This window comes from Prochlorococcus marinus XMU1411 (assembly GCF_017696075.1).
Classification (GTDB): Bacteria; Cyanobacteriota; Cyanobacteriia; order PCC-6307; family Cyanobiaceae; genus Prochlorococcus_A; species Prochlorococcus_A marinus_V.
In genome coordinates, this window is the sequence record NZ_JAAORI010000005.1 from 1 (window position 1) to 57671 (window position 57671).

The 57671-nt window shown below is 32.5% G+C and carries 56 protein-coding genes, 1 tRNA gene and 2 pseudogenes (1 of these 59 running past the window's edge); 24 read left to right on the plus strand and 35 right to left on the minus strand.

What is annotated here, in order from left to right; translation table 11 throughout:
* The 4 genes and pseudogenes from HA145_RS08095 to HA145_RS08110 form a co-directional block, all read right to left on the minus strand.
* Window positions 1-90: pseudogene (locus tag HA145_RS08095) on the minus strand (Holliday junction resolvase RuvX); the annotation flags it as partial.
* Window positions 81-290 (minus strand): annotated as a pseudogene (locus HA145_RS08100) (30S ribosomal protein PSRP-3); the annotation flags it as partial. The pseudogenes HA145_RS08100 and HA145_RS08095, both read right to left, overlap by 10 nt.
* Before the next feature lie 106 nt (window positions 291-396).
* Window positions 397-555 carry a hypothetical protein gene (locus HA145_RS08105; RefSeq protein WP_187151134.1) on the minus strand — a complete coding sequence of 53 codons (159 nt, stop codon included), beginning with the start codon at window positions 553-555 and terminating at the stop codon, window positions 397-399.
* A gap of 54 nt (window positions 556-609) precedes the next feature.
* Window positions 610-1935, minus strand: a complete 1326-nt coding sequence (locus HA145_RS08110; protein WP_209128666.1) for an aminopeptidase P N-terminal domain-containing protein — start codon at window positions 1933-1935, stop codon at window positions 610-612.
* 73 nt (window positions 1936-2008) lie between these two features.
* Here HA145_RS08110 and HA145_RS08115 point away from each other — a divergent pair, with 73 nt between their 5' ends.
* From HA145_RS08115 to HA145_RS08130, 4 genes are read left to right on the plus strand one after another with little or no spacing between them, the layout of a single operon-like run.
* Window positions 2009-2986: a CNNM domain-containing protein gene (locus HA145_RS08115; protein ID WP_209128667.1), complete on the plus strand. Its 978-nt coding sequence runs from the start codon at window positions 2009-2011 to the stop codon at window positions 2984-2986.
* A 3-nt stretch (window positions 2987-2989) separates the two neighbouring features.
* Window positions 2990-4231 (plus strand): GTP-binding protein, encoded by a 1242-nt coding sequence (locus HA145_RS08120; RefSeq protein WP_209128668.1) that lies wholly within the window; start codon window positions 2990-2992, stop codon window positions 4229-4231.
* A gap of 8 nt (window positions 4232-4239) precedes the next feature.
* Window positions 4240-4818: a nicotinate-nucleotide adenylyltransferase gene (locus HA145_RS08125; RefSeq protein ID WP_209128669.1), complete on the plus strand. Its 579-nt coding sequence runs from the start codon at window positions 4240-4242 to the stop codon at window positions 4816-4818.
* Entirely contained in the window at window positions 4815-6512 is a 1698-nt protein-coding gene (locus HA145_RS08130; RefSeq protein ID WP_209128670.1) for an NAD+ synthase, read from the plus strand. The genes HA145_RS08125 and HA145_RS08130 overlap by 4 nt, the downstream gene beginning before the upstream one ends.
* Here the strand turns inward: HA145_RS08130 and HA145_RS08135 are convergent.
* From HA145_RS08135 to HA145_RS08185, 11 genes are all read right to left on the minus strand, one after another.
* Window positions 6509-7567, minus strand: a complete 1059-nt coding sequence (locus tag HA145_RS08135; protein ID WP_209128671.1) for a DUF3326 domain-containing protein — start codon at window positions 7565-7567, stop codon at window positions 6509-6511. The genes HA145_RS08130 and HA145_RS08135 overlap by 4 nt on opposite strands.
* 27 nt (window positions 7568-7594) lie before the next feature.
* Window positions 7595-7786, minus strand: a complete 192-nt coding sequence (locus HA145_RS08140) for a hypothetical protein (protein WP_075536929.1) — start codon at window positions 7784-7786, stop codon at window positions 7595-7597.
* Entirely contained in the window at window positions 7783-8109 is a 327-nt protein-coding gene (locus tag HA145_RS08145) for a 2Fe-2S iron-sulfur cluster-binding protein (RefSeq protein WP_209128672.1), read from the minus strand. The genes HA145_RS08140 and HA145_RS08145 overlap by 4 nt, the downstream gene beginning before the upstream one ends.
* A gap of 16 nt (window positions 8110-8125) precedes the next feature.
* Entirely contained in the window at window positions 8126-9076 is a 951-nt protein-coding gene (locus HA145_RS08150) for a F0F1 ATP synthase subunit gamma (RefSeq protein ID WP_209128673.1), read from the minus strand.
* Window positions 9077-9095: 19 nt separating this feature from the next.
* Entirely contained in the window at window positions 9096-10613 is a 1518-nt protein-coding gene (gene atpA, locus HA145_RS08155; RefSeq protein ID WP_011819066.1) for a F0F1 ATP synthase subunit alpha, read from the minus strand.
* 30 nt (window positions 10614-10643) lie between these two features.
* A complete protein-coding gene (gene atpH, locus HA145_RS08160; RefSeq protein ID WP_209128674.1) occupies window positions 10644-11186 on the minus strand; it encodes an ATP synthase F1 subunit delta in 543 nt (180 codons plus the stop codon).
* Complete coding sequence (locus HA145_RS08165; RefSeq protein WP_209128675.1) at window positions 11186-11698, minus strand: F0F1 ATP synthase subunit B; 513 nt, start codon at window positions 11696-11698, stop codon at window positions 11186-11188. The genes atpH and HA145_RS08165 overlap by 1 nt, the downstream gene beginning before the upstream one ends.
* A complete protein-coding gene (locus HA145_RS08170) occupies window positions 11695-12156 on the minus strand; it encodes a F0F1 ATP synthase subunit B' (protein ID WP_011819069.1) in 462 nt (153 codons plus the stop codon). The genes HA145_RS08165 and HA145_RS08170 overlap by 4 nt, the downstream gene beginning before the upstream one ends.
* A 65-nt stretch (window positions 12157-12221) precedes the next feature.
* Window positions 12222-12467 carry an ATP synthase F0 subunit C gene (gene atpE, locus HA145_RS08175; protein ID WP_002805169.1) on the minus strand — a complete coding sequence of 82 codons (246 nt, stop codon included), beginning with the start codon at window positions 12465-12467 and terminating at the stop codon, window positions 12222-12224.
* Between the two features lie 164 nt (window positions 12468-12631).
* Window positions 12632-13357, minus strand: a complete 726-nt coding sequence (gene atpB / locus HA145_RS08180; protein ID WP_011863567.1) for a F0F1 ATP synthase subunit A — start codon at window positions 13355-13357, stop codon at window positions 12632-12634.
* A 23-nt stretch (window positions 13358-13380) separates the two neighbouring features.
* Window positions 13381-13857: a hypothetical protein gene (locus HA145_RS08185; protein WP_209128676.1), complete on the minus strand. Its 477-nt coding sequence runs from the start codon at window positions 13855-13857 to the stop codon at window positions 13381-13383.
* A gap of 268 nt (window positions 13858-14125) precedes the next feature.
* On the opposite strand from HA145_RS08185, the gene HA145_RS08190 reads away from it, so the two are divergent.
* From HA145_RS08190 to HA145_RS08200, 3 genes are all read left to right on the plus strand, one after another.
* The gene (locus HA145_RS08190; RefSeq protein ID WP_209128733.1) at window positions 14126-15361 is read left to right on the plus strand and encodes an FtsW/RodA/SpoVE family cell cycle protein; all 1236 of its coding nucleotides are present in this window, start codon (window positions 14126-14128) and stop codon (window positions 15359-15361) included.
* A gap of 82 nt (window positions 15362-15443) precedes the next feature.
* Entirely contained in the window at window positions 15444-16100 is a 657-nt protein-coding gene (locus tag HA145_RS08195) for a cytochrome c biogenesis protein CcdA (protein ID WP_209128677.1), read from the plus strand.
* Window positions 16101-17387, plus strand: coding sequence for a cytochrome c biogenesis protein ResB (locus HA145_RS08200; RefSeq protein ID WP_209128678.1), 1287 nt, complete (start codon window positions 16101-16103; stop codon window positions 17385-17387).
* Here the strand turns inward: HA145_RS08200 and queF are convergent.
* Complete coding sequence (gene queF, locus HA145_RS08205) at window positions 17384-17794, minus strand: preQ(1) synthase (RefSeq protein WP_209128679.1); 411 nt, start codon at window positions 17792-17794, stop codon at window positions 17384-17386. The two genes, HA145_RS08200 and queF, sit on opposite strands and share 4 nt — an antisense overlap.
* 178 nt (window positions 17795-17972) lie before the next feature.
* Here queF and HA145_RS08210 point away from each other — a divergent pair, with 178 nt between their 5' ends.
* Together HA145_RS08210 and HA145_RS08215 are read left to right on the plus strand one after the other, a co-directional pair.
* Window positions 17973-18218, plus strand: a complete 246-nt coding sequence (locus HA145_RS08210; protein ID WP_209128680.1) for a hypothetical protein — start codon at window positions 17973-17975, stop codon at window positions 18216-18218.
* A 24-nt stretch (window positions 18219-18242) separates the two neighbouring features.
* Window positions 18243-18581, plus strand: a complete 339-nt coding sequence (locus tag HA145_RS08215) for a P-II family nitrogen regulator (protein ID WP_011377098.1) — start codon at window positions 18243-18245, stop codon at window positions 18579-18581.
* 1 nt (window position 18582) lies between these two features.
* Here the strand turns inward: HA145_RS08215 and HA145_RS08220 are convergent, their stop codons facing one another.
* Window positions 18583-19395, minus strand: coding sequence for a TlyA family RNA methyltransferase (locus HA145_RS08220; protein ID WP_209128681.1), 813 nt, complete (start codon window positions 19393-19395; stop codon window positions 18583-18585).
* 281 nt (window positions 19396-19676) lie between these two features.
* Here HA145_RS08220 and purB point away from each other — a divergent pair, with 281 nt between their 5' ends.
* Both purB and HA145_RS08230 read left to right on the plus strand, forming a co-directional pair.
* Window positions 19677-20972 carry an adenylosuccinate lyase gene (gene purB, locus HA145_RS08225; RefSeq protein ID WP_209128682.1) on the plus strand — a complete coding sequence of 432 codons (1296 nt, stop codon included), beginning with the start codon at window positions 19677-19679 and terminating at the stop codon, window positions 20970-20972.
* 48 nt (window positions 20973-21020) lie between these two features.
* The gene (locus HA145_RS08230; protein ID WP_209128683.1) at window positions 21021-22406 is read left to right on the plus strand and encodes a class II fumarate hydratase; all 1386 of its coding nucleotides are present in this window, start codon (window positions 21021-21023) and stop codon (window positions 22404-22406) included.
* A 10-nt stretch (window positions 22407-22416) separates the two neighbouring features.
* On the opposite strand, the gene HA145_RS08235 is transcribed toward HA145_RS08230, so the two are convergent.
* A complete protein-coding gene (locus tag HA145_RS08235) occupies window positions 22417-25143 on the minus strand; it encodes a DEAD/DEAH box helicase (protein WP_209128684.1) in 2727 nt (908 codons plus the stop codon).
* Window positions 25144-25282: 139 nt separating this feature from the next.
* Between HA145_RS08235 and HA145_RS08240 the strand changes: the two genes are divergently transcribed.
* From HA145_RS08240 to bioA, 5 genes are read left to right on the plus strand one after another with little or no spacing between them, the layout of a single operon-like run.
* On the plus strand, window positions 25283-26422 hold the full coding sequence (locus tag HA145_RS08240) for an aminotransferase class I/II-fold pyridoxal phosphate-dependent enzyme (RefSeq protein ID WP_209128685.1): 1140 nt from the start codon (window positions 25283-25285) through the stop codon (window positions 26420-26422).
* Window positions 26419-27132, plus strand: coding sequence for a hypothetical protein (locus HA145_RS08245; RefSeq protein ID WP_209128686.1), 714 nt, complete (start codon window positions 26419-26421; stop codon window positions 27130-27132). Before HA145_RS08240 ends, HA145_RS08245 begins: the two co-directional genes overlap by 4 nt.
* Window positions 27116-27886, plus strand: a complete 771-nt coding sequence (locus HA145_RS08250; RefSeq protein ID WP_209128687.1) for a methyltransferase domain-containing protein — start codon at window positions 27116-27118, stop codon at window positions 27884-27886. The genes HA145_RS08245 and HA145_RS08250 overlap by 17 nt, the downstream gene beginning before the upstream one ends.
* Window positions 27883-28548: a dethiobiotin synthase gene (bioD, locus tag HA145_RS08255; RefSeq protein ID WP_209128688.1), complete on the plus strand. Its 666-nt coding sequence runs from the start codon at window positions 27883-27885 to the stop codon at window positions 28546-28548. The genes HA145_RS08250 and bioD overlap by 4 nt, the downstream gene beginning before the upstream one ends.
* The gene (bioA, locus tag HA145_RS08260) at window positions 28549-29850 is read left to right on the plus strand and encodes an adenosylmethionine--8-amino-7-oxononanoate transaminase (RefSeq protein ID WP_209128689.1); all 1302 of its coding nucleotides are present in this window, start codon (window positions 28549-28551) and stop codon (window positions 29848-29850) included.
* A gap of 8 nt (window positions 29851-29858) precedes the next feature.
* On the opposite strand, the gene HA145_RS08265 is transcribed toward bioA, so the two are convergent.
* Both HA145_RS08265 and HA145_RS08270 read right to left on the minus strand, forming a co-directional pair.
* Window positions 29859-30116 carry a DUF3143 domain-containing protein gene (locus tag HA145_RS08265; protein ID WP_209128690.1) on the minus strand — a complete coding sequence of 86 codons (258 nt, stop codon included), beginning with the start codon at window positions 30114-30116 and terminating at the stop codon, window positions 29859-29861.
* A gap of 16 nt (window positions 30117-30132) precedes the next feature.
* Window positions 30133-30573, minus strand: a complete 441-nt coding sequence (locus tag HA145_RS08270) for a J domain-containing protein (protein WP_209128691.1) — start codon at window positions 30571-30573, stop codon at window positions 30133-30135.
* An 89-nt stretch (window positions 30574-30662) separates the two neighbouring features.
* Between HA145_RS08270 and rsmG the strand changes: the two genes are divergently transcribed.
* A complete protein-coding gene (gene rsmG, locus HA145_RS08275; protein WP_209128692.1) occupies window positions 30663-31376 on the plus strand; it encodes a 16S rRNA (guanine(527)-N(7))-methyltransferase RsmG in 714 nt (237 codons plus the stop codon).
* Between the two features lies 1 nt (window position 31377).
* Here rsmG and HA145_RS08280 read toward each other — a convergent pair whose 3' ends face one another.
* The 12 genes from HA145_RS08280 to rpsT all read right to left on the minus strand — a co-directional run bounded on the left by HA145_RS08280 (window position 31378) and on the right by rpsT (window position 46665).
* Window positions 31378-32571 (minus strand): aldo/keto reductase, encoded by a 1194-nt coding sequence (locus HA145_RS08280; RefSeq protein WP_209128693.1) that lies wholly within the window; start codon window positions 32569-32571, stop codon window positions 31378-31380.
* A gap of 10 nt (window positions 32572-32581) precedes the next feature.
* Window positions 32582-32941 (minus strand): ferredoxin, encoded by a 360-nt coding sequence (locus HA145_RS08285; RefSeq protein WP_209128694.1) that lies wholly within the window; start codon window positions 32939-32941, stop codon window positions 32582-32584.
* Window positions 32942-32950: 9 nt separating this feature from the next.
* Complete coding sequence (locus tag HA145_RS08290; RefSeq protein WP_209128695.1) at window positions 32951-33343, minus strand: DUF1257 domain-containing protein; 393 nt, start codon at window positions 33341-33343, stop codon at window positions 32951-32953.
* Complete coding sequence (locus HA145_RS08295) at window positions 33330-33545, minus strand: DUF2997 domain-containing protein (RefSeq protein WP_209128696.1); 216 nt, start codon at window positions 33543-33545, stop codon at window positions 33330-33332. Before HA145_RS08295 ends, HA145_RS08290 begins: the two co-directional genes overlap by 14 nt.
* 147 nt (window positions 33546-33692) lie before the next feature.
* On the minus strand, window positions 33693-34460 hold the full coding sequence (locus HA145_RS08300; RefSeq protein WP_209128697.1) for a HEAT repeat domain-containing protein: 768 nt from the start codon (window positions 34458-34460) through the stop codon (window positions 33693-33695).
* Between the two features lie 214 nt (window positions 34461-34674).
* Window positions 34675-35721 (minus strand): 23S rRNA (adenine(2503)-C(2))-methyltransferase RlmN, encoded by a 1047-nt coding sequence (gene rlmN / locus HA145_RS08305; protein ID WP_209128698.1) that lies wholly within the window; start codon window positions 35719-35721, stop codon window positions 34675-34677.
* Window positions 35722-35750: 29 nt separating this feature from the next.
* Window positions 35751-35903 (minus strand): high light inducible protein, encoded by a 153-nt coding sequence (locus HA145_RS08310; protein ID WP_209128699.1) that lies wholly within the window; start codon window positions 35901-35903, stop codon window positions 35751-35753.
* 54 nt (window positions 35904-35957) lie between these two features.
* Window positions 35958-40058, minus strand: a complete 4101-nt coding sequence (locus HA145_RS08315; RefSeq protein WP_209128700.1) for a DNA-directed RNA polymerase subunit beta' — start codon at window positions 40056-40058, stop codon at window positions 35958-35960.
* 34 nt (window positions 40059-40092) lie between these two features.
* Window positions 40093-41997 carry a DNA-directed RNA polymerase subunit gamma gene (locus HA145_RS08320; RefSeq protein ID WP_209128701.1) on the minus strand — a complete coding sequence of 635 codons (1905 nt, stop codon included), beginning with the start codon at window positions 41995-41997 and terminating at the stop codon, window positions 40093-40095.
* Window positions 41998-42033: 36 nt separating this feature from the next.
* The gene (gene rpoB / locus HA145_RS08325; protein WP_209128702.1) at window positions 42034-45327 is read right to left on the minus strand and encodes a DNA-directed RNA polymerase subunit beta; all 3294 of its coding nucleotides are present in this window, start codon (window positions 45325-45327) and stop codon (window positions 42034-42036) included.
* A 232-nt stretch (window positions 45328-45559) separates the two neighbouring features.
* Window positions 45560-46354: a TatD family hydrolase gene (locus tag HA145_RS08330; protein WP_209128703.1), complete on the minus strand. Its 795-nt coding sequence runs from the start codon at window positions 46352-46354 to the stop codon at window positions 45560-45562.
* Window positions 46355-46371: 17 nt separating this feature from the next.
* Window positions 46372-46665 carry a 30S ribosomal protein S20 gene (rpsT, locus tag HA145_RS08335; RefSeq protein ID WP_209128704.1) on the minus strand — a complete coding sequence of 98 codons (294 nt, stop codon included), beginning with the start codon at window positions 46663-46665 and terminating at the stop codon, window positions 46372-46374.
* Window positions 46666-46785: 120 nt separating this feature from the next.
* Here rpsT and hisD point away from each other — a divergent pair, with 120 nt between their 5' ends.
* A complete protein-coding gene (hisD, locus tag HA145_RS08340; RefSeq protein ID WP_209128705.1) occupies window positions 46786-48072 on the plus strand; it encodes a histidinol dehydrogenase in 1287 nt (428 codons plus the stop codon).
* Here hisD and rpiA read toward each other — a convergent pair.
* Together rpiA and HA145_RS08350 are read right to left on the minus strand one after the other, a co-directional pair.
* Window positions 48069-48782, minus strand: a complete 714-nt coding sequence (gene rpiA, locus HA145_RS08345) for a ribose-5-phosphate isomerase RpiA (RefSeq protein ID WP_348535474.1) — start codon at window positions 48780-48782, stop codon at window positions 48069-48071. The genes hisD and rpiA overlap by 4 nt on opposite strands.
* A gap of 45 nt (window positions 48783-48827) precedes the next feature.
* Window positions 48828-49958: a trypsin-like peptidase domain-containing protein gene (locus HA145_RS08350; RefSeq protein WP_209128707.1), complete on the minus strand. Its 1131-nt coding sequence runs from the start codon at window positions 49956-49958 to the stop codon at window positions 48828-48830.
* A 155-nt stretch (window positions 49959-50113) separates the two neighbouring features.
* Here HA145_RS08350 and rimP point away from each other — a divergent pair, with 155 nt between their 5' ends.
* Genes rimP through infB form a run of 4 tightly spaced genes read left to right on the plus strand, consistent with a single transcriptional unit; the run spans window position 50114 to window position 55733 of the window.
* Entirely contained in the window at window positions 50114-50581 is a 468-nt protein-coding gene (gene rimP / locus HA145_RS08355; protein WP_209128708.1) for a ribosome maturation factor RimP, read from the plus strand.
* A 37-nt stretch (window positions 50582-50618) separates the two neighbouring features.
* Window positions 50619-52022, plus strand: coding sequence for a transcription termination factor NusA (gene nusA / locus HA145_RS08360; protein WP_209128709.1), 1404 nt, complete (start codon window positions 50619-50621; stop codon window positions 52020-52022).
* Window positions 52019-52300, plus strand: coding sequence for a YlxR family protein (locus tag HA145_RS08365; protein WP_209128710.1), 282 nt, complete (start codon window positions 52019-52021; stop codon window positions 52298-52300). Before nusA ends, HA145_RS08365 begins: the two co-directional genes overlap by 4 nt.
* Before the next feature lie 46 nt (window positions 52301-52346).
* A complete protein-coding gene (gene infB, locus HA145_RS08370) occupies window positions 52347-55733 on the plus strand; it encodes a translation initiation factor IF-2 (RefSeq protein WP_209128711.1) in 3387 nt (1128 codons plus the stop codon).
* Window positions 55734-55749: 16 nt separating this feature from the next.
* Here the strand turns inward: infB and HA145_RS08375 are convergent, their stop codons facing one another.
* Window positions 55750-55986 carry a DUF3493 domain-containing protein gene (locus HA145_RS08375; protein ID WP_209128712.1) on the minus strand — a complete coding sequence of 79 codons (237 nt, stop codon included), beginning with the start codon at window positions 55984-55986 and terminating at the stop codon, window positions 55750-55752.
* A gap of 55 nt (window positions 55987-56041) precedes the next feature.
* Between HA145_RS08375 and HA145_RS08380 the strand changes: the two genes are divergently transcribed.
* Together HA145_RS08380 and HA145_RS08385 are read left to right on the plus strand one after the other, a co-directional pair.
* A tRNA-Thr gene (locus HA145_RS08380) sits at window positions 56042-56113 on the plus strand.
* Between the two features lie 25 nt (window positions 56114-56138).
* Window positions 56139-57671, plus strand: partial view of an ArnT family glycosyltransferase gene (locus tag HA145_RS08385; RefSeq protein WP_209128713.1) — the 5' portion only. The gene runs 21 nt beyond the window's last position; 1533 of the gene's 1554 nt are visible here — the first part of the coding sequence; the start codon lies at window positions 56139-56141; the stop codon falls past the right edge of the window.

Here is a 57671-nt window from a genome sequence, read left to right on the forward strand (position 1 = left end):
TAATTCATTTGAAAGTAATTGACCGTAATTTTTACAGTCAATAGCTTGAGTGGTCATTTGACCTTCCTCATCTAGTGGAATACCCACAATACCTTAATTATGAACCTTCCTTCATCAGGTTTAGGAGTATAACCAGTAGGTACTCCATCTTCATCAATTGTGGCAGACGCCAATACAGCTGTGGCACCCATCATTCCTGCATTAGGAGAAGAATTTTTAGAGTTTGATGCATCACTGTTTTTTTCTTTTTTTTCTTTTGAATTTTGATTTAACTTATCTGATGAGGTCATTCACTTATTTAGGTTCAATAAATAATTTATCAGTTTATGGACACATTTTGATTTATTTATTCAAAATTTCTTGATTTTAGTTATCGCTAACTTCTAAACAGAATTTTTATCTATCATGAGATACTTCATAAAAATCATAAATAGTGGCTTCCAATGAATCCCAAAGATCTTTGGGAATATCGTTTTCTTCCGCGAACATGCCAAGCTGACTAGCTAAGCCTCTTGCTTGAGAGAGTTTCGAATCATATGAATCGGACTTATTCATTTTTTTGCTTTAAACTTAATAAAAAATAAATCTATTAACTTGATAAGTCAAATTTCAAAATTCTAAATCAGAAATTTCTTTTAATGCAGCAATACTTAAAACTTCTGGTTTTGTATCTGTGACCAGTACATCGTCTTCTATTCTTATACCTATGCCTTTCCATTTCTCATCTATAGGGGGTTGTCCCTCAGGTACTGGGATCCTATCACTTATGTAGATCCCAGGTTCTACCGTAAGAATCATTCCATTCTGTAATGGCACTTCATAGTCCCCCATTCTGTATGCTCCAACATCATGAACATCTAAGCCAAGCCAATGTCCAGTTCTATGCATGTAAAGATGTTTATAAGATTGATTCTCAATTATCTCCTCAGTACTGCCTGACAATAAACCAATTTCTTTTAATCCTTCTATAAGAATTGTTAAAGCAACATTATGAACATGACTAGAATTCGATCCTTTTACAGCACTTTTAATTGCATTTTTCTGCGCACTCAATACGATTTCATAGATAATTTTTTGCTCATTCGAAAATTTACCACCAATTGGAATGGTTCTTGTTATGTCTCCATTGTAATAATCAATTAGTGAGCAACCAGCATCCACTAACAATAAATCTTCCTTCTTCAAGGGTGAATCATTTGAAGTGTAATGCAAAATACAGGCGTTATCTCCTGATGCAACAATTGAGTTATAAGCTGGTCCTCTCGCCCCTTTTTCCAGAAAAAATCCCTCTAGAAGACCCTGAATTTGTCTTTCATTTTTCTTTGATGAAATTGATTCTCTAACTAATTCATGAGCTTCTGCTGAGATTTGAATAGCCTCTCTCATTCTCTTAATTTCAAATTCACTTTTAATTAATCTCATCTCATTTAAATAAATTTCTGGAGATTTTATAGAATTTCCACCAATGCCTAATCTTGAGCGATTTTCAAGTTGTTGTGAAAAAATTTCCAGTATTATTTTCTCAACTGATGGATGCTTACCAATAGAAAAAACAAGTTCGTCAGAACCATTTATATAGGCTGGGAGTAAATCTTTTAATTCGTTTATTGAGTGAGCCTTATCAGCATTAAACTCTTTTTCAGCGCCTTCTAAACCCCATCTAAAGCCATGCCAGACTTCGCTTATAACATCTTTAGGAGCAACAAACATAATAAATCTCTCTCCCTTTGGCTTATGCGATAAGAAAAGAGCGATTGCATCTGGCTCATCAAAACCGGTTAAATACCAAAAATTACTATCTTGTCTAAAAGGATATTCACAATCAGCATGATGCTTTACGAGACTAGCACCAGGGATAATAGCAGCTTTTCCGTTTAATTTATTGAGGAAGATTTCTCTTCTTTCTTCAAAAACTTTATTTTCAGGTTTAAACATAGATTGTCTATTGGCGTGTTTAAAAAAAAATGGAAGAATGAATTAATACAGATTTAGTAACTAACCTATTTTAATGGAACCAAGTGTTTACGGTTTAATTGTTCTTATAATAATTATCTTAATTGGGTCAGCATGTTGTTCGGGAGTAGAAGCTGCTTTTTTAGCTGTAAATTCGATTCGCATTCTAGAGATAGCCTCTAAACAAAAACCAAAGAGTTCTGCAAATCAACTCCTTAAACTTAGAAAACATCTTGGAAGAACATTAACTGTAATTACTATTACTAATAATGGATTTAACATAATTGGAAGTCTTATTTTAGGAGTATATGGAGCATTGGTTATTAATAGTAGTTATGGCCTAACCCTGTTTTCAATTTCTTTTTACATACTAGTCGTACTAGTAGGAGAAGTACTACCTAAGGCTCTTGGTACAAGATTCTCAGTTCAAATAGCATTATTATCAGTTCCTATCTTGAGAATATTGCATACTTTAATGAGACCATTTTTAGTATTAATAGAACAAATATTTCCAGTTATTACGGCAGAAAATGAAATTTCAACAGATGAAGAAGAAATTAGACAAATGGCAAAAATTGGAAGCCAAAAAGGTTTGATAGAAGCTGATGAAGCAGCAATGATATTTAAGGTTTTTCAATTAAATGATTTAAAAGCTAAAGATTTAATGATTCCTAGAGTATCAGCACCTTGTCTTGATGGGTCTTCGAATCTTGAAGAAATTTCAAAACTTATAATGGGCGATAACTCTCCATGGTGGGTTATTTTGGGAGATAAAGTTGACAAAATACAGGGGGTGGTTCCCCGTGAGAGAATGCTAGCAGAATTAATTAATGGAGAAAATAAAAAATTATTGTCAGAAATTTGCCAACCTGTGGACTACATTCCCGAAATGATTAAGGCAGACCAATTATTAACAAGATTTGACAAGAATCATAAAGGAGTGAAAGTAGTAGTAGATGAATTTGGAGGATTCGTGGGCATTATTGGTGCAGAAGCTGTGTTATCTGTTTTAGCTGGCTGGTGGAAAAAATAAATCATGAAACAATTTAAAATTAAAAAAAATTATTTACTTTTAAAAAATTGGTGGGGGACTATTGATCTTACCAACTATGAAAAAAGTTATTTTAATAGGGACATAATTTCTTTTAATCAACAACTTTTTAGGCTCAAAGAAAAAAAAATAAGAATTGGCGCATATGGTAAATCAGGCGTAGGGAAATCTTCTGTTTTAAATTCTTTATTAGAAAAAGATATATTTAAAACAGATATTATCAACGGGACCACAAGAGGAATTCAGTCTGAAGAATGGAAATTCAAAGATCAATCACTCAACAGTATAGAGTTACTAGATTCTCCAGGATTTGATTTCTGCGATATTAAATTCCCAGATAAAGTTTACTCCTCTATAAATCACTCAGATCTTATTTTATTTATAATTTCGGGAGATTTAAATAGAAATGAGTTAAACGAAATCAGCTCTTTTATAAAAGATGGAAAAAAAATTATTTTAATTTTAAACAAAATCGATCTATTTAATAAAAATGAATTAAAAGAAATCATTGAAAATATAAAGGTTAAGCTTCCAAAAGATTTAAATATTCCAATAATCATTAATAATGAAAACAATCTTAAAAATTACATAGCAAAATTAATCAATCAATATGGTGAGATACTATTAACACTAAATTCTATTCAATTAGCTGACAAATTGTTTCTGAAAATAAAAGAGCAAAGATTGAAAAGAAGGCAGAAATTAGCTCAATCAGCTATTGGTAAATTTTCGACTATAAAGGCATCCGCAGTAGCTCTTAATCCTTTTATTTTTGTTGATGTTGCTGGTAGTTTTGCGCTAGATACTGCATTGATTAACGAATTAAGTAAGATTTACGGCTTAAAGTTGAAAGGTGAATCTACAAGAAAAATATTTAAAAATATATCCATTAATAATTTATATTTGGGAATCACTCAAGTCGGCGTTAATACATCTTTCAACCTTATTAAGAAACTAATTCTTTTAACAGCACCTTTTACTAACGGGCTTTCATTATTACCCTATGGACCCATAGCAATTATTCAAGCTGCAATAGCGATTTATTCTACAAAAATTCTAGGGAAATTAGCAGCAAAAGAGATATTTGTAAGAAGCAAAGCTTCTTTTATAGAACCTGCTATTTTGATCCAAAATATGAATTTTAATGACCCAGAGATTTTTAACTACATAAATATTTATTTTTCAAGTAGAAATTTAAATAATAATTTTGTTAGTTTTCTACCTTAAAACTTAAAATGAAAAAAAACATTGCTTTATTTGGTACAAGTGCTGATCCACCTACAATTGGACACAAAAAAATTCTTGAAGAATTATCCAAAATTTATGCTTTTACCATTAGCTATGTGAGCAACAACCCCCAAAAAAAACACATAGAGGATATCTCAATTCGTAGCCATTTATTAAAAACTCTTATTGATGATTTAGATAATCCGAAAATTTTATTTAATCAAAACATAAGTAGCCAATGGGCAGTAGAGTCAATCAAAAAATGTAAAGAAATTTATAAATTTAATAATTTAGATTTTGTAATTGGGAGTGATTTAATTAAAGATATTTTCTACTGGAAAAATTTCGACAAAATTATTTTGGAAGTAAGTTTTTTTATAATTTTAAGAGAGGGATATCCTGTTGAATCAAATACTCTTAAAATGTTAGAAACTTATAGAGTGAAATTTAAGATTTCAACCATCAAAACCCCAAACATTTCAAGTTCTAAGTTTAGATTAAATTTTAATTGTTCTAATTTACCGTCGTCGTTAATAGATATAGTTAAGAGGAATAACTTATATGAATCCATCAAATTAGTTGAATGAAATTTTTACTTGCCCAAATAAATCCAGTTGTTGGAGATTTAGAGGGCAATGCAAAAAAAATACTTAATATTGCTTCGAAAGCTAGCTTAATTTCTGCTGATTTTGTTCTTACTCCAGAATTATCATTATGGGGATATCCAGCAAATGACTTACTTTTTAAAAAAAATTTAATCAAAAATCAATACCAAATTCTTGATCAATTAGCTTTAGATATTAATAAAAAATATGGCAACTTAAGCATCTCAATCGGAATAGCTGAGAAGGTAAATGATTCTTTTTTTCCTAATCTTTATAATTCTATTGCGTTGGTTGAGGGCGGTGAATGGAAAATAATTGCTCGGAAAATTATTCTTCCAACTTATGAAGTATTTGATGAGAAAAGATACTTTAGATCAGAAGAAAAAGTTTCAGTATTGATTAAACAAATTAAAAATAAAACTTGGCGACTTGGCTTTACTATATGTGAGGATTTATGGGTCAACAAAGATATAGAAGGTAGAGGAATCCATAGAAAAAATCCCATTATTGATTTAAAGAAAAAAAAAGTTGATATTTTAGTAAATTTATCAGCCTCCCCATATACTCTGAAAAAGTTAGAGCTAAGATCCAAGGTTTCCAGTTTTGCTGCACAATATCTTCAAGTACCGCTGATTTATGTCAACCAGATTGGAGCAAATGATAATTTAATTTTTGATGGAAATAGTTTTATTCTTGATAAGAATGGATCTAAAATTAAGCAATTAAAATCTTTTTCGGAAGATCTCTCCAGCTGGGAAATTGAGCAAACAAAACCTGAAAAAAATGAATTTAAAAACTCCGAAATGTCATCAATTTTTGATGCATTAGTCCTTGGTGTTAAAGATTATGCAAAAAAATGTGGATTTAAAACAGCTTTAGTTGGATTAAGTGGTGGTATTGATTCAGCACTTGTCTCAGCAATTGCTACAGCGGCTCTAGGAAGTGATAATGTTTATTGCGTTTCAATGCCCTCTAAGTGGAGCTCATCTCATTCAAAGAGTGATGCAAAAGATTTAGCAAGAAGATTAAAGATAAGTTTCAAGAGCATTCCAATTGAAAACTTGATGACCTCTTTTGAAGAATCATTTTTAAAAAACATATCTTTCGCGATGGCTGAAATAACAAATCAAAATATTCAGTCAAGGATAAGAGGCACTCTTCTTATGGCTTTAGCAAATCAAGAAAAGCATTTGTTACTCTCAACAGGCAATAAATCAGAACTAGCCGTAGGATATTGCACACTTTATGGTGATATGAATGGGGGATTATCTGTAATTGGGGATTTATATAAAACTAATGTTTTTAAATTATGCAATTGGCTTGATAGTGAAGACTCAATAAATAGTAGAAAGTTATATATGTTAGATACTAGTGTAGATATAATTGGAGAAAATATACGTAAAAAAGCTCCAAGTGCTGAATTAGGGCCTAATCAATTAGATACGGATTCTCTCCCACCTTACTCTATTTTAGATAAAATTCTTAAAGGAATTATTGAAGAGAAAAAAGATTTACAGCAACTAGAAGAAGATGGTTATAAAAAAGATTTAATTTTAAAAATTATCTCACTCATAAAAAAAGCGGAATTTAAACGAAAGCAGGCTCCTCCAATCCTAAAACTAAGCAGTCAATCATTAGGAAGTGACTGGAGAGTTCCCATAGCAATATCTTATTAATCACTATAAGAACACTCTTGGATTTTTTTTAAAGGCCGTTTAACTGAATCAAGGTTGATTCCTTTTTTGATAGCAAGAATTATGCCTGCAGCTTCTAAATAATTATCAACTTCAAAAAGATTGGGATAATTATAAAACTCATTCGTCACTTTTAATGTATTTTGATTTTTTACAGAGATAATATTTAAACCTTTTTCAATCCCTGCTAGTACTGCTTCTCCTCCTAATGCACCATTAGGAACAACAATCGATTCAATCTGATCAGGATGTAGTGAGATTAATTCATTTTTAGCAGGCAATTCAACAATATCAGGTGCATTGCTTAACCCAATCAGTACAGATGGTAAAAAAGTGTATCCTATTTCTTCTGCAGCTGCACGAGGATCTAAATTTTCATTCAATTCAATTGGATTTAAAGCAGGTGCGTGAGCACAGGGAACTTTTAAAAATTTGCTTATTAAATGACTTATAACTGCTTCGACTCCAGCAATAGGATCAACCCCTTTCCCATCTCGATAGATATTTGTTTCTAAAGAATCTGGATCATCTGGAAATTTTGCCACAATTGCTATTGCCGTAACTCCTTTTTCTATTAAACATTTTCCAGCATCAATTAGAGTATCAGGATTTTCAATTTTGCCACCACTGATTTTTGAAGAATCAGAATCAATAACTATGTTTAATGGCTTTCTTGTAATCACATAAGAATGAACACTAATTCCTAAAGTAGAAACACATGCATCAGCAACTTGTAAATGTCTCAATAATATTTCTTTTTCAATGGCTGAATCAAAAATTATCCCAATTTTCTGTTGCTTTACCTTTTTTAAAGCGATTTCTCCTTTAGCAAGTCGGTCTAAACTATAACCCTCAACATAAAAAATATTTTTATCTTTTTCAGAAAGATTACCACCATTCATAACATTTGGATGAGTAATTAAACATCCACTTGCCGATGATAATAATTTAGCGGTTGGAAGTGCATCTCCAGCAAAACCTCCTACTTCACAACCAATACCAGTTGGAACTATGAATATTGTTGGTGAATTTTCCATTATTAAAAATATTTCAATTTATATTTCTTAATTAGCTAAGACAGCTTTAATTTTAAGTTTTTTTGTTCCAAAAGAGTCAATAGAATTTTGAATATCAACAATTGACCATCGAATTAAATCACCTTTTTTTTCTAAATTTGCAATGATGAATTCCCTTAAATTTTTTACTTTTATTGAAGCTGGCCAATCTAAATAGTAATCAACTGAACTTAATTTCATTTTTGATATTTACCAAATTGATCATTATACAAATCATCTTCGACTTCTTTACCAATAACAATATTCAAATCGGATTTGGGATATGCCACACATAAAAGTGCAAAGCCCTTTTCCCTCAAATCATCATTTAATCCCATAGCATCTTCTTGATCTACAGATCCTTCCAATATCATGGATGCGCAATCTGTACAAACTCCTGAACAACAACTACTTGGTAAATCTATTCCATTCATTTTTGCCGCTGAAATAACATCTTGATCTTCAGAACATAAAAAACTAATAGTCTTTTGCTCAAATTGAACTTTAATATTGTATTCAGGCATATCCTAAATCTTATTGCTAAACTGTAGAACCTCCTACAACCTCTAATATTTCTTGAGTAATAGCTGCTTGCCTAGCTTTGTTATAGGTTAGATTCAAAGTACTTGCTAATTCTTTAGCATTATCACTCGCATTATTCATAGCAGTCATCCTGCAAGCGAGTTCTGAAGCTGCTGACTCTTGAAGAGCTCTTAGTACCTGATTCTGTAAATATAATGGTAATAAGGAATCTAATAGTTGATCAGGACTTTGTTCAAAAACAATATCTGATGGCAACTTCTCTGAATCACTTTTTTCCATATTTGATTTTTCAACAAGTAACTTACTATCTTTTGTAGTCAACCTAAAAATTTCATCGTTTTCCTCAGCAATTCCTTGAGGGTCAAGTGGCAATAGTGTTTGAACGACAGGAGCGCAGCTGACTAGAGTGATGAATTTCGTGTAAATAATTTCTACCCTATCAGAATTTTCTGAGAGAAATTCAGCTAAAATTTCATTTGTTACTCCTTCAGAGTCCTTGACTGTGGGTACCTGTTCTAGTTCTTTGAAAGTACTTTTAATTACATATCTATCCTTTCTATTTTGAAAATATCCAATAGCTTTCTTCCCTACCAAAATTAAATTTGGCTGATACCCTTGTTTGACTAATTCTGCGTATCTTATTTCTACCTTTTTTATTATATTTGTATTGTAACCACCGCATAAACCTCTATCCGCAGTTATGCAAACCAAAGTAATGCTCTTAACTTCTCTCTTGGATAATAGAGGAGAGTCGACAGCCTCGAATTGAACTCTAGATTGGATATTTTCTAAGACACGTGCAAGTTTATCTGCAAAAGGTCTACTCTTAAGAACTTGATCTTGAGCTCTCCTAACTTTTGCAGCTGCAACAAGTCTCATGGCCTCCGTTATTTTTCTTGTATTTTTAACGGAAACGATTCGATCTCTAATCTCTTTAAGATTTGCCATGGTATCTCCTTAAATAAATTTAAACTGTGGCAAGCATTGATGATTTAACTTCATTTATCACCTCTTTTAGTGTTGCTTCTAATCCATCATTTAATTTCTTTTCTTTAAGAATTTCTTCTATAAATTCTGATTTATTTAACTTTAGGTATTCCCTAAGTTCAGTTGCAAATTTAGTAACATCTTCAACAGGCACCTCATCAATAAGACCTTTAACGCCTGCGTAAACTACTGCAACTTGTTCTGCAAGGTTAAGCGGGGAGAATTGAGGTTGCTTTAATAACTCTCTTAGTCTTTTACCTCTTTCAAGTTGTTGCTGAGTTGCTTCATCAAGATCAGATGCAAATTGAGAAAAAGCAGCTAGTTCATCAAACTGTGCGAGTTCTAATTTTAAAGTTCCTGCAATTTTTTTAATTGCTTTTGTCTGAGCGGCACCTCCAACACGGCTAACAGAAATACCTACATTAATAGCGGGTCTTAATCCTGAGTTAAATAAATCTGCACTCAAGAATATTTGTCCATCTGTAATTGAAATAACATTAGTTGGGATGTAAGCCGAAACGTCCCCTGCCTGAGTTTCAATAATTGGAAGAGCTGTCATAGAGCCTCCTCCCATAGCATCAGAAAGTTTTGCTGCTCTTTCTAGTAATCTACTGTGTAAATAGAACACGTCTCCAGGATAAGCTTCTCTTCCTGGTGGTCTTTTTAAAAGAAGAGACATTTGTCTATAAGCCTGAGCTTGTTTTGTTAGATCATCATAAATAACAAGCGTTGCTTTACCCTGATACATAAAATGTTCAGCAATTGCTGCACCGGTATAAGGTGCTAAGTACTGTAAAGCAGCAGGTTCAGAAGCTCCTGCACTAACTACGACTGTATAATCTAGTGCGCCTCTCTCTCTTAATACCTCTACGATGTTTGCTACTGATGCTGACTTCTGACCAATAGCTACGTAAACACAAACTACGTCTTGGCCTTTTTGGTTGATTATCGTATCGATAGCAATAGCAGATTTTCCAGTTTGTCTATCACCAATAATTAATTCTCTTTGACCTCTTCCAACAGGAATCATTGCATCAATAGATGTAATACCTGTTTGCATTGGTTCATGCACTGATCTCCTCTTGATTATTCCAGGAGCCATTTCTTCAATCAATCTAGTATCACTTGTAGGAATTTCCCCTTTCCCATCTATTGGTTGTCCTAGAGGATTAACAACTCTCCCCTGCATTGCTTCACCAACTGGAACAGATGCGATTTTACCTGTGGACTTAACGTTACTTCCTTCTTGGACACCAAGTGCCTCTCCCATCAAAACGGCTCCAACATTATCATCTTCAAGATTTAAAGCTATACCTTCGGTACCATCTTCAAATTCTAATAACTCACCTGCCATGACCTGATCCAAGCCATATATTCTTGCAATGCCATCACCGATTTGCAGAACAGTTCCTACATTGCTAACACTTACAGATTGGTCATAATCAGTTATTTGTTGTTTTAAGATTGAACTGATTTCATCAGGGCGTATTGATACCATGGATTTAAGAATTTAAGGTTGATTTAAAAGTTACTTGGAAAGGGATAAGCCAAGTTTTCTAATTTGTGAAGCAAGGGAAGCATCAATTACTTTTGATCCTACACTGGCGACGAAACCACCAATAAGAGATGGGTCGATTTTAGTTACAAGTTCTAATTTTTCTGTTCCAGCAATATTGATGATCTTTTTGGTAATTAAACCTTTCTGTTCATCAGTAAGCTCGACTGCAGAAGTAACAGTTGCCAAAGCAATATTACTATTTTCTCGGTAAATCTCTAAAAACCTATCAAGAATTGAAGTGAGGATTCCAATTCTTTGCCTATCGGCCAATAGTTTTAAGAAATTCAGTAAAGAAGAATTAACCTTATTTGAAAAAATTTCAATAATGATTTTTTTCTTAGCATCTGTCTCTAAAATGGGAGAGGATAATGCCTTCTCCAATTCAGGGGAATTATTTATTAATTCCAAAAGTTGTTTAACCTCAGAAACCATCTCTTCAGTTTGAGAATTTTCATTCACAACTTGAAGTAATGCCTCTGCGTATGGTGTAGTAACTGAATTTAAAAGTGGCATTAGTTCACCTCAATATTGTTAATTGATTGAGTTACCAAATTTTCTTGTGTTGTTTTATCAAGTCGATTTGGGAGAGATTCTAAAGCTTTCTTAATTGCTAGTTCAACAGCTTCTTTTCGTAGTAGAGAAATTGCTCTGGATGCTTCAGAGCTCTCATCAGAGATTGCACTTTGTTTAATACGTGCCATCTCCTCTATAGCTTTTTTCTCACTTTCCATTCTGATTGATTCAGATCTTTTAAGAGAATCTGCTTTTATTTGAGAAGCTTTTTCTTCTGCTGAAGATAAATCTTTCTTCGCCTTTTCTAAAGCTTGAGTTGCATTTAGGAGTCGATCTTCAGCATCTTTTAATTCAAGAAGGATTCCTTCTCTCCTTTTTTGAAGCATTTTGCCTAAAAAACCAGGCAAAAATTTATAAAGACCGAAAACCACTACAGCCCAATTAAGGATATTAGTTTCGAATAAATTGAAGTTCAATCCAAAACCTTCTGTAGCTAAAAGAGTTAAATTCATTTTTCTAGAATCAATCTATTAACAATAAGTTCGCTTAGATCATCAGCCTGTTTAGAAAGTTGATCACGAGCAGCGGACGTCTGACTTTCAATTTCTAGTCTTGCCTTTTCTTTTGAAGCATTTGCTTCATTATTAGCAAGTTCTAGTGCTTCTTTATAAAGCTTGTCAGACTCATTCTCAGCTTCGCTCACAATTCTTTGGGCTTCTGTACGAGCACTTTGAAGCTGAGTTAATAAATCAGCTTCTAATTTTTTAACCTCAGAAAGTTTATTTTTGGCCTCAATAATATTATTACTTACAAACTTTTCTCTTTTTTCTACAACATTGCCGACAGGCTTAAAAAAAAGAGAATTTAATATGTAAGTAAGCGCAACTACTTGTATTGCCATTAGTGGCAAAGTGGCATTTATATCAAATAATCCACCTTCTGTAGCACCAAAAAAATTAAAGGCCAACATATGATTCAGTTGAAGTTAAAAAATTAAATTTAAATATTGCTAATAATTAGAAGCAATATTAACTTTTAGGAAAAAGGATTCGCAAAAAGTAGTACCAAAGCCACAACCAATCCGTAAATTGTTAATGACTCCATGAAAGCGAAAGACAAAAGAAGAGTTCCTCTGATTTTACCTTCAGCTTCTGGCTGACGGGCAATACCCTCAACAGCACCTTGAGCTGCGTTACCTTGTCCAAGACCTGGGCCAATAGCACCTAGACCAACTGCTAAACCAGCAGCTACAACTGATGCAGCGGAAGTAATCGAATCCATAATTTTGAAATAAAGAGCTTAATACTTGTGATAATCTTTGTTGTCATACACGCTTGGACATCCTTTGTTTTAAGAATGGGTCTGATATTTTCAGACCTACGCGATTAGATATTTTGCCAGATTATAGACCCTTTGTAAAAGAGTCTGAATGTATCAGAAAACAGCTAATGATGTTCTTCAACAGCTTCTCCAATGTAGTAGGCCGCTAAAGTTGCAAAAATCAATGCCTGAATTGCACTAGTAAATAATCCTAGGAACATAACAGGTATTGGGAGAATTAGCGGAACTAAAAATACTAGAACACCAACAACAAGTTCATCAGCCAAAATATTTCCAAATAGCCTGAAAGAGAGTGATAAAGGTTTCGTAAAGTCCTCTAGAATTTTGAAAGGAAGCATAATCGGAGTTGGGTGAACATAGTATTCGAAGTATCTCCAACCCTTATTGCTTAAACCAGCATAGAAATAAGAAAGTGAAACCAATAAAGCCAAGGCTATAGTTGTATTGATATCTGCAGTAGGTGCTCCTAATTCTCCACTTGGTAACTTAATCAATCTCCAAGGAATTAAAGCCCCTCCCCAATTACTAACAAAGACGAATAAAAATAAAGTCCCTATAAATGGCATCCAATCTCTATAAACTTTTTCACCTATTTGCGTCCTAGCAAGATCTCTTATGTAATCCCAGAGGAACTCAAGGAGGTTTTGAAGGCCTTTAGGATCATTTTCCATTTTTTTAGTTCCTAAAGAAATAAAAACTAATAACGCTCCTAATAAAATCCAAGATGTTAAAAATACCTGCCCATGAAGTCTGATATTTCCAATTTGCCAATAAAGATGTTGACCAACTTCTAATGCTGCAAAATTTGTTAGCAAGGAATTAAAAAACATTTGTTTTGAATAAAAAAATTTACTTAATAACGTGAAAAATAAAGAATGAGTGAAGGCTTATAAATGAAAAAACCTATCATCGCAGGAAAAATATCCAAAGATCCTAGCTTGCTAGCAAAAATAAAGAGGCAAACTGGAACTAATAGTTGCAATTTTGATACACCTGATAATTCTTTACCAAGTTTTCCTATACTTTTTGCAAGCAAACGTAGGTAAAAAATGCCGGCAATTGCACCTATAAAAATACTAAAACCAAAGGTAAAGCCTAGAAAAATTCCAGTTATTGATGCTAATAAAATAGAAACAATAAAAGTAATTCCAAAAATTGTTAATTGCAATTTTGTGTATTCATCATTTTGGGAAAGCAAATGATCTATTTGATTGGCAATGCCAGATTTACTTTCTTTAATGATCGAATTATTCAGGGATTGCGGAAATTGAACATTCTCATTAGAAGGATGCTCAAGTTTTTTTCTATTTGAGTCCACTGATGTGAACATAGTTTAAAAACCCCTCTGAATGGTTTTAAGTAAGTATATAAACTCACGGAATCTATCACGGAGAGGTGCCTTTTAGCTAGTTTTTTTTTATAAAAAATTAATTCTTAAGATTTATGAAGAATCTGTAGGCCATTTTTTACTTTATTCTTCAAAAATAAAATTTATGAAAAAGTCATCTTTTTAATTGCGTTAACACTTTAAAACGTTAATAAAAGACTTGGCAAAATCTCAATTAAACGTCTCAATAGTAAATATACATCTAAAAAATTTGGAGATAAGTCAAGAAAAAATAAAATATAAAAGAATTTCTAAAAGAAAAAAAACCTTTAGTTCTAATTACAAAAAAAATTTCAGCAATATAACAGAGTCTATATTTCCCTTACCTTGGGAGATATGGCCTTATGAAGCAAAAATCCTCATTGTCATCATTGGAATTTGGTCAATATTAGGAATATGCATACTCGGATCATCAAGTTGGTGGGTGGCTAGTAGGGAAATGGGAAATTGGGCTTACTTCTTAAAAAAACAAATCATTTGGACAATTCCAGGAATTGGTTTATTTTATTTCGTACTTAATACAAACATTAGAAATCTTTTAAAGTTTTCAAGAATTATTTTTTATATTTTATTCTTTTTGATTTTCCTTACCAATCTTACTGGAATTACAGTTAATGGATCTTCAAGATGGCTAGTGCTTGGCAATTTACGACTGCAGCCATCTGAATTAATTAAACCTTTTCTAATTCTAGAAGCTTCTAATCTTTTCGCACATTGGAATCTGGTAAAGAATGATAAAAAATTAATTTCAATTATAACCTTTGGTTTATTAATTTTATTAATACTTAAACAGCCTAATTTAAGTACTGCATCATTAACTGGAATTCTTCTTTGGGTAATGGGTTTATGTGGAGGAGTAAAACTTAGCTCTCTTTGCTCATTTGCTTCAATAGGATTAATTACTGGATGTATCAGCATCCTTAATAACGAATATCAAAAACTGAGAGTTACTTCATTTATAAATCCTTGGAAAGATCAACAAGAAAATGGATTTCAATTGGTTCAAAGTTTATTAGCTATAGGTTCAGGAGGTCTATTTGGCCAAGGTTTTGGACTGTCGATACAAAAATTACAATATCTGCCGTTCATGTATACAGATTTTATTTTTGCCATTTTTGCAGAAGAATTTGGTTTATTGGGGTGTACTTTATTCTTAGGATTCTTAGCAGTATTCTCATATATAAGCCTAAGAATTAGTCTTAAGTGCAGGAACAATTATACAAAATTAGTTGCTATCGGATGTGGTGTGTTGTTGACAGGTCAATCAATAATGCATATTGCTGTAGCAACAGGTTCAATGCCTACTACAGGCTTACCACTACCTTTCATTAGTTATGGTGGCAATTCATTAATAGCGTCTTTTTTTATTGCAGGGATGTTAGTTAGATGTTCATTAGAGTCAACAGGATTCATTGGTATGATTAGTACACGAAAGACTCTTAATTAGTTAGAATTTAAAGGATTAAATTCAAGCTATCGAATCATTTAATTTAGTTATTTCAGAATTATCTCAAAAGGGTAATCTGCTTATGCAGAATGGTCTTAATAGTCCTGGTCCATTTACTATATTTTTGGTTTTCAGCGCAGGACTTTTAACAAGTCTTGGGCCATGTTCATTATCTTTACTGCCAGTGACTATTGCTTATATAGGCGGAACAGAGAAAAATAAATTTAAACTTATTAGTTTTTCAGGAGGTGTAGTTTTTTCGCTTGTTGCACTGGGGGCTGCGAGTGGATTCTTAGGTAAAATATATGGGCAAATTCCATCTTATTACACTTCATTTGTTGCCCTAATAGCAATAATAATGGGTTTAAATTTATTAGGAATTCTAAAGTTTCAGTTTCCGAATGGACCTGATATAAAAATAATTGAAGATAAAATACCAAAATTTATAGCGCCTTTTGCCATAGGGACTACTTTTGGACTAGCTTCTTCACCTTGCATTACTCCAGTTTTAGCAACTCTTTTGGCTTGGGTATCGCAAGCTAAAAACCCGATAATATCTATTATTTTTTTATTTTTCTTTGGAATAGGCCAAGTAACCCCATTAATCATTGCAGGAGCTACTGCAGAAAACTTAAAGCAATTTTTAGCTCTTAGAAAATTTAGTCAAATAATTCCGACTTTAAGTGGGATATTTTTAGTTTCCCTAGGGTTATTAAATTTATTTTCAAATTGGATTTAAATGATTATTTTTAAGAATCTAATTTTAAAAATATCAAGTTTAAGATTCGCTATATCGCTGATAATCTTCATTGCTATTGCCAGTGGAATAGGTACTTTTATACCTCAAGGTAGTAAAAATAAATTCTATATTGATAATTTCGATAGTGCTCCCATTTTTGGATTTTTAGATGGAGAAAAAGTCTTAAAACTTCAATTGGATCATATATATACAAGCTTTTGGTTTTTATTTACATTAATTCTTCTTTGCATTTCTCTGGCAGCTTGTAGTTTCAGGAGGCAAATTCCTTCATTAAAAGCTTCATTAAAATGGATTGAATACAAGAGCGAAAAAAAATTTAGCAAACTGCAACTAACTACAAGTCATCCAATCAATCAAGATGGAGAACATATATCTAAAGTAGATTTATTACTTAAAAAAAAAGGATGGAAAACATACAAATTTAATAGTCATATTTCTGCAAGAAAGGGGTTAATTGGAAAAATCGGTCCTTTAGTTGTACATATCGGATTAATAGTCTTACTCATAGGTTCAGCATATGGAAGTTTTACAAGTCAATCAAAAGAACAATATTTACTGCCTGGAGAAACTTTAGATCTTGTTAATGAAAGCACAAACTCAAAAGCCAATGTAAAATTAGTCGATTTTTCTATAGAACGTGAAAGTGATGGTGTGCCCAAACAGTTTATTTCAAAATTAAATTTTTCTTCTGAAGATCTAAATTTAAATGAAATAAAAACAACCAAAGTTAATCACCCAATCAGGTTTAAAGGATTAACTATTTATCAAGCAGATTGGGCAATATCAAATGTTGTTTTAGAAATAGATAATATCCTTTATCAATTACAATTAAAGGAGATTCCAGAAATCGGTAATCAAGTTTGGGGAGTTTTAGTTGAATTAGGATCGGAGACTAAAAAAAATTTCCTTTTAACAATAGATAATGAAAATGGTCCACTTAAAATTTCGAATATAGAAAATTTTTCTGGGAATAATCTTTATATCAATGACGATACTTTAGAAGTTAACTCTTCAAAAGTATCTCTGAAAAAAATAATCCCCAGCAGTGGATTAATAATTAAAAATGATCCGTCTATACCATTTATTTACTTTTCTTTTATCTTAATAATTTTTGGAACAATAATAAGTCTTATACCAACTAACCAATTATGGATTCTGGTAAATAAAGAATCACAAAAGTTATCTATTGGAGGTCTCAGTAATAAAAATCTAGTTGGTTTTAAAAAAGAATTTTTTAAATTATCAGAGGAAATAAAAAATTTTTAATTTCTTTTCTGCCCACTAAAAATATTTAACTGCATAGAAACATTCCCTCTTGGGTTAAATGCAGCATTTAAATGTATCCAGTGAGGTGAACCTTCATTAACTAAATCATCCATAATTCTATTGACAACTTCCTCATGTGATATTTTTATATCCCTAAAATTATTAATATAAAGCTTTAAAGACTTCAACTCATAGACTTTCAAATTAGGTTGATAAATAATATTTAGCTTTGCAAAATCTGGATAACCAGAAAAGGGGCACTTACATGTAAATTCAGGTAACTGAATAGAAATTTCATAAATTCTTTTCTTATTTGGATTATCGAAACAAATTATTTTTGATTCTTCAATAATTCTTTCACCATATAGCGGTCTTTGAGTCGAATCTTCTAATTTAGCTGTACTCATTTTTAGTAGAACTTATTTACTTAACCTATATAAAAAGATCAAAATCTGCAAAAATCTCAACAAGGATAATTATTACAATTGAATAAGTCAAAGGCTGTTAAATCTTATTTTTGTATCATCTGTAACATTCATAATGTTGGTTAAGAAGGTTATATGTGTTTAGTTCAATGAAAAATTAATGGACATTTGTTTGATAACTATCGATAATAACTTAAATAAATCCCTTCAACCAAAAAGCGCAATTGGAATGTTATGGCTTCAAACACACTTTGAGAATGATCAGTGGGAAGCATTGTCAAATAGTACAGTGATAATTTCTGAAGAAAATTCCCAATTATTAATTGAAGACGCTACGAATGCAGGCCTAAATATTAAATGTTTTTCTGATATTTCAATGTTGGATGTTTTCCCAAAAAACAATTAAAATAAGATCATTCAATCTCTAATCATGAAGAAAATTGAAGCAATCATACGTCCATTTAAGCTGGAGGATGTAAAAATTGCATTAGTAAACTCTGGAATTGTTGGAATGACCGTTAGTGAAGTCAGAGGTTTTGGAAGGCAAAAAGGGCAAGTCGAAAGATATAGAGGTTCTGAATTTACTGTTGAATTTCTTCAAAAACTCAAAGTAGAAGTTGTCGTAGAAGATGAAAAGGTTAATTCAGTTATTGATGCGATTGCTGAAGCAGCAAAAACTGGAGAGATAGGTGACGGAAAAATATTCATCACATCAATTGATTCAGTTGTAAGAATTAGAACTGGCGACAAAGACGAAGAAGCTCTTTAATTCAAAGAGTTTCTTTTACTAATTTTTGTATATATTCACTATTAATACTTTTATTTGATTGATTTCCTAAGGTCATCCAAGCTAGATATTCGTGATTCCCAGCAGGACCTACCAGAGGAGAAGCTATCAAATTCTTTATATTCCATTGGAAATTCTTAGCAGCATAGATAACAGACTCTATAGCCTCAGTATGGAATTTAGGATTGCGAACAACACCTCCTTTACTGACTTTATCTTTACCTACCTCAAATTGAGGTTTAATTAAAAATATTCCTTCAATACAATCACCTTCTAATAAATTACCAATAGATTTAAAAACTAACTTTAATGAAATAAAAGACAAATCAGCAACAACAAAGTTTGGTAATTCATTACTTCTAGATAAAAGATCATTAGGTTTTAAATATCGAATATTAGTTCGTTCAAAAAGTATAACTTTTGGGTTATTTCTAATCTTCCATGCAGTTTGTCCATAACCAACATCTATCCCATAAACTAACTTTGCGCCTTGTTGCAATAAGCAATCAGTAAATCCCCCAGTAGAGATTCCTGCGTCAATACATATTTTGTCTTTTACTTTAATTTCAAGTTTTTTAAATGCCTCCAATAATTTTTCGCCGCCCCTTGATACAAACATAGGTGCGGAATCAATAAAAAACTCAGATCCAATTAATACTTGTTGTCCAGGTTTATCCAATACTTTCCCATTGATATCTCTAACCTTGCCCGCAAGAATTAAACTTTGGGCTTTTTGACGAGTTTCACATAAACCTTTATTTAGAAGATAAAGATCTAATCTACTTTTTTTAATCATATATTAATCAATAAAAAAAGACTGAATAATGAACTTCTATAAGATTAAGATCCAAATTCTTTAATACCTTTCAATTTTAAATAATAACTAAAAAATTACCCATGATTATAGAAGGAATATATGCAAACATTTTTATATTTAAGCTTTCTTTATTAGCCAGAAAAATGTTACATAGAAAAATAATAATCAGTCAAATATGTTCAATGGCAAGTACATCTTTAAAGGTATAGGGCAATAATTCGATTTTGTTATAAAGTTTAAATTGATAATAAATAAAAATTGTGATCGAGCGTTACACATTACCCGAAATGGGGAAAATCTGGACTGAAAGCGCAAAATTCCAGAGTTGGCTTAAGGTTGAAATAGCTGCATGTGAAGCAAATTTTTCCCTCGGGAAAATCCCTGAGAATGCCATGAAAGAGATACGTTCAAATGCAAAGTTTGATGAATCTAGAATTACAGAAATTGAGAAAGAAGTTAAACATGATGTCATAGCATTTCTTACAAGCGTTAATGAATTTGTAGGGGATTCAGGAAGATACATACATGTTGGTATGACCAGTAGTGATGTACTTGATACTGGCTTATCTCTTCAGTTAGTAGATTCTTGCGAATTGTTATTAGAAGAAATTAAGAACCTAGAAAATGAGGTCAGATTATTAGCAAGGAAGCATAAAAATACATTAATGATTGGCAGATCTCATGCAATACATGGGGAGCCAATTTCCTTCGGTTTTAAACTTGCTGGATGGTTAGCAGAAATAATAAGGAACAAAAAAAGATTGTTAACTCTGAAAGATTCTGTAGCAATTGGACAAATAAGTGGTGCAATGGGAACTTACGCTAATACGAATCCTAAAGTAGAACAAATAACTTGTGATTTACTCGGCTTAAAACCTGATACAGCAAGTACGCAGGTTATATCGAGAGACAGACATGCAGAATATGTGCAAACTATTGCACTAGTTGGCGCTTCTTTAGATAGATTCGCAACTGAAATAAGAAATTTACAAAGAACTGATGTTTTAGAAGTTGAGGAGGGCTTTACAAAAGGGCAAAAAGGAAGTTCTGCCATGCCTCATAAAAGAAATCCTATTCGAAGTGAAAGAGTAAGTGGTTTAGCAAGAATTCTGAGGAGTTACGTCTTAACAGCACTTGAAAATGTTCCACTTTGGCACGAAAGAGATATAAGCCATAGTTCAAACGAACGTATCATGTTACCTGACGTATCAATCTGTTTGCATTTTATGCTCAGGGAAATGACAAATATAGTAAGTAATTTGGAGGTTTATCCAAAAAATATGCTCAAAAATTTAAATATATATGGTGGTGTAATCTTTAGTCAGAAAGTTTTACTTTTGCTTGTAGAGAAGGGCTTTTCTAGAGAAAAAGCTTATAGATTAGTTCAAAAAAATGCTCATCAGGCCTGGAATACTCAGAATGGGAATTTCAAACAAAATATAGAGAGAGATAATGAAATAATGGACCTTATTGATCAAAGTGAATTAGAAGAATGTTTTAATCCTTCAATTCATCTCAATAATTTAAGTGTAATATGGGAGAAGTTAAGTATCTAGGATTACTGAAAACCTTATCTAAGTTAAACCAGTGTTTTCAGAGGAATAATGACAAAAAACTTTAGGATTGAAAAAGATAGTATGGGAACAATAGAGGTTCCCATGGAAGCTTTGTGGGGCGCCCAAACACAAAGATCGATAATAAATTTTTCTATTGGAGAAGAATTAATTCCAATTGAGTTAATTTATTCACTCACCCTCATAAAAAAAGCTGCTTCAATTGCGAATTTCAATTTAGGTTTAATAGATAAAAGGAAAAAAGATTTGATTGTAGAGGCATGTACGGAAATACTTGATGGGCTTCACGATTCACAGTTTCCCCTAAAGGTTTGGCAAACAGGTAGTGGCACGCAAACAAATATGAATGTTAATGAGGTAATTTCAAATATTGCAGCTTTAAAAACTAATTCAGAGCTTGGTAGTCATCAACCAGTTCATCCGAATGATGATGTAAATAAATCTCAGTCAACTAATGACACTTTTCCTGCTGCTATTCAAATATCTGTTGTTAATGAAATAATCAAAAATTTAGTTCCAACGATAAGAGAACTTACTAAGATCCTTGATAAAAAAAGTGAAGAATGGAAAGACCTTATAAAGATAGGAAGAACCCATTTTCAAGATGCAGTTCCCCTTAGTTTTGGGCAAGAAATATCTGGATGGTCAGAGCAACTTAAAGATGCTGAGAATGCAATTATTATTAGTCTGAATGAATTGTATTTCTTACCTCTGGGAGGAACTGCAGTTGGAACAGGGATTAATTGTCCAAAAGGATTTTGTGAAGAGTCTATAAAATCAATTTCCGATGATACTAATCTAATGTTCTATAAATCAAAAAATAATTTTTCTATCATGGCCTCTCATGATCGTCTAGCTCAAGTAATGAGTCAGATAAAAATATTAGCAGGTGCATTATTTAAAATTTCAAATGATATAAAAATTCTTTCTTCTGGTCCAAGATCAGGAATATATGAACTAATTATTCCTCAAAATGAACCTGGAAGTTCTATCATGCCGGGTAAAGTGAATCCAACTCAATGCGAAGCCTTATCAATGGTTTGCACTCAGATAATGGGCCTTGAATATGCAGTTTCAATGGCAAATTCTAGCGGCACTTTACAGATGAATGAATATAAGCCTCTTATTGGGTTTAATATTCTCACAAGTTTAAAATTACTAAAAAATGTAATAGAAAACTTCAGAATAAAATTAGTTGATGGGATGGAACCTAATCAAAAGAAAATGAAGTTAAATTTAGAAAATTCACTAATGTTGGTTACAGCCATAGTGCCAAAAGTTGGTTATGAAAAAGCAGCTGAAATTGCAAACCTTGCATTCAAAGAATCATTAAATTTAAAAGAGGCAACTCTTAAACTAGGTTATTTAAACGAAGATGAATTTGATGAAGCAATGAATATCAATTCAATGATTTGATTAAAAAAATTTAAGAATTATTGTCAATTCTTTTTGTTGCAGGATTAATATCTTCAGAGACTTTTATAAGATCATTAGATTCAGAAACAGGAAAACGATTAATAGCTTTTAATGCTAGCTTTGCTTTGCTTTTTAATTTATTGCTAACACCAATACAGTATTGAACTTGAGAAAGGACATCAATTGATCTTCTAATAATTCTCACTACATCACCTTCGTCTAATGAAGTATTAAAAACCAAATCTTTCCATTTTTTTCCTCTTGCCCATTCAGAAATAATTCCAGTTAACTCTGTTTCTAAATAAATAGGGATTTCAATATGAAACTTATTTTGTTGAGAAGCGACTAATTTTCTTAAACCATCTAATTCATTAAAAACATCTATTACCTTTAAAGAAGGCTTGAAATTACACCAAAGATTAGGTCTCCTTATATCAACACATACAGCTTGAATAATTGCAGCTAACTCAGGAGGATCTAAATCGTCTAAATAACCACTAACTAAAACCAGACCAATCCATAATTCATTTTCACTTCTTATTGCACCAACTGTTTGTCCAACTTCAGTCAATTCCAAATCATTTAAACAACCGAAATGATTCAAAATTTTAATCAAATCGGTAAAAGTTCTCCAGTTATGATTTTCTTTATCCTCTAGAAGTTTTTTTCTCATATATATTTCTTGTTCAACATCAACAATTCTTTTTCTATATTTCTTTAATTTCCTAGAGTCTCCAAATCTATGTGCGGGATGATCATTGACTGTTTCTTCTAAATTATTAATTTGTTGCTGTTGTGCCAAAACTTCCGTTGTCAGATCATATTGTGGAGTTTGTAAATCATTTTTTTTAGAAACTTCTAAAATTCGATCCGCATAACACTGCGACATATGATCTCCCCTAAATACCTCTCCAGAAAAATACATCTTTGGTACTTCAAGTCCTAAGACATCAATTGCATCCAAATCATTAAAAATACTTACAATGTATGAGGGTTTTATAAGAATAAATAAATTATCAACTGTCAAACACAATAAACTCTTTATTTTTTGGGATTCATATATTTTCTTACAAATTAATCCTGGAACAATTTTTCTTTTAATTTGAGGAGCTTTAATTGAAATTAAGCTTCCATCTTTAATATATGGGAGTGCATTAGTGATCTCTTCTGATAATTTTTCTGCTGCTTGTTTTTCTAAAATTTTCAAGAGTCTTCTCTCTTCTTTAAGACGATTTTTTAACTTTTCGTAGGCATCAAAATCTTTCCATGAAACGTTAGATGTGATTTTTTTTAATTCATTTAAATCCTTATCTAAATTTTCAAGAATTATATTCTCACCTGAAGATTCACCTAAATATAAAAAACTACCAAAACTTCTTTTAATTAATTCTTTAGACTTTTCTAAAGTATAACTTTGTAAAAGATTAAGTACCATTCCATAACTAGGAGTGAATTGACTCTCTAAAGAATTTGGTTTGCTAATAGCCAGTGCACTTGCTTCTTTGGCACCTTCAAATCTTGTTTGTAATGTAACAACATATCCTTGGGTATCTTTTCCTCTTCTTCCAGCTCTTCCGGACATTTGCAAAAATTCACTGCTAAATAATAATCTGTGCCCATCTTCTGTCCTTTTTGATAAAGAAGAAATAACAGTGGTTCTTGCGGGCATATTAATTCCTGCAGCAAGAGTTTCAGTTGCAAAAACAACTTTTATCAAACCTTGCTGAAATAATTCCTCAACCAATTCTTTCCATGCAGGCAATAATCCAGCATGGTGAGATGCAATACCTCGTTTTAATGCCTCGCATTGAGATTTATCTTTAATTGCCTCTTGATTATTTTTAAGATAAACATCTAATTTTTGGGATATCATATTCGCTTCTGAATAACTTACTAAAGTTAAGTCTTTTATATTCTCAATAGCCTTGTCACATCCTCTTCTACTAAAGATAAAATAAATAGCTGGCAACATATTTCGTTCAGCTAGTTTAGAGATCACAAAGCCAATTGAGGGAGACTTTGGTTGCATTATCCTACCCACTTTCCCTCTCATTTTCTGACCTTTAGGAGCTCTCCAAATCTTACAGTTTGGATGAATTCCATTACCCTTATTATTTAAAAGTGGATGGAGCCCTTTAACACTACAAAAAATAAAATCAAGTGGGACTGGTCTCTTATCGCTATTAATTAATATTGTGGGCCCATGAACTTTTTCTATCCAATTTTGTAGTTGATCTGCATTGGCTATTGTTGCTGATAAAGCTATTATTTGAGTTCTAGTAGGGCAATGGATTATAGTTTCTTCCCAAACTGTGCCTCTTTGGGGGTCATTCATATAATGGCATTCATCAAGAATCACAGATTCTAAATTCTCTAAAGGATCATCAAATTCATCAAATTCGCCATAAAGCATGTTCCTAAAAATCTCAGTCGTCATAACTAAGATTGGTGCTTCTCTATTTATACTTATATCTCCAGTTAAAAGACCAACTTTATTATCACCATACTGATTAGAAAAATCTCTAAACTTTTGGTTTGATAGTGCTTTTAAAGGTGTTGTATAAAAAACTCTACTGTCATGAGATAAGCCTCTATATATAGCAAATTCACCTATCAATGTTTTACCAGAACCTGTTGGTGCCGTTAAAACAACAGAATTTCCGCTATTAATAGCTCGAATTGCTTCTAATTGGAAATCATCTAGTGGAAAGGGAAAATATTCCTCTAAATTAAGCAATAATTGTGATTGAAGAGAGGATGAGTTAACTTCTTAATATATGATCTATATAGATATTAATAAACAAAAAATACCTTGCAAACTTTAATAGTAAATCTAAATCTTTTTAATTAAATCCACTATATTCTATTTTGCCAAAATGAAAAAAATAAAAATTCCAAAAAATAGAATCCGTAAATTAAAAACATTTTCTTTAGGTAAAAAATCATTCGAACTTCTAAGTTTAAATTCGCAAAATAAAAAACTTATAGACTTATGCAGTAATGATTATTTTGGATTAAGTAGGGACAAGGATTTAATAAAAGCTGCTTATGAAATAAGCATGTTAGAAGGTATTGGTTCAGGAAGCTCTAGGTTTATTACAGGTTCAAGACCAATACATAATTTATTAGAAACAGAACTTGCCAAGTGGCTTGATCAAGATAAAGTATTACTATTTCCAAGTGGATTTCAAGCAAATATAGCCGCTATCCAGACTTTAGCAAACAGAAATAGTATCGTAATAGCAGATAAATTAATCCATAACTCTTTATTGGTTGGAGTTAAAGCTGCTCAAGCTAAACTAGTTCGTTTCTCACACAATAATTTAAAAGATTTAGAAGATAAAATTATTAAGTCTAACCCCACAAAAAATTCCATTTTAGTTGTTGTAGAATCTCTTTATAGCATGGAGGGATCAATTGCTCCGCTCAGAGAAATAACGGCAATTTGCAACAAAAATAGTGTTCAATTATTAGTTGACGAAGCCCATGCAATTGGGATCTTGGGCCCTGAAGGCAGGGGTTTAAGTTTTAATTTCCGTTCAGATATAACTATAGTTACTGGAACTTTTGGAAAAGCATTTGGAAGCGGTGGAGCTTTCATAGCCTCCAATTCAGAAATTGGTGAGTATCTTATCCAAACAAGTGGTGCATTTAGGTACACAACCGCTCTTGCACCATCTTTAGCTGCTGGAGCACTAGAAGGTTTAAAAAAAATTTTAGAAAATAAAGAATGGGGTAATGAGTTGTTATCTTCTGCGAAGATATGGAAAGATGAAATTACTAAAAATTTTAGTTTTCCAATTCAAGGAGATTCTCACATTTTATCAATTATTGTTGGCCAAGAAGAGAAGGCAATTTATCTACAAAAACATCTTGAGGAAAATGGGTTTTTAGCAATTGCGATAAGACCACCTACTGTTCCAGTTGGGCAATCAAGAATCAGAATAACAATACGAAGAAACTTAGATTTGAATCTGCTAAAAAATTTCATTGCAGTATTAAAAGAGTTTAAATGAAACAAATTATTACTCAACATGGGTGGGGACTAAATAAATATTTCTGGGATGATTATAAAGCTGATTTTTTAAACAATAATTGGCATTGGCAAGATAATGAAAGGGGCTATTTTTCAACAAATAATTATCAAGCAAAATGGATTAAAAGCGAATCTAAAAAACAAATCAGAATGACTTTATGCCATTCATTTGGTTTTCATTTAATGCAAAAAAAAATCTTAAAAGAAGCAACTCATATTGTTCTTATAAATTCTTTTAATAATTTTCTTCCTTTAAGTAATAAGAGAAACTTTATTTTGAAGTCTCTTAAAAGAATGGAAACAAAAATCATAAAAGATGAAACTAAGGATATGTTGAAAGAATTTATACATAGATCATTTATGCCAAATGATATAAATAATAGTTTTAAAAATATCTTTTATAAAAGTTTAGAGAGTTTAAATAAAACTCTTCTTTTAGGTGATTTAAAACAACTTTACATCAATAGAGATATTCCATTTTTTTTAAGAAAAGATTGCAGAATTATTTTTATAAAATCAGAAAATGATTTAATTCTAGACAACGAATCAAATAATAACTTCTTAGATTCCTTAAATAAAATTCTTGATAGGAATCCAATTTTAATTAAATTAGCTCAGCAAGGTCATTGCTTGAATAATCTAAATTTATACGAGATCTTACTTAATACACTTAATGATGAAAATGGATAGTAAAAAGTGGAATGAGAAAATAAAAAATAATTTCAATGATGCTGCATATCGGTATTTAGAGCATTCAAATATTCAGAAATTTTTTGCCAAAAAGATTGTTCAATTTATCAAAGAATTAAATCCCCCAAAAAAAGGTGAATGGATAGATCTAGGATCAGGACCAGGAATATTAGCTGATGAAATAGAAAAAAATTTTTCTTCCCAAAAAGTAGCCAGAATTGATTTCAGCAAAAAAATGCTTCTTGAGAATAAATTATCTAGTAAAAAAATTTTATGGGATTTGAATAATGATTTACCTCCTGAAATCAATAACTGTTCTCTATTAACATCTAACTTTTGTATCCATTGGTTAAACAAGCCAGAAAAGATAATAAAAAATTGGTTTAGTAAATTAAAATCTGGAGGTTTTTTAATCATTTCTTATCCAACAAAAAATTGTTTTCCTGAATGGAAAGATACTTGTAGAAAAATTGATATTGAATATAGTGGTCTTAATTTCCTTTGTTCTAAAGAATTATTAAAAGATTTCAAATCACCTGAAATTCATTATTCAGAAAAGTTTAATTATCTTGAAAATTTTGAAGATGTATATAAGCTTTTTAGAAGCATTAAAAATGTAGGGGCGCAATCAACAAATTGTAAACACAAAACAGTGAAGGAGTTAAAAAAAATTCAAAAGTTTTGGCCAAAGAATTACAATAATACAGTTAACCTTTCATGGCAAATTGAGATTCAAATCATAAAGAAATTATGAGTAGTCAGGATACTATTTTCAAATTTGTAATTTGTGGAACAGATACTGATATTGGAAAAACTTTAATAAGCTCTTTTTTCGTTAAAGGATTAAATTCCTTTTATTGGAAGCCTATTCAAAGCGGTATTGAATCGCAAACTGATAGTCAAACTGTTGAAAAACTTGCACCATTAAGTAAAGAGAAAATCATCAAAGAAGCTTATGTCTTTACTAAACCGCTATCTCCTCATTGGGCTGCTGAAATAGATCAAAAAACTATTAACTTTGAAAAGTTGAGATTACCAAAAGTGCAAGGCTCATTAATTGTAGAAACTGCAGGTGGATTAATGGTTCCAATAACACGCAATTTTTTGCAAATAGATCAAATAAAACAATGGAATCTTCCGGTAATACTTGTATGTAAGAGCTCACTTGGCACTCTTAACCATACCCTGCTTAGTATTGAGGCCTTAAAACGAAGAAATATTGAGATTTTAGGTTTAGTAGTCAATGGTGAAAAACACCTAGATAATCCAAGAACTCTAGTTGATTTTAGTGGTATTCCGTTAATTGCTGAATTTCCTTACATCGAAAAAATGGACTCAAACAATTTAGATATACTATGGAAAGAACTAGACATCAAGAATAAGTTGATCTCACTTTTAAACTCAAAAATAAGTTAAATGAAATCTTTGGATTCAAAAACTCCAAATCAAGATTGGCACCCAAATATTTGGCCACCTTTTACACAAATTAATAACAGCAAACCGCAAATAGAAGTAACTCATGGTCAAGATGCCCTCCTATTTACTAAAAATCCTAAAAAAGAGCTAATAGATGCAATCAGTAGTTGGTGGGTAACTCTTCATGGACATAGTAATCAATACATTGCGGATGCCATTTTCAATCAATCAAAAAAACTTGAGCAAGTTATATTTGCTGATTTTTTACATCCACAGGCAAAAAAATTGGCGGAAAGACTTAGTGAATTAACAAAACTAGAAAGATTATTCTTTTCTGATAACGGTTCTACTGCAGTGGAAGTCGCTTTAAAAATTGCCTTCCAATCATGGCAAAATAGAGGAGAGACAAGAACTCAAATAGTAGCTTTTGATGGCGCCTATCATGGCGATACATTTGGAGCAATGGCTTTAGGTGAAAGAAATATTTTTAATGAGAATTTCGATAATCTTATGTTCCCAGTAAGGAGAGTCCCCTGGCCTTCAACTTGGATGAACGATGAAGAAGTAGAAAATAAAGAAAATGAGGCGATCCAAAAATTAGAAACTCTACTTAAAACTCCCACAGTTGCAGTAATCCTCGAGCCACTTGTTCAAGGAGCAGGAGGAATGAATATGGTTAGGCCTCAGTTTATAAAAAAAGTTTCAGAAATTATAAACAACAATAATTCTTTGTTAATTGCTGATGAAGTTTTGACTGGGTTTGGGAGATGTGGAAGTCTTTTTGCATTTCAAAAGGCAAAAATCGTTCCCGATTTAATAAGTATTTCAAAAGGCTTAACTGGTGGATTTTTACCGATGGGAATAACTTTATGTAAAGAAAAAATTTTTCAATCCTTTATTGATGATTCCCCAAGAAAAACTTTTTGGCATGGACATAGTTTTACTGCTAATCCTTTAGGTTGTGCTGCTGCAAATGCTAGCCTTGATTTATTAGAAAAAGAACCAAACAAATACCTTTCATTTGAAGAAAAACATTTATCTCACTTAATTAAATTTCAAAACTTACCCTATATAAAAAAAATAAGGGTATCGGGCACAATTGCTGCCTTCGATTTAGATATTGGGAACAAAAAAGGTTATTTCAATAATATTGGGAAAGAAATAAAGAGTCTTGCAATGGAGCAAGGTTTATTTATTAGACCCCTCGGGAATGTTATTTATCTCTTGCCACCTCTCTGTATAACCGATGATCAATTAGAAAAAAGTTACTGGATAATAAGGCAAATCTTAGAAAATCTTTAGATAGAAATTTAAGGTCCCTGCAGTATTGCATTTTCCACATCTTCTCTATTAATGCAATAGGAAAATAGTCTTTTAGTTTCTTGTCCTTCACTTTCCCAGATAACACTTAAATCTTCTTGTTCAAAAATAATAGTTGCATTCCAATTTGAAAGTAAAAGATACCATTTAGATGGATTATTAATATCCTTCACAGCACCTAAATCAGTTAGCCACAATTCCAATGATTGCAGTGAATATTGATTGATAGGTTTTTTAGAGGGATTCACAGACTTTTTTAAAAAATTATTTAATTAGCCAAAGCGGTATTGTCTCTAATTCTTTTCCAGTAAAAGAAGCAATAAAAATTGAACAAATTAAACTTATAGAAATTATGATAATTAAAAGAAACAACGAAAACAATTCTCCATTCGAAAAAGGCCTTCTATTTCCTATTAAATTTTGATTATTAGAATCGATTACTAAATTATTTAAAACGTTAGTATTATTTTTACTTCTAGAGTTTTCTTTTAGTTTGTCATCATATATTTTCCTTAAATTACTATTATTTAAATGTTCATAAGCTTCAAGAACTTCTTGAAATTTACTTTTAGCAACGTCTATTTCTAATGAAGTTGTATCTGGATGCAACTCAATAGAAAGTTTACAAAATGCCTTTCTTAATTCATGATTGGATGCATTTTCATTTACACCTAAAATTTTGTAATAGGAAGTTGCCCCTTTCAAAATAATCTTTTATTAATATTGTAATTCTAATAAATTTTTACTAAATAGAATGTATTTAATGGATGCTTAAAATTCATATTTATAACTAAATGAAAAAACAAAAAATTCCAGAAGAAATTCTTTCCTTAATAACTGAAGAAGAAATTAATTTATTTCAAGAGTTACAAATTAAAATTAAAGAATTAAATAATAAGACCAATCTTACAAGATTAACTGATGGGGACGATTATTGGGTATCTCAAGTTTTTGACAGCATTTGGCCATTCAAAGCTTTCACGAATATTAATTTTGATAATAAAAAATTTTTAGATATTGGATCAGGCTGTGGCTTTCCAGGTTTAGCTTATGCAGTAACTCATCCTAATTCTGAGATATACCTAATTGATTCTTTGAAAAAGAAAACAGATGCAATAAAAATTTTAGTTGAACAGATCAATTTCAAAAACAATATTCATGTAATCAATGATCGTGTTGAGAACTTAGCCCACCAATCGTCAATGAGAAATAATTTTAATATTGCAACAACTAGAGCAGTTAGTAATCCATCAACAGTTTCAGAATATATTCTACCCATGTTAAAAAAAGAAGGGTTTGGAGTTTTATATTGTGGCAAATGGACGAATGAAGAAAGCAAAAATCTAGATAAAACTTTAGAAATATTAGAAGGGAAAGTTAAAGATAAAAAAGAGATACAATTACCAAGAAATAAAGGCACCCGAAATATTATTCTTATTCAACCAAAAAATTTCTGCCCTGAAATTTACCCAAGAAAAGTTGGCAAACCTGAGAAAAATCCACTATAAATTATTCTTTTGATAATCTTTTAGCAACCTTATCTCCAAACTTCTCTTTTAAAGTTCTTAATTTATTTATAACTTTTTTTGGATTTATATGACCCTCTAAAACATCCAATAATTGGCTTTCAGAAACATTCACATCTAATAAATTAGCGTTACATCCAGGGAACCAATGACTTCCATTCCCAAGCAATTGATATCTAGCTCTGGCAAATCCTTCCATATCCAAACAATCTATTAAATTTGAAATCCAAAGCAAAACAGGAATATTAATATTTCCTGGAGTATATTCCCAATTCGGTAAATTTCTATTCCAATTTAGATACCATTCTAAACCTAAAGCATTAATTGATTCCTGCCTTACTCTGTTTATTATCTTTGGAACATACTTTTCAGATTCTGATAACAACGAAACAGCTTCTAAATGCAGATCAAAATCTGTTTCTTTAGCAACACCCACACTAAGAGTATGGACGTTTTTATTTCTTAAGCAAAAAAGATCGTTAAAAACTATAGGATGAAGTGGTCTGCAAAGTTCCAACATTTTTGTTGATGGATTATGAAGATGTCCCCCTTTATCAGTGGGACTTATTATAAAAACCCCGAGATCATATTTATTTGCTAAATTTATAACTTTTGTATTTTCTTGATTAATAAAATACCAGTGCAAATTTACATAATCAAATAAGTTTGTTGATATAGCCTTCTCAATAAGTGAAGATTTTCCATGGGTAGAAAATCCAATAGATCCAATTAAATTTTCTTTTTGCAAATTCCTTAAAACGTTAATACAACCGTCATCTTTAACAGCTTGATGTAAATGTTCATCAGTATTAATGCCATGTATTGCTAGCAAATCAATTCTTTTAACCTTCAACTTTTCTAAACTTGTCATTACATCTCTCTCAAAAATTTTTGGATCACTATTTGGAGGAATCTTCGTTTGAATAATGTTTGGGATTTTTTTGATATTTTCAAAACCTATTCCTAATTGCACCTCAGAAGTGCCATAGTACTTAGCAGTTTCGACATGAGTTAAGCCATATTTGTTTGCCAGATTCAAAATATTTTCTACTTTATTTTGTTCTTCATATGAAATCTCAGAAAAATCTAATTGTTCCCAACTTTTTTGAAATCTCATACCACCCAAAGATAAAATAGGGATCATCAGATTGGTTCGACCAAATCTCCGATATTGCATCTTCTTAAAATTAATGCTTATTCATTCTTGGTGGTTTTCCAAATGATTGAAACATGTCCCTATCGAGGCTATTCTCTAGATCATCTAATGCTTCAAACTTAACCCAGTGAATACAATCAACAGGGCAAGTATCTATTGCCTCTTGTATAACATCAACACTATCTCCATCTTGTCTGATTGCTCGACTCCTACCGTGAAATTCATCAACTAAGAAAGTGTTTGAGGCAACGTGTACACAGTATTGACAACCAATGCACTTAGATTCATCAACCCAAACAGCTTTTTCAGCTAATTGACCACCTAAAGTAGGCTCAAATCCTGAAATTTCTATATTTTTTTGAACATTATCAAATGGATCGGTTAAATCCATAATATGAAATTAGTTATCCCACTTGGTTAAAACCAATTCAATAGAACCATCATTTTGGTTTTTTTGTTCTACGATTTGATAACCATCCTCTTTTGTTTTGGAAATAATGGTTTCGTAGGCATACATTTGAGTAACCTTAGAGATAAATCTCTCAACAGGGATCTCAAATTTCCATAGATCGAGATCTGTAACTAGCTCGTATGAATTTGAATTATTATCCCATTTAAATCCAACTTTAGTATCGCCTGGGAGATTCAAGCTGATATCAACAGCTGTAAATTTACCTCTGTAGCCTTTAACAAACTTTTCTTCCTGGTTGATAATGTAACCAAGATTTTTTAAGGCTTTAATTAATGGCTCTGAATCTTTGAGCTGGGTTTTAATCGTACTAAAGTGTGACATTAGATTCGTGGTTGGATTGTTTTAATTTTTCATTTTGATTAGAGATGAAAGCATCAGATGTTTTATTTTTAACTGTTACTTTACCAAGAGCGTTTTCGAGATTTCTTGTAGCTTCATTGCATGAAACACCTGTAAATCCTTCAACAGTCTCTTCAACTCTTCCGTCTTGATGAATTTTGAATCTCAATGTTTTTTGAGGCATTAAATTCAAGTACTTTGTACTTTAACTTTATACACAATAACGAAAATATTTTGTTTCAGTTGGTACAAGTTAAATAATTTTAATTTTTATATTGAATATCTGATAAATAAATTTTTTGATAAAGTTCTGGTAAAAAAAATTAGATATTTAATTATAAAAACCTTGCATACCCATTGAATCCAAGGCGGTTTTTGCTTCTTCCATAACAGATGGCTCTTTATCAAAAAGGGCTATTTTAGTACATTCATCAACGAAACCTTCTTGAAATGTATTATTTAATTTTTCGTACAACCTACACAATGACCAGATGCAATTACTCCTTACACCTGATTCATTATCAATCTTTAAACTAATCAAAAGTTGTTCTGCTGCTAATTGAGCATTTTCCAAAGAAACATTTCCAATTTCAGCTAAAGAACTAGATGACCATAACCTCACTGCAGCTACATCATTCTTTAAAGCAGTTATTAATGGCTTTAAAACAATTTGGTCATCATAATTAGCCAAGCTCCATGCAGTTGCTCTTCTTACATAAGCGTTATCGTCAGTCTCCAAAAGACTGACAAGTTTCTTAACTGCACTAGGACATGGATTACGACCTAAAGCATATACGGCACTCATTCTCTCTACAGGACAAGGTTGGTCAAGTAATGGTAACAAAAGTGGTAAAGATCTTTTATCTCTAAATTCACAAAATATTCTTAAGCCCTGTATTCTTTCTTCTCTATTACCAACAAGCATTTTCAAAGCTTCGTTACATTCTTGAGTTATGTTTAAACCTTTTGAAAAAACATCTTCATCAATTTGTTCCAAAGGGTCAATTTCAATCTCTAAAGCCAATTCTCTAGCCAAAACATCAGGATCAACTGCAATTTCAGCTAAGCTTTCTTTTTTAGGATCCTTGTTTTTTGTCATTTTCAAAAACCAAAAATATTAATTCATGGGAGCAGGCGACATCATATCTCCTGGTAACCAAATTCTTGCACTAACCGCAAAGAAGGCAATACCAAAAAGTGCAACGATAGCGAAAGGTAAAATTTTTGTCTTTATAAAACCCAAAAGATTTAAATTTAATTAAGTCAATAATAACCTGTTTAATATACTTTTAAAAATTTTTCCTTAGATAATATTATTCATTTCTTGAATTTTGTCTTAACTGACCACATGCAGCATTTTTATCCAGACCTCTACTTTTTCGCAAGCTAACTGCGATACCATTATTAGACAGTCTTGATTGAAATGATTGCAGATCTTTTAAAGAGACTCGTTTAAATTCAACATCATCAATTTGGTTGTACTGTATTAAATTTACGTGGCACTGAAAACCTCCTAGCAAATTAATCAATTCACTAGCATGTTCTGATTTATCATTAACCCCACTCAGCATTAAATATTCAAAACTTACCCTCCGGCCAGTATCTCTTACAAATTGCTTAGAGTCTGCAATTATATTTTTGATCTCGTAGTTTTTTGCACTTGGTATTATAGCTTCTCTTGTTTTTTGGTTTGAAGCATGTAGGCTTATAGCTAAAGTAAATTGACAATTGCCTAAAATTTGGAAAGACTTTTCTGATAATTTATTGATCATTTTTGGAACAGCTACTGTGCTTACAGTTATCTTTCTCTGACTAATTTGAAAATCCTCATTTATAGATCTTATTGACAAAAGCAATTCATCAATATTCAATAATGGCTCTCCCATTCCCATAAAAACAATATTAGTTACTTTTCTATTCATTTCATTTTCAATAAATAAGATTTGATCTAATATTTCACTTGCTTTTAAAGATCTTTTCAAACCATCCTTACCAGTCGCGCAAAATTTGCAGTCCATGGGGCATCCAACTTGACTAGAAAGACATGCTGTAAGTCTTTTTTCAGTTGGTATACCAACACACTCAATACTTTCATTATCCTCTGTAGAAAGTAATAACTTTAGAGTGCCATCATTGGCTAAGTTTTTTTCTTGAAGACTAAGTTCGCTTACTTTAAAACCATCTTCTTTTAACTTCTTGCGAAAATCTAGAGGTAAGACATCTATTTGATCAATATTTTTGTTCTTATTTCTATAGTTATAGATCCAATTATAAATTTGGCGACCTCTAAAAGCAGCTTGACCATAATTTAAAGCTACATTTTCTAGTTCTCTAACAGTACTTCCAAGAAGATTTTTCAAATTATTCTATCTTTAGTAAAAGACTATTTTTACCATAACAACAAACCATGTTTTAGAAATAATTCTGTAAGAATAAGCGCAATAAATCCAATCATGGCTAATCTCCCGTTAAGTCTCTCATTATAAAAATGGAATCCATAGCGAGGTAATTTTCTCTCCGGAACAATCTCTGGCTTCATCATTACAAACTTAGTAATACGTTTATTCTAGTACTTAATAATAATAAAAGATAATTTTTATTCATCAGATAGAAGGCCCTCCTCTTGTAATCCCTCCAATGCAGCGGGATCTGGGAGTTGATCCTCAGAAAATTGATTTTCTGCATTAGGTCTTGCAAATGCTGCAAAATTACTTGAAGAAGCATCAATTCCATGTCTATTACGAGTTGTCTCCAAGTCTTCATCACTAGGATCATCAAGAATTGCACCAGAGCTCGCTGCGGGTGATTTTGGCATATCAACTGTATAATCTGGCCTTAAATTCTGTGCTCTTCTATAACCACCAGATTCTTCTGAAAGTATATCAGGATGGGGACCAGCCTCTGAGGCTAATTCTTCTACAAATCCGCTAAAACCAGTGCCTGCAGGTATTAGTCTTCCAATAATAACATTTTCTTTTAATCCTCTTAACCAATCAGATTTACCTTCAATTGCGGCTTCCGTGAGAACCCTTGTTGTTTCTTGGAATGAAGCTGCTGATATAAAACTATCTGTGTTAAGAGAAGCTTTAGTTATACCCAATAAAACCGGAGTAAACTCTGCAGGAGCTCCTCCTGTAATTGACATAGCTTGATTTGTATCTTCTACTTGCCTCAATTCTACAAGTTCGCCAGGTAGTAGAGTAGTATCCCCAGCATCTTCTATACGGACTTTACTTGTCATTTGTCTGACAATGACCTCAATATGCTTATCATCGATTGCAACACCTTGAGACTTATAAACGTTTTGGACTTCATTTACCATACTTCTTTGTAGTTTGGCTATCGACTCTCGTGCTGCATCTATAAGAGGTTTCTGATCTTTTAGATCGCTGAAGTAACAATCTAATAATTCGTGTGGATTAATTGGACCATCAGTTAAAACTTCTCCCCCTGTGACTTGTTGTCCATCACTAACCATTATGTTCTTACCAATTAGAAGTTGGTATTCGTTAACTAAATCATCTTTTTCAATAACAGATAAAGAAACTGATTCTTCATCATTACCTTGTTTAATCTGAACGATTCCGGATCTTTTACATAAAATTGCAGAATCTCTGGGTCTCCTAGCTTCTAATAACTCTTCTATTCGAGGCAATCCTTGAACAATATCCCCAGTTTTTTGTCTTTCAAAAACAAGTAACGCCAAACCATCTCCTCTAAGAACTAAATCTCCGTCTTTAACATGCAAAACTGAATCAGGAGATACCATATAAGGCCTACCAAGTCTTAAGGTTACTGAACTACTAGAAACTTCTTCAATTTCTCCACAAGAAGTAGAATTTTCAGATTTACTTATAGGATCACCATCAACTACACGATCACCTACTTTAACGACTGCTTTATTATTAATATTAATTTTAATTTTATCTTCTTCTCTTTCAACGATTAATCTTCTTATAGGTTCATCGTCATAAACATTGGGCAATTGAACTATTCCCTTTTCTTTACAAAGAATTTGAGTAGTAGCTATTACATCACCTGCTTTAACTTCTTGATTGTTTTTGACTTGTAATTCTGTATGTGTTGATCCATGACTAGAGTCGGATATAGTATCTCTCCTAACAAGAATAGACTCCAATATTACTAAATTTAATCTATTAATAGAGTCATCATTTTTATCTACAATCGACTCTACATCAATGGTCATTTGAGGAGTAGCATCGAAGCTTTGAATGCTTAAATGTGTTCTCAGCAATTCAACACCTTCAACTGATTTTATCAATTCACCGTCTTTGTAAATCAGCCTTTGGATAGCTTTTAAGCCTAAATGTGGTCCTTTTTCCTGCTGAATATGAGATAATTCAGGTAATTCTGCTTGATCAGGAATAGTAAATTCTTCTACAGTTCGTAATAATAAGCCTCTAGATTTAGCGGTTTCTAATTTCTGAACAAATAGAATTTCTGTATTATCAATACCATCCAAAATCTTTTCACCAGGATTTACAAGACTACCTTCTTCTGTAAATCTATTCAAAACTTCTTCATCATCACACTCATGAAAAGTTCCATTTCTTACAGTAATTTCACGGAGAATATCATTTTTCTGGGTCACAGTAACAATTCCTGAAGTTTGACTAAATATATCTTTTACAACTTCTGTTCCTGCTTCAATCCATTTCATATCTTCAATCATTAAAAGAGATATATCCTTGTTTATTTCATGTGTCTCTTGAGGAATCCAAAGTAATGTACCCCCTTGACTAACTTCAAAACCATTTTTTGATGATCTTGCTTTTTTGACGCTTAATCCTGGTGCATATTTTACTAACCCGCCAGTTTTTGTACGGAACCTTTCATCTGTTAAATCTGCGATGATCTCACCATTGCTAATTTTACTACCAGGGGAAGTGTTCAATCGATAAGATGTTCCATCACTAGATTCCAAGTTATATATTTGGCCTGCGTGTGTAGATTCTTCAATTAATTTAAAATTACTTAAAGACATTGAAGTAGTAACAATCTGAACTTCCCTGGAATCTCCTATGGAATCTCTCAAGCGAATTTGTCCACCAAACTCACTTGATTGACTTGCCTCTGCCAAAACAGTTCCTTCATCTACAACTTTTCCAGATGAGATAACAGGTCTTGCGTTAGGTGGCAAGTTATATACATCTCCGGCCAAAACCCATAATCTGCCCAATCTTTGAGCTTTTAGAGTAATATTTCCCTGCCTGTCTGTAACTTCTTTTGGTTGAAGAACCTTGTCATATTTTACCTGACCAGCTAAATCACAGATAACATCTTTTGTTGCTTTTTCAACGCTTTTTTTAACCGCTCCAGCAGTAATCTGAGCAACTGTTATGTCAGAATTAATTTCCTCACCATCATCAACGAATAAAAGCGATCCGCTAGAAACTTCAATTTTTTGAGATTTGCTGGAATTACTTCCTTTAGGAACTATTTTTAATATGAAATCGACTTCCGCTTGTTTAGCTTCTACACCATGTGGAGTTCTGTATCCTCTAACCTTTGCCTTTGAACTAAACTCAACTTTACCAGAAATCTTCGATCTTACCACTCCACTTTCAGCAGTTGAGACGCCTCCAGTATGGAATGTTCTCATTGTTAACTGAGTCCCTGGCTCACCAATGGATTGAGCAGCAATTATTCCTACTGCTTCACCTAAGTCAACCAAATGATTATGTGCTAAAGCCCATCCATAACATCTCCTACAAACAGATCTGTTTGCTTCACATGTCAATGGGGATCTTATATTTACTTTTAAAATAGATGCTGACTCAATTTTTTCTGACAGTGATGGATCTATTGCTGTATTCTTAGGAACAATTAAATTTTCTTCAGAATCTAAAATATCTTCAGCTGTAAGTCGACCAAGAAGCCTTGTCCCAAATTTGCCATCTTCAGCCTCAATAACTATCGATCTTTCTGTTCCACAATCTTCTTCCCTAACAATTACATCTTGAGCTACATCCACTAATCTTCTTGTTAAATAGCCAGAATCAGCAGTTCTCAAAGCAGTATCTACTAACCCTTTCCTTGCTCCATAAGAAGAAATTACATATTCAGTAACAGTCAATCCTTCTCTAAAATTAGTTCTTATTGGGAGGTCAATGATTTCTCCTTGAGGATTAGCCATTAATCCTCTCATGCCAACTAATTGTCTTACCTGAGACATATTACCCCTTGCTCCTGAATTAGCCATCATCCAAACAGAATTTAGAGGATCATTTTGGTTAAAATTATTCTTTACAGCATCTACTAATCTCTCATTAGTTTCTGTCCAGGTATCAATAACTTTCGTATGTCTCTCAACTTCTGTAATTTCACCAAGTCTATAACATTCTTCTGTGGCAGATATTTGCTCTTCAGCTTGTCCAATTAAATCTTGTTTAGCTTCAGGAACTTTTAAGTCATCTACTGAAATAGAAACAGCAGCTTGTGTAGCATATTTGAAACCTAAGTCCTTTAAATTATCAGCCATAGCTGCAGTTACTGCAGTGCCATGAGTTTTATAAGCCCAAGAGACTAAGTTCTTTAAAGCTTTCTTATCCACAACTTTATTTTTAAATGTTGCAGGCGTTCTAGCCAAGGTAGGCATTACAATTGGACTATCCTTTTTTGAATTTTTAGAAGTTTTACGTACTCTGGAAGTTTTTTTAGGTTTAGATGATGTCATGTTTTTTTTGTGAATGAAAAATAGTTTTTAAAGATTACGTTTTAGATAAAGAATCGATGATGGTATAGTTCATCACTACTCTCCCAACAGTTGTCAAAACATATCTACTTATTAAATTATTCTGGGAGTCTAATCTGTCTCTTCTTAGATTCCAAATTTCTAATTTTGAGCCATCCTCCAACTGTTCAGTTTTCTGTGGCTTACTCATTTCGTCTTCATCTTCTACTTCTCCATTGAATCTCAGCCAAACCCATTGATGCAAGCTGAGTCTTTTATCTTCGAAAGCAAAAATGACGTCTTCTAGTGAAGCAAATGTAGTATTATTTTCTCCAAAATCCGGTTTTTCATAATTCGGTTGCAAAGCCGTCAGATAATAAGATCCCAAAACCATATCTTGTGATGGAGTGACAATTGGTTCACCAGTCGCAGGAGAAAGGATATTATTACTAGCCAACATGAGCATACGTGCTTCAGTTTGTGCCTCTAAAGCTAAAGGAACATGAACTGCCATTTGATCTCCATCAAAGTCTGCATTAAAAGCAGGGCAAACTAAAGGATGAAGTTGTATCGCTCTACCTCCAACTAATTTTGGTTCGAAAGCTTGAATTCCAAGACGATGAAGTGTAGGTGCCCTATTTAAGAGAATTGGGTGGCCTTCAATTACTTCCTGAAGTACTTGCATTACTTCATCATCAGCCTTTTGTATTAATTTCTTTGCAGCTTTAATATTATTTACTATATTTTGACGTATCAATCTGTGAATTACAAAGGGTTGAAAGAGCTCAATCGCCATTTCCTTTGGAAGACCGCACTGATGCATTTTTAACTTAGGACCCACAACAATTACAGATCTTCCAGAATAGTCAACACGTTTACCAAGAAGATTCTGTCTAAATCTTCCCTGTTTTCCTTCAATTATGTCACTAAGAGACTTTAAGGCTCTATTGTTTGCGCCAACAACAGTTCTTCCCCTCCTTCCATTATCTATGAGAGCATCAACGGCCTCCTGAAGCATTCTTTTTTCATTTCTAACTATTATTTCAGGAGCTAAAATTTCTTGAAGCCTAGCTAGTCTATTATTTCTATTTATAACTCTTCTATAAAGATCATTTAAATCTGAAGTTGCAAATCTTCCCCCATCAAGCTGTACCATCGGTCTAAGATCTGGAGGTATAACTGGAATTGCATCTAAAACCATCCATTCTGGTTTTGCATTTGTTGCAATAAAATTATCAATCACTCTTATCCTTTTTATAAGTTTTGCTCTTTTCTGACCTTTACTTTGTGTAATTTCTTCTCTGAGCTCCTCAGCAACCTGATTTAAATCAAGGTCTTCAAGAAGTTGTTTAAGGGCCTCTGCACCAATTCCAACAAAAGGCTCATTTTCAATTGTTGAATCTTCAGCATAGATTTCGTCTTCTATTTCTAGCCATTCATCTTCAGTGAGTAATTGCTTATACTTAAGATCTTTATGATCACCAGGATCTAAAACTACATAACAATTAAAATAAACTATTTGTTCTACATCTCTTAGTGGAATATCCAAAAGAATTGCCACATAACTAGGAATTCCTTTCAAATACCAAACGTGAGAGACCGGTGCAGCAAGTTTTATGTAACCCATTCTATGCCTTCTCACTCTACTTTCGGTTACCTCAACTCCACATCTCTCACAAACAATTCCTCGATGTCTAACTCTTTTATATTTACCGCAATGACATTCCCAATCTTTAGAGGGTCCAAAAATCTTTTCACAGAACAATCCATCCATTTCTGGTTTAAGCGTCCTGTAATTAATAGTTTCGGGTTTCGTAACTTCACCAACCACTTGTCCATTGGGTAATGTTCTCTGTCCCCAATCCATTATTCTTTGAGGAGAAGCAATCGAAATTTTGACGTAATCAAAGTGGTTTTCAGTTCTTAGGTTGCTGTTTGTCATTTTTGGAAATTTAAATTAAAAGTTTTTATTAGGTATTTAATCTTCCTCATATTCAGAAGTTCCTAGTGATTCGTAAGTAGGTCTAGATGGAGTGTTCCTTCGAGGATTTATATCTTGCATTAAATCGACTTCTTTTCCTTCATCTGTATAAACCCCAATATCTAATCCTAGCGATTGTAATTCTCTCATAAGGACTTTAAATGACTCAGGAGTACCAGGCCTTGGGATAGGTTTACCTTTTACTATTGCATTTAGGGCTTCGTTTCTTCCTTGCATATCATCAGATTTCACTGTTAATAGTTCTTGAAGAGTGTAGGCTGCTCCATAGGCTTCAAGAGCCCACACTTCCATTTCTCCAAGCCTTTGTCCACCTTGCTGAGCTTTACCACCCAATGGTTGTTGTGTAACTAAAGAGTAAGGCCCAGTTGACCTAGCATGTATCTTATCATCAACCAAATGTACCAACTTAAGGAAGTGAGAGTATCCAACAGCGACTGGCTGATCAAAGGGTTCCCCTGTTCTGCCATCTTTAAGCAATAGTTTTCCAGGATCTTTAGGATTATAAACCCATGCTTTACCTGGCTGTTTTGAAGCCTCCTCTAAGAAAGCTTGAACAGTCTGATGTGATTTTTCAGCACCATACATTTCATCAAATGGGACAACTTTAACCCTACAATTTAAGTTGGCAGCTGCCCATCCCATCAATAATTCAAAAACTTGACCTACATTCATCCTACTTGGCACCCCTAGAGGATTAAGGACAATATCCACAGGCGTTCCATCAGGCAGATATGGCATATCTTCTCTTGGTAAAATTCTGCTAATAATTCCTTTATTACCATGCCTTCCTGCCATTTTATCTCCAACTTGGATTTTCCTTCTCTGGGCTACATAAACTCTTACGACCATATTCGCTCCAGGGGGTAACTCATCACCTTGTTCTCTAGTGTAAATTCGAACATCCAATACCCTCCCTTTTTCAGTTTTTGGTACCCTCAAAGAATTATCTCTGACATCCCGCGCCTTTTCACCAAAAATCGCTCTCAAAAGTTTTTCTTCAGGTGGTTGATCTGATTCTCCCTTTGGAGTAACTTTTCCTACAAGAATATCTCCACTTTCAACAAAAGCCCCAATCCTAATAATTCCCATTTCATCAAGATTATTTAAGCTTTCTTCAGAAATATTAGGAATCTCTCTTGTGATCTCCTCAGGTCCTAACTTTGTTTGTCTTGCCTCAATTTCATATTTTTCAATATGTACCGATGTATATAAATCATCAGTTACCATCCTTTCGCTTACAAGTATTGCATCTTCATAGTTGTACCCCTCCCATGGCATGTAAGCAATTAATACATTCTGGCCTAGTGCGATTTCCCCACCTTCACATGCAGATCCATCTGCTAACACTTGCCCTGATATTACTTGATCTCCAATTTTTACTATGGGTCTCTGGTTTAGGCATGTATCTTGGTTTGATCTTTGATATTTTTGAAGATAATGAAAATGTTCATTACCATCTTTATCTTTAACAACGATCTCATTAGCATCTACATAAGATACAGTTCCATTAACTTTTGTTATGGGAACCATCCCTGAATCTCTTGCAACTTGAGATTCTAAACCTGTACCAACTAAGGGACGTTCAGGTCTTAATAATGGGACGGCTTGGCGTTGCATATTAGATCCCATCAAAGCCCTATTTGCATCATCATGCTCCAAGAAAGGGATTAGGGAGGTAGCAACTGAAATTACTTGAACTGGGGAAAGCTGAACATAATCAACTTGATGAGGAGGTACTTTTTCAAAATCTTGTCTATACCTTACTGGTATTAAATCTACAAGTATATTTCCATCTTTGTCAGTAGCTACATCTCCTGGAGCCACTCTACACTCATCTTCTAAATCAGCAGACAGGTAAACAGGATCTCCTTTTTTATTAACTTTGCCGTTTTCAACTTCCCAAAAGGGAGTTTCAATAAAACCATATTCGTTAACTCTTGCGTGGGTAGCTAAAGAATTAATAAGTCCTGCATTAGGACCTTCAGGAGTCTCGATGGGGCATAACCTTCCATAATGCGAGGGATGAATATCTCTGACTGCAAAACCTGCTCTTTCTCTTGTTAAACCTCCAGGACCTAACGCAGAGATTCTTCTCTTATGTGTTAGTTCAGCCAGAGGATTAGTTTGATCCATGAATTGACTTAATTGACTGGAGCCAAAAAACTCTTTTATTGCAGCAACTAAAGGTTTAGGATTAACTAGTTGAGCGGGAGTAAGAGAATCAGTTTCTCCAACGGTCATTCTCTCCTTAATAATTCTCTCTAAACGATTGAGTCCAACCCTTACTTGATTTTGAAGAAGTTCTCCAACAGATCTAACTCTTCGATTACCAAGGTGGTCAATGTCATCCAAACTCGCACCACCAATATCCAACTCTAGATTAATTAAATAATCAACAGTAGAAAGAACATCTTCATGGGTAAGTGTTCTCACTTCATCTGGTACAGTCAGCCTCAATTTTTTATTTATTTTATATCTACCAACCCTGCCTAAATCATATCTTTTGGGATCAAAAAATCTACTATATAATAGCTGTTGTCCGCCAGAAACAGATGGAGGTTCACCAGGACGAAGCTTCTTATACAATTCAAGTAAGGCTTGGTCTTCTGAATTTATACCCTCATCATTGGCTGACTCAATCGACTTTTGATAAAACTCAGGATGCCTAAGTTTGTCTATAACATCATTATCAGAGAGACCCATCGCTCTCATCAGAACATGAGCATTGATTTTTCTAGTTTTATCAACTCTTACATGAAGTAGATTATTTTTATCAGTCTCAAACTTTAACCATGCGCCTCTATTAGGGATAACGCTCGCATTGTAGGTTCTTCGACCATTTTTATCTTGTTCATCTTTGAAGTATACTCCTGGACTACGAACAATTTGATTAACAATTACTCTTTCTGCACCATTAATAATGAAAGTTCCTCTTTCAGTCATTAATGGTAATTCTCCTATAAATACTTCTTGCTCTTTAATTTCGCCAGTCTCTTTATTAATTAGTCTGCAAGTCACATACATTTGAGAAGCAAATGTTGCATCTCTTCTTTTAGCCTCCTCAACGTCATGCCTAGGTCTTTTTAACCTGTAATCTTCACCAATAAAATGCAATTCTAATTTACCTGTGTAATCAGAAATAGGAGAAAAGTTTTGTAACTCCTCTATTAAACCTTTTTCCAAAAACCATTTAAAGCTTGCTCTTTGTACTTCAACTAAATCTGGTAGATAAGTAGCTGTTTTTGCTACCTGTAAAGCGCTACTGCTCATCCAAAAAACCTGAGATTATGTGAGATTTAATATTTACCTTAAATTTACTCAATATTTAGTTGTTTAACTCCTATTTTAGTTAAATTCAAACATTAAATGCGGATTTTTTTTTAAAAATCAATTTAACAAAACTAAAAATCTCGTTTAATAGTAATAAACTATTAATTTAAGAAAGTCAGAACTAAAAATTAGGCAAAATTTCCAGTAATTCCTAATACTAGCAGCTATAACGTCAACTTATCAAGTCAAATTTAAACAAATCTTCAGCATTCTTGGATGACTCCTTAGCAATTGTGCTTAGATCTGTAGATCTTAAATCTGCTATAAAATTTGCAACACTTTCAACAAATGCAGGTTCATTTCGTTTACCTCTAAAGGGCACTGGAGCCAAGAAGGGTGAATCAGTTTCAATTAGATACTTATCATTTGGAACTATTTTGGCACACTCGTGTATTTCATGTGCTTTTGGGAAAGTTACTATTCCACTAAAACTAATATAAAAACCAAGATCCAAGAATTTATTCATTTCTTTTGGGGTCCCTGTCCAACAATGAAGTACACCTTGAGGACATTTTCCTTTTATAGAGAGATCATTACATATCTCGATCATTTCATTTGCAGCATCTCTGCAATGGATGATTACAGGCAATTCGAGTTCATAAGCCAACTCCATTTGTGGCAAAAGAGCATCAATTTGCTGAGTTTTATTTTCGCTTTTAAAAAAATCTAAGCCTAATTCTCCAATTGCTACAACTCTTTTATCTTCTTGAGCTGATCTTTTTAAATGAACTATGGAACTTGGTTCCCATTTTTTTGCTTCAAGTGGATGCAAACCAACTGAATAGTAAATTTCATTATATTGGTGTGATATTTTTTTTAACTTAGGAATTTCTGTTAATTCACAACAAGCATGAACTAATTTTTTTACACCTCTTGAACGCAATCTTAAAACAACATCGTCAATATCTTTTTTAAAATTTTCAAATATTAAATGACAGTGGGAGTCTATGAGTTCAATATCGCTCATAATTATGATCTGCCTTTTTATTTTGTGGTAAGGGTTGTTTTTACAAAATTATTGATTTTTGATTTTTTATTAGCTCCATTATTCTTGTGAAGAACATTTTTCTTAACTGCTTTATCGATTAAGCTAAAAGTCTTATTAAGACTTGTTTTAACTAAATTTTTATTATCTTCATTAGGGTCTTTTTTATAGATTTCGCAATTCTCTAAAGTTTTTTTGGTAAAGGTTCTTACTACAGATTTATATGACTTATTAATTAAACGATTTCTTTCTGAAATTAGTATTCTCTTTTTTGCTGATTTGTTATTAGCCACAGAGGGTATATTAGTAGAAGGTTTCTATCATAACAAATAGATTGACTACTAATCAATCATATATAATTTATAAAAACATTAAATCGGATTTCGAAACTTTTAATTTGAAAAATTAAGAATATGAAGATCATAAATAATAAAAAAGAAGCTATCCAAGAATTAAAAAGGATTTCTTCTCGAACTAATTCAGAGAACAATAATAAGATAAATGCAATTGTCGAAGGAATTCTTCAAGAGGTAAAAAATGATGGAGATATTGCAGTTGAAAAATTTACCAAAAAATTTGATGGTTTTAACCCTAACCCTATGCAAGTGAGTGCGGAAGAATTGCAAGATGCATGGGATGTAATTGATAGTAATTTAAAACGTTCACTTGAGATAGCCTATAAAAGAATTAAAGAATTCCATGAAAAAGAAATTCCATCATCTTTCACAATTAAAGGTAAACATGGTGATATAGTCCAAAGGAGATGGAGCGCAGTAAAAAATGCAGGTATTTATATCCCTGGAGGGAGAGCTGCTTATCCCAGTACTGTATTAATGAATGCAATACCTGCAAAAGTAGCTGGAGTAAAAGAAATTATAATGGTATCTCCTGGTAACAAAGAGGGGAAAATAAACAAAACTGTTTTAGCTGCAGCCTACTTATCAGGAATAAATAAAGTTTTTAGAATTGGAGGAGCTCAAGCTATTGGGGCTTTAGCATTTGGCACAAATCAAATTAATAAAGTTGATGTTATCACTGGTCCAGGAAATATCTATGTAACAACTGCTAAAAAACTAATTTATGGCTCTACAGGAATAGATTCTTTAGCTGGTCCAAGTGAAATATTAATCATTGCGGATGAAACAGCTCAAGACACTCACATAGCATCTGATCTACTAGCACAAGCAGAACATGATCCCTTGGCTTCTTCAATACTACTAACTACATCAAAAAAGCAGGCAAAAGGAGTTCTAGAGGAACTTTATAAAAAAATAGATGATCATCCAAGAAAAGAAATTTGCTTGCAATCAATAAAAAATTGGGGATTAATTGTTATTTGTGAGAATTATGAATCATGTATTGAATTAAGCAATAACTTTGCTCCAGAACACTTAGAAATTATAACTATAGATTCGAAAAAAATTCTTGAAGGCATAGAGAATGCAGGAGCAATATTTCTGGGGAAATGGACTCCTGAAGCTGTTGGAGATTATCTTGCAGGACCAAATCATACTTTACCTACATCAGGAAATTCAAGATTTAGTGGTTCTCTAGGAGTAGAGACTTTTATGAAAAATACTTCCATTATAGAATTTAATAAAGAAAGTTTAAAAGTTAACAGTATTGATATTATTAATCTTGCTAAAAGTGAGGGTTTACATAGTCACGCTAACTCTGTACAAATAAGATTTGAGGACTAACCAATTTTTGAGGGCGAGTAAACAATAGGCATGCCTTCTTCAAGCTTACCAACCAATACTTTATCTGTTAGATCAACGAATAATCCGTTTTCTAATACTCCTGGAATATTATTAATGTTCATTTCAATCTCTTTTGGATTCTTAATACCATCATTAAACAAAACATCTAATATTAGGTTGCCCTGGTCAGTAACAACTGGGCCAGCTTTTTTAGTAGCCATTCTTAAAGTAGATCTGCCATTCATTTTTGAAATCACATCCTGAACTTGCTTCCAAGCATTTGGAAGGACCTCTACAGGTAAAGGGAAAGATTGATTTAAGTTCTGTACGAGTTTAGTTTCATCAACAACAATCATTAATTGATCAGCTTTAGATGCTACTAACTTTTCTCTGACATGACATGCTCCTCCTCCTTTTATCAATTGAAAACGCTGATCTACTTCATCTGCTCCATCAATAGCTAAATCGATTTGAGAAACAGAAGCTAAATCAATTAGAGGGATATCAAGTTCGAGTGCTAAAACTTCTGATTGAAAAGAAGTTGCGACACCTTTTATGTTTTGCAGTTTTCCAGAACGAATTTCATTAGCGAGGCTTCTTATCATAAGTGCGGCTGTAGATCCAGAACCTAATCCTAGAATCATGTCACTCTTTACTTCTTTAATTGCTGCATCAGCAACTATTTGTTTCATTCGGGTTTGTGAATCCAAAATTTTTCTTCTAAATGTATAGATTATTAAATTTCAATGAGGGATTTATGTCAAACCTGGAAGAGGTTCTGGTTTAATATTTATCTGTATTTCTTTATTGTCTCTTAAAACATTTAAAAGAAATACTTTTCCTATTTTAGCTTTCTCAACTTCATCTAGCAAAGCTTTAGGTTCTTGTATAGAGATATTTTCAGCTGCTATAACTAAATCGCCCCTTCTTAACCCAGCTTTTTCAGCAGGACTATTAGGGATGACTGATTGAATTAGAGCTCCATTTCTTTCGGGTAATTGAACTAGTGAATTAGGATCTTTATTGTGTTCTTTAGCAATTCTAGGATTCAAAGAAATCAATTGAACCCCTAAATATGGATGAATAACCTCCCCATTTTTTAGGAGTTGATCAGAGACACTTTTTGCTAGATTGATTGGTATTGCAAAACCTAGACCTGCACCAGGGCCACTTCTAACCAATGTATTAATTCCAATCACCTCTCCATCTGAATTGATAAGTGGGCCTCCGGAATTTCCTGGATTAATCGCAGCATCAGTTTGTATGAGATCAAGCCTTTTATCTGAAAAACCTAAACTGTTAATATCTCTATGTAGGCTACTTACAATCCCTAAGGTAACTGTTTTTTCTAGTCCATAAGGAGTTCCAAGAGCTATTGCCCAATCTCCAACTTCAAGGTCTTCAGAATTACCTAGAGGAGCAAAACTAGAGTATGAAGAATCCTCAATTTTTACTAAAGCCAAGTCAGTAACCGAATCAGTACCCAAAACTTTTCCATCGCAAATGGCTCCATCCGCCAAAGTAACTGAAACATCATCAACTTTTTCTACTACATGAGCATTCGTAAGAACCAAACCGTTATCGTTAATAATTACTCCTGAACCTTGGCCTCTTTCCCTCTCAGGAGTAATTCCTTGTTCCCCAAGTAAATCTCTTAATAAAGGATCAAGTAAAGTGGGATCAAACTGTTGCCTTTCTACTAAACGCTCAGTATCAATTTTTACTACTGCAGGACCAACATTTTTTACTGCAGATGATACAAAATTATGATTTTCAGAGGACGGCAAAGCTAAAACTTCAGCTTTTTGAGAAAAATTAACTAAACAAAAACAAACAATAATAAATAGTTGAATTAAATTTACAAATTTAATCTTTAGATTATCCATATATTTATAGTTTTGTATTAATAAAACAAATCTAATTGAAGAAATATTTAATTGTTGTTTTTTTGTTTACATCCATAAAATACAAACTTTTAAATTTTGTATAGAAAAAATTTTTTATTATGTAAATATTATTTTAAGTAAATAATGAAATTAATTTGAATAAAGAAAAAAAAAATAAACTAGAAACTTTACTCAAAAAAGTTGCCAATACATTGAATTTCGAAATCTGTAATTTAAATGTACAAACAAATCAAAATCCAATTCTTATAAAAATCATTATTAAAAAGACTAATGGTGGTGATATTTCACTTGATGATTGTGTGCTATTTAATACCCCAGCATCGGAAGAAATAGAAAATTCAAATCTTTTAAATTGTTCATATGTCTTAGAAATTAGTAGTCAAGGGGTCAGTGATGAATTAACCTCAGAAAGAGACTTCAAAACTTTTAAGGGTTTTCCAGTTAATGTTGAGTTAAACCAGAAAGATTCTAAAATAAAATTTCTGAATGGTTTACTCTATGAAAAGTCTAAAGATTATTTAGCCATTAACATTAAAGGTAAGATTAAAAAAATACCTTTTAATGAAGTATTAAAAATTAGTCTTTGTAAACTAGAAGATTAATTATTTATCAACCATTATTCAATTTTCCCCATCATAGATGGCATTAGTTATTCTCCCAGGTTTAAACAATCTTATTGAAGATATTAGTGAGGAAAAAAAATTACCTCCTAATATCGTCGAAGTAGCCTTACGCGAAGCTTTATTAAAAGGTTACGAAAAATATAGAAAAACTTTTTTCATTGGAAGTAACGAAGATCCATTTGATGAAGAATATTTTAATAATTTTGATGTTGGACTTGATCTAGATGAAGAGGGTTATAGGATCCTATCGAGTAAAATAATTGTTGACGAAGTTGAGAGCGAAGATCATCAAATATCTCTAGTAGAAGTTAAACAAGTAGCTGATGATGCTCAAATAGGAGACACTGTCGTTCTAGACGTTACTCCAGAAAAAGAGGATTTTGGACGAATGGCTGCTTCAACAACAAAGCAAGTTTTAGCGCAAAAATTAAGGGATCAACAAAGGAAAATGATCCAAGAAGAATTCGCAGATTTGGAAGATCCTGTTTTAACTGCAAGAGTTATAAGATTTGAAAGACAATCAGTAATTATGGGAGTTAGTTCGGGCATTGGCAGACCTGAAGTAGAGGCCGAACTTCCCAAAAGAGATCAGTTACCAAATGACAATTACAGAGCAAATGCAACTTTCAAAGTATTTTTGAAAGAAGTTAGCGAAATAGCCAGAAAAGGTCCACAACTTTTTGTAAGCAGAGCAAATGCTGGTTTAGTGGTCTATTTATTCGAGAATGAAGTTCCAGAAATACAAGAAGGTACAGTAAAAATTGTTGCTGTTTCCAGAGAAGCAAACCCTCCTTCAAGAGCAGTTGGGCCAAGAACAAAAGTAGCTGTTGATAGTGAAGAACAAGAAGTAGATCCTGTAGGTGCCTGTATTGGAGCTAGAGGAGCAAGAATTCAACAAGTAGTTAATGAATTAAGAGGAGAAAAAATTGATGTTATCAAATGGTCATCTGATCCAATCCAATATATTTTAAACTCTTTAAGTCCTGCCAAAGTTGATCAAGTAAGACTCGTTGACCCAGAAGGGCAACATGCACACGTACTTGTCCCACCAGATCAATTGAGCCTCGCAATTGGTAGAGAAGGTCAAAATGTAAGACTTGCTGCAAAATTAACTGGTTGGAAGATTGATGTTAAGAACTCACATGAATACGATCAGGAAGCAGAAGATGCTGCAGTCTCTGAATTAATAGTTCAAAGAGAAGATGAAGAGAATCTCCAGAGAGAAGCTGAGCTAAGACTAGAAGCAGAACAAGCTGAACGTGCTGCAGAAGATGCAAGATTAAGAGAGCTTTATCCCCTTCCTGAAGATGATCAAGAATATGGAGAAGAACAATACGAAGGAGAAGCCTTCTCAGATAATGATCAATTAGAAACTTTGCAAGATAGTGAAATATCTACCAAAGAGGAGAGAAAACGGTGATATTTAAAAAACCTGTTATGCGTATATGCATTTCATGTAGAGAAACATATGACAGAAAAGATCTATTAAAGATTACTAAAGATCATAAACAAGGCATCATGTTTCAAAAGGGAATGGGCCGATCAGCATACATTTGTAAGTCAAAAAAATGTTACTCAGATTCCAAGATCAAAAAAAAGCTTCAAAAATCATTAAAAACATTTCTAGAACCTGAATTTATTGATATTTTTGAAAAAGAAATTACAAGCTTCAATGACTATTCCAATAAGGGAATATAATTAAACTAATTCCTCTTTAATTTTCAAAGAGTACAAATCAGATTAAATGACATTCAGCGATAAAATCAGAATTTACGAACTTTCCAGAGACTTAAATCTGGAAAATAAAGATATATTGGATGCCGCTCAAAAACTTTCAATTTCAGTAAAAAGCCATAGTAGTTCTATTAGTTCAGAAGATGCAAAAAAAATAACAAATCTCATTAAAAACAAGAATTCAGATAAAAAAATACTTTCCATTAATAAACCTTTAATTAAAAAAGATAATTACAAACAAAACAAAGAAGATAAATCTTCTGTTCCATCTTTTTTAGAAGAGAAGCCTCTAAATGCTAATTCGAACAAAAAGCCTTTATTAATAAAACCTCTTAGTAAGCCTGAGAGTCTAAAAATAACTTCAAATCAACCTAAAAATCCTAGTAAACCTATTATTATTGGTAGTCCTCAATCTCAATCAAACTTTCAAAATCAAAATACTAAGAGTAAACCTTCACAAACTTCCAGTGATGATAAAACAACTTTCCGAAATAATGCAACCCCACCCATTAAAAGTCCAACAAAACCCCCAATTCAATTAATTGCAAAGCCTACAAATATAAGTAATAATTTTAAATCTGATAAGCCTTCAAAGAACATCCACAATTCAGGGGGGCAAGGGCAAATATCTAACAAACCTAATCAAGGTTCGAACCAACCTAAAACAAAAAATTTTAACAAAAAAATTAATACCCCTGAACTCGTAGGAGCACCAATTAGAAGAAACGATACTAATAAACAAAACAACAATAAGCAAAATATTTCTTTTAAACAATCTTTTCCTAATAGAACTGGCATGCCAAATAGGCCTGGATTGAGAAACAAACCATCAGATCAGGGAAAACCTGGCTCATTTAATAGACAAATTAATCCTAATAGAGCTGGTGCTCCAAATAGAACTGGCATGCCAAATAGGCCTGGATTGAGAAATAAACCATCAGATCAGGGAAAACCTGGCTCATTTAATAGACAAATTCATTCTAATAGAGCTGGTGCTCCAAATAGATCTGGTGCTCCAAATAGAGCTGGCGCTCCAAATAGAACTGGCGCTCCAAATAGACCTGGGTCTAATTTCAATGGTCAAAATTCACCTGGGATTAGAAAGCCAGTATCACCTAATGAACTTTTACAACTTCAAAAAACTAATAAATCTGAGAAAGACAAGCTTGGCATAAAAACAGAAAAACAAAATATTGAGTCACCTAGACAGAAGGCAAAAGCTCCTAATAATCGTCCAAACTCTGCCCCTAGTTCTAAAAAGCCACCTCATAAAACATTTTCAAATACTTCAAGAAAACCAGGAAAGACTGATTGGGACGACAGTGCAAAACTAGAAGCATTAAGAAATAAAAACCCCCAAAAACAAAGACAGAAAGTTCATATTATTGGCGAGAATGATGATTCATTAACATCTGAAACCAGTGGATATTCAGGTGAGAAGATTTCAATATTATCAGCTAGTTTGGCGCGTCCAAAGAAAGAAAAGTCTGAAGAATCTAAATCTCAGAAATCTACAAAACAATTTAAGAAGAAGAAAAAAGAGACAACAAGGCAAAGGCAAAAAAGAAGAGCAATGGAATTAAAGGCTGCTAAAGAGGCTAAACAAGTAAGGCCTGAAATGATAATAGTTCCTGAAGATAATTTAACTGTTCAAGAATTAGCTGATAAATTAAGTCTTGAAAGTTCTGAAATAATCAAATCTCTTTTCTTCAAAGGAATAACGGCTACGGTAACTCAATCACTTGATTTAGCGACTATCGAAACAGTTGCCGAAGAGTTTGGGGTACCTGTTTTGCAAGATGATATCCAAGAAGCTGCTGAGAAAACAGTAGATATGATTGCATCTGATGATATTGATAGCTTAATAAAAAGGCCACCTGTTATTACAGTAATGGGCCATGTTGATCATGGCAAAACAAGTCTTCTAGATTCCATCAGAGAATCAAGAGTAGCTTCGGGAGAAGCAGGGGGAATCACTCAACATATAGGCGCTTATCAAGTTGAATTTAAACATGAATCTAAAAAGAAAAAATTGACTTTTCTTGATACTCCTGGTCATGAAGCCTTTACAGCAATGAGAGCAAGGGGTACAAAAGTTACTGATGTAGCTGTACTTGTAGTAGCCGCTGATGATGGTTGTAGACCTCAAACAATTGAGGCAATAAGTCATGCAAGAGCCGCAAAAGTACCAATAGTTGTTGCAATAAATAAAATTGATAAAGAAGGGGCATCTCCTGAAAGAGTCAAGCAGGAACTATCAGAAAAAGATTTAATAGCTGAAGATTGGGGAGGAGATACTGTAATGGTTCCAGTAAGTGCAATAAAAAAACAAAATATTGATAAATTGCTCGAAATGATTCTATTAGTATCAGAAGTTGAAGACTTACAAGCTAACCCTGACAGATCAGCAAAAGGTACTGTAATTGAAGCTCACCTAGATAAGGCTAAAGGGCCTGTAGCTACCTTGTTAGTACAAAATGGAACTTTAAAATCTGGGGATGTTTTAGCTGCAGGTTCGGTCCTTGGTAAAATAAGAGCAATGGTTGATGAGCATGGTACTAGAATCAAACAAGCAGGTCCTTCATTCCCTGTCGAAGCATTAGGATTTAGTGAAGTACCTACAGCAGGCGATGAATTTGAAGTTTACCCTGATGAAAAAACTGCTAGATCTATAGTCGGAGAGAGAGCTACAGATGCTAGAGCTACAAAATTAGCTCAGCAAATGGCGTCTAGAAGAGTTAGCTTGTCATCCTTATCCACTCAAGCAAATGATGGAGAATTAAAAGAGTTAAACTTAATTCTTAAAGCAGATGTTCAAGGTAGTGTTGAAGCGATATTGGGCTCACTAGAACAATTACCAAAAAATGAAGTTCAAGTAAGAGTTTTACTTTCTGCTCCAGGAGAAATAACTGAGACAGATATAGATCTAGCCGCTGCATCAGGATCAGTAATTATTGGGTTTAATACCTCATTGGCATCTGGAGCAAAAAGAGCAGCAGATGCTAATGATGTTGACATTAGAGAATATGATGTAATTTATAAACTCTTAGAAGATATTCAGTTAGCCATGGAAGGTCTACTCGAACCTGATCTTGTCGAAGAATCCTTAGGTAAAGCTGAAGTTCGGGCAACTTTCGCAGTTGGGAAAGGAGCTATCGCAGGATGTTATATACAAACTGGTAAATTACAACGTAATTGTTCTCTTAGAGTTGTTAGATCAGATAAAGTAGTTTTTGAGGGCAATTTAGACTCCCTAAAAAGGTCTAAAGATGATGTAAAAGAGGTAAATACTGGATTTGAATGTGGAGTAGGTTGCGATAAATTTTCTTCTTGGATAGAAGGAGACATAATAGAAGCTTTCAAATTTGTCACTAAAAAGAGAACATTAAGTCAATAACTAAATATAAAGCCTGTTAATCTTTATCCCTATCGAAAAATAATAAAGTAGGGAATATTACACAAGCACCTATTTGTATAAGAAGGTTATTTTCCTGTAATTCACCTCCACTTGCAAATTTGGAAAGCATTATTAGAAGACCCAAAAATGCGGAACCACTAAAAGCTATCCACAAAACTCTCCTTAATCCTTTAAAAGGGGTCTGAGTTTCCTTAAGCAATCTCTTTTTTAATTCAGGATCTATTTTTGACATAAATTTTTTCAATAATAAAATTAAGTCTATATGAAAATCTTAATAATTTAACTTTGCCGATATAGCTCAGCGGTAGAGCAACTGTCTCGTAAACAGTAGGTCATTGGTTCAATTCCAATTATCGGCATTTCAAAAGCAAATTAAAAACAACAATGATTAATAGAATTTTTAAATTTCAATATCTTTTTAAAATATTTATTTTTCTTCCTCTCATATTTTATTTTGGCAAAAGAAGTTACATTGCTTTTGATGAGGGATTTTATGCTTTACAAGCTAGATGGATATTGGATAAAGGTAACTGGATAGTTCCTCTTTGGTGGAATGATTATGTTCTAGATAGAACAATAGGATTACAATTTTTAATCGCAAAGTCACAAGATATCTTTGGAAGAAATATATTTTCCGCTTATCTACCAACAACAGCTGCTGCAATATTAATGCTATTCATAACTTTTAAATTGCATGAAGAATTTTTTAGTAATAAATATGCCATTATTTCTCCGCTAATACTTTGTACAACATATATATGGTTTGACTACTCACACTTAGCTACTCAAGATATTATTTATTCTTGTTTAGTAACTCTCGGAGTATTTTCATTAATCAAAATAAAAAGTAAAGATAACAAATTCTATTTATTGCTTTTTGGTATTTGGATTGGTCTATCTTTTATGATGAAAACTTTTCTAGTATTAGTACCTTTATTATCGCTTTTACCATATTTGTATATAAAAAAGAATCTTTTTTTCAGTAAATTTTTTTGGCTTGGACTACTAATTGGATTTATTCCATACTTGTTTTGGGCATTATCTATTAATCCTTATTTAGAAAAAAATATAATTTTTTATTTAGTTGAAAAGTTCAATATACTTTCAACTAAAAATACTTTTACAAATCCTTTTTATTACTATTTTTGGAATATTCCTGCAACCTTTATGCCATGGAGTCTTTTTGCAATTATTGGAACGATACACAATACATTTGAAAGTAAAGATAAGAAATATATACTTTCCTTTTTTCCTTTAATTTTGATAGGAATTCTTAGTATTTTTTCTACAAAAACGCCCTACTACACTCTACAAATCTCATCTATTTTTACACTAAATACTTATGTAGGAATAAAATATTTATTTAACTCAAAAAGATTTAAAAGAATTTTTATATTTTTCACTTCAAAAATTGTTCCATTATTTGTAGTCTCTTTGACTATTACGTATTATTTTTTCTTTAAAAATGTTGGTAATTTTAACATTAAAGAAAATACATTTCTAATAATTGGATTATTATTTTTTGGGCTATCTTGGTCATTCATAAAAGATAAAAACTCATTCCAAGAAATTTTAATAATACTAATAATTGGGCCTTACTTATTAACAACATTTCTGTTGCAATCAGGATTATTTACCGATAGATCTAGAGAAATAAGAGAAACAATGGAATATATTTCATCTCTTGATACTGTAAAAAATCAAGAAATTAAGGTTGATACAAGTGGAATAAAAAATTCTAGATCTCAATCAAAAATCATAAGAATTTCGTTATTAACCCCTAAACTAGGTGAAGGTTTAGAGAGTATTGAGCAGTTAAAGAAGTCAGAATTGGCATGGTCAACTGAATTCAAAGAAATTAAAAATAATAACTACTCCTATGAAGTTATTTATGAAAACGATATTTTAAATCCATGG

Excerpts from the sequence above, each read along its gene's own strand:
- HA145_RS08280 (WP_209128693.1), bottom strand. The coding sequence starts at position 32,571 with ATGCAATATCGGAGATTTGGTCGAACCAATCTGATGATCCCTATTTTA.
- HA145_RS08215 (WP_011377098.1), top strand. The coding sequence starts at position 18,243 with ATGAAGAAAATTGAAGCAATCATACGTCCATTTAAGCTGGAGGATGTA.
- infB (WP_209128711.1), top strand. The coding sequence starts at position 52,347 with ATGACATTCAGCGATAAAATCAGAATTTACGAACTTTCCAGAGACTTA.
- HA145_RS08375 (WP_209128712.1), bottom strand. The coding sequence starts at position 55,986 with ATGTCAAAAATAGATCCTGAATTAAAAAAGAGATTGCTTAAGGAAACT.
- atpA (WP_011819066.1), bottom strand. The coding sequence starts at position 10,613 with ATGGTATCAATACGCCCTGATGAAATCAGTTCAATCTTAAAACAACAA.
- atpH (WP_209128674.1), bottom strand. The coding sequence starts at position 11,186 with ATGCCACTTTTAAATTCAGTTACTACACCATACGCAGAGGCATTACTT.
- HA145_RS08320 (WP_209128701.1), bottom strand. The coding sequence starts at position 41,997 with ATGACAAACAGCAACCTAAGAACTGAAAACCACTTTGATTACGTCAAA.
- HA145_RS08210 (WP_209128680.1), top strand. The coding sequence starts at position 17,973 with ATGGACATTTGTTTGATAACTATCGATAATAACTTAAATAAATCCCTT.
- HA145_RS08185 (WP_209128676.1), bottom strand. The coding sequence starts at position 13,857 with ATGTTCACATCAGTGGACTCAAATAGAAAAAAACTTGAGCATCCTTCT.
- HA145_RS08240 (WP_209128685.1), top strand. The coding sequence starts at position 25,283 with ATGAAAAAAATAAAAATTCCAAAAAATAGAATCCGTAAATTAAAAACA.
- HA145_RS08105 (WP_187151134.1), bottom strand. The coding sequence starts at position 555 with ATGAATAAGTCCGATTCATATGATTCGAAACTCTCTCAAGCAAGAGGC.
- HA145_RS08330 (WP_209128703.1), bottom strand. The coding sequence starts at position 46,354 with ATGAGCGATATTGAACTCATAGACTCCCACTGTCATTTAATATTTGAA.
- rpoB (WP_209128702.1), bottom strand. The coding sequence starts at position 45,327 with ATGAGCAGTAGCGCTTTACAGGTAGCAAAAACAGCTACTTATCTACCA.
- bioD (WP_209128688.1), top strand. The coding sequence starts at position 27,883 with ATGAGTAGTCAGGATACTATTTTCAAATTTGTAATTTGTGGAACAGAT.
- HA145_RS08350 (WP_209128707.1), bottom strand. The coding sequence starts at position 49,958 with ATGGATAATCTAAAGATTAAATTTGTAAATTTAATTCAACTATTTATT.
- HA145_RS08290 (WP_209128695.1), bottom strand. The coding sequence starts at position 33,343 with ATGTCACACTTTAGTACGATTAAAACCCAGCTCAAAGATTCAGAGCCA.
- bioA (WP_209128689.1), top strand. The coding sequence starts at position 28,549 with ATGAAATCTTTGGATTCAAAAACTCCAAATCAAGATTGGCACCCAAAT.
- HA145_RS08285 (WP_209128694.1), bottom strand. The coding sequence starts at position 32,941 with ATGGATTTAACCGATCCATTTGATAATGTTCAAAAAAATATAGAAATT.
- HA145_RS08165 (WP_209128675.1), bottom strand. The coding sequence starts at position 11,698 with ATGAATTTAACTCTTTTAGCTACAGAAGGTTTTGGATTGAACTTCAAT.
- HA145_RS08250 (WP_209128687.1), top strand. The coding sequence starts at position 27,116 with ATGATGAAAATGGATAGTAAAAAGTGGAATGAGAAAATAAAAAATAAT.
- HA145_RS08230 (WP_209128683.1), top strand. The coding sequence starts at position 21,021 with ATGACAAAAAACTTTAGGATTGAAAAAGATAGTATGGGAACAATAGAG.
- HA145_RS08115 (WP_209128667.1), top strand. The coding sequence starts at position 2,009 with ATGGAACCAAGTGTTTACGGTTTAATTGTTCTTATAATAATTATCTTA.
- HA145_RS08110 (WP_209128666.1), bottom strand. The coding sequence starts at position 1,935 with ATGTTTAAACCTGAAAATAAAGTTTTTGAAGAAAGAAGAGAAATCTTC.
- HA145_RS08195 (WP_209128677.1), top strand. The coding sequence starts at position 15,444 with ATGCAGAATGGTCTTAATAGTCCTGGTCCATTTACTATATTTTTGGTT.
- HA145_RS08140 (WP_075536929.1), bottom strand. The coding sequence starts at position 7,786 with ATGAAATTAAGTTCAGTTGATTACTATTTAGATTGGCCAGCTTCAATA.
- HA145_RS08170 (WP_011819069.1), bottom strand. The coding sequence starts at position 12,156 with ATGTTGGCCTTTAATTTTTTTGGTGCTACAGAAGGTGGATTATTTGAT.
- HA145_RS08245 (WP_209128686.1), top strand. The coding sequence starts at position 26,419 with ATGAAACAAATTATTACTCAACATGGGTGGGGACTAAATAAATATTTC.
- HA145_RS08120 (WP_209128668.1), top strand. The coding sequence starts at position 2,990 with ATGAAACAATTTAAAATTAAAAAAAATTATTTACTTTTAAAAAATTGG.
- atpE (WP_002805169.1), bottom strand. The coding sequence starts at position 12,467 with ATGGATTCGATTACTTCCGCTGCATCAGTTGTAGCTGCTGGTTTAGCA.
- HA145_RS08310 (WP_209128699.1), bottom strand. The coding sequence starts at position 35,903 with ATGATGAAGCCAGAGATTGTTCCGGAGAGAAAATTACCTCGCTATGGA.
- hisD (WP_209128705.1), top strand. The coding sequence starts at position 46,786 with ATGAAGATCATAAATAATAAAAAAGAAGCTATCCAAGAATTAAAAAGG.
- nusA (WP_209128709.1), top strand. The coding sequence starts at position 50,619 with ATGGCATTAGTTATTCTCCCAGGTTTAAACAATCTTATTGAAGATATT.
- HA145_RS08135 (WP_209128671.1), bottom strand. The coding sequence starts at position 7,567 with ATGGAAAATTCACCAACAATATTCATAGTTCCAACTGGTATTGGTTGT.
- HA145_RS08315 (WP_209128700.1), bottom strand. The coding sequence starts at position 40,058 with ATGACATCATCTAAACCTAAAAAAACTTCCAGAGTACGTAAAACTTCT.
- HA145_RS08220 (WP_209128681.1), bottom strand. The coding sequence starts at position 19,395 with ATGATTAAAAAAAGTAGATTAGATCTTTATCTTCTAAATAAAGGTTTA.
- HA145_RS08200 (WP_209128678.1), top strand. The coding sequence starts at position 16,101 with ATGATTATTTTTAAGAATCTAATTTTAAAAATATCAAGTTTAAGATTC.
- HA145_RS08125 (WP_209128669.1), top strand. The coding sequence starts at position 4,240 with ATGAAAAAAAACATTGCTTTATTTGGTACAAGTGCTGATCCACCTACA.
- HA145_RS08295 (WP_209128696.1), bottom strand. The coding sequence starts at position 33,545 with ATGCCTCAAAAAACATTGAGATTCAAAATTCATCAAGACGGAAGAGTT.
- HA145_RS08145 (WP_209128672.1), bottom strand. The coding sequence starts at position 8,109 with ATGCCTGAATACAATATTAAAGTTCAATTTGAGCAAAAGACTATTAGT.
- HA145_RS08130 (WP_209128670.1), top strand. The coding sequence starts at position 4,815 with ATGAAATTTTTACTTGCCCAAATAAATCCAGTTGTTGGAGATTTAGAG.
- rsmG (WP_209128692.1), top strand. The coding sequence starts at position 30,663 with ATGAAAAAACAAAAAATTCCAGAAGAAATTCTTTCCTTAATAACTGAA.
- HA145_RS08150 (WP_209128673.1), bottom strand. The coding sequence starts at position 9,076 with ATGGCAAATCTTAAAGAGATTAGAGATCGAATCGTTTCCGTTAAAAAT.
- queF (WP_209128679.1), bottom strand. The coding sequence starts at position 17,794 with ATGAGTACAGCTAAATTAGAAGATTCGACTCAAAGACCGCTATATGGT.
- HA145_RS08300 (WP_209128697.1), bottom strand. The coding sequence starts at position 34,460 with ATGACAAAAAACAAGGATCCTAAAAAAGAAAGCTTAGCTGAAATTGCA.
- atpB (WP_011863567.1), bottom strand. The coding sequence starts at position 13,357 with ATGTTTTTTAATTCCTTGCTAACAAATTTTGCAGCATTAGAAGTTGGT.